The organism is Rubripirellula lacrimiformis (assembly GCF_007741535.1).
Classification (GTDB): domain Bacteria; phylum Planctomycetota; class Planctomycetia; order Pirellulales; family Pirellulaceae; genus Rubripirellula; species Rubripirellula lacrimiformis.
Genome location: NZ_CP036525.1, coordinates 3,921,657 through 3,979,327 on the forward strand (window position 1 = coordinate 3,921,657; position 57,671 = coordinate 3,979,327).

The 57,671-nt window shown below is 56.5% G+C and carries 29 protein-coding genes and 1 pseudogene (2 of these 30 cut by a window edge); 14 read left to right on the forward strand and 16 right to left on the reverse strand.

Features of this window, described 5'->3' with window-relative positions:
• Together K227x_RS13785 and K227x_RS13790 are read left to right on the forward strand one after the other, a co-directional pair.
• On the forward strand, positions 1–45 hold the 3' end of the coding sequence (locus tag K227x_RS13785) for a PSD1 and planctomycete cytochrome C domain-containing protein (RefSeq protein ID WP_246146786.1). It extends 3,126 nt beyond the left edge of the window; only the last 45 of its 3,171 coding nucleotides appear in the window; its start codon lies off the left edge, out of view; it ends in the stop codon at positions 43–45.
• Positions 42–1,487, forward strand: coding sequence for a DUF1501 domain-containing protein (locus tag K227x_RS13790; protein ID WP_145170279.1), 1,446 nt, complete (start codon positions 42–44; stop codon positions 1,485–1,487). The genes K227x_RS13785 and K227x_RS13790 overlap by 4 nt, the downstream gene beginning before the upstream one ends.
• Here K227x_RS13790 and K227x_RS13795 read toward each other — a convergent pair.
• The 3 genes from K227x_RS13795 to K227x_RS13805 form a co-directional block, all read right to left on the reverse strand.
• Entirely contained in the window at positions 1,484–2,251 is a 768-nt protein-coding gene (locus K227x_RS13795; RefSeq protein WP_218933997.1) for a class I SAM-dependent methyltransferase, read from the reverse strand. The two genes, K227x_RS13790 and K227x_RS13795, sit on opposite strands and share 4 nt — an antisense overlap.
• Positions 2,224–3,258: a hypothetical protein gene (locus K227x_RS13800; RefSeq protein ID WP_145170283.1), complete on the reverse strand. Its 1,035-nt coding sequence runs from the start codon at positions 3,256–3,258 to the stop codon at positions 2,224–2,226. The genes K227x_RS13795 and K227x_RS13800 overlap by 28 nt, the downstream gene beginning before the upstream one ends.
• 76 nt (positions 3,259–3,334) lie before the next feature.
• The gene (locus K227x_RS13805) at positions 3,335–6,337 is read right to left on the reverse strand and encodes an exo-alpha-sialidase (RefSeq protein WP_145170284.1); all 3,003 of its coding nucleotides are present in this window, start codon (positions 6,335–6,337) and stop codon (positions 3,335–3,337) included.
• 395 nt (positions 6,338–6,732) lie between these two features.
• Here K227x_RS13805 and K227x_RS13810 point away from each other — a divergent pair, with 395 nt between their 5' ends.
• The 3 genes from K227x_RS13810 (at position 6,733) to K227x_RS13820 (ending at position 11,486) form a co-directional block, all read left to right on the forward strand.
• Entirely contained in the window at positions 6,733–8,940 is a 2,208-nt protein-coding gene (locus tag K227x_RS13810; RefSeq protein ID WP_145170287.1) for a sialate O-acetylesterase, read from the forward strand.
• Between the two features lie 258 nt (positions 8,941–9,198).
• Positions 9,199–10,434, forward strand: a complete 1,236-nt coding sequence (gene serB / locus K227x_RS13815; protein WP_145170289.1) for a phosphoserine phosphatase SerB — start codon at positions 9,199–9,201, stop codon at positions 10,432–10,434.
• A gap of 155 nt (positions 10,435–10,589) precedes the next feature.
• A complete protein-coding gene (locus tag K227x_RS13820) occupies positions 10,590–11,486 on the forward strand; it encodes a dihydrodipicolinate synthase family protein (protein ID WP_145170291.1) in 897 nt (298 codons plus the stop codon).
• Between the two features lie 110 nt (positions 11,487–11,596).
• Here the strand turns inward: K227x_RS13820 and K227x_RS13825 are convergent, their stop codons facing one another.
• A complete protein-coding gene (locus tag K227x_RS13825; RefSeq protein WP_145170293.1) occupies positions 11,597–12,085 on the reverse strand; it encodes a GNAT family N-acetyltransferase in 489 nt (162 codons plus the stop codon).
• A gap of 282 nt (positions 12,086–12,367) precedes the next feature.
• On the opposite strand from K227x_RS13825, the gene K227x_RS13830 reads away from it, so the two are divergent.
• Positions 12,368–12,643, forward strand: a complete 276-nt coding sequence (locus K227x_RS13830; RefSeq protein ID WP_145170295.1) for a hypothetical protein — start codon at positions 12,368–12,370, stop codon at positions 12,641–12,643.
• 27 nt (positions 12,644–12,670) lie between these two features.
• Positions 12,671–13,660: pseudogene (locus K227x_RS13835) on the forward strand (IS4 family transposase); the annotation flags it as partial.
• A 260-nt stretch (positions 13,661–13,920) separates the two neighbouring features.
• On the opposite strand, the gene K227x_RS13840 reads toward K227x_RS13835, so the two are convergent.
• The 11 genes from K227x_RS13840 to K227x_RS13890 all read right to left on the reverse strand — a co-directional run bounded on the left by K227x_RS13840 (position 13,921) and on the right by K227x_RS13890 (position 34,851).
• Complete coding sequence (locus K227x_RS13840) at positions 13,921–15,420, reverse strand: hypothetical protein (protein WP_246146787.1); 1,500 nt, start codon at positions 15,418–15,420, stop codon at positions 13,921–13,923.
• Between the two features lie 158 nt (positions 15,421–15,578).
• On the reverse strand, positions 15,579–16,802 hold the full coding sequence (locus K227x_RS13845) for a prenyltransferase/squalene oxidase repeat-containing protein (RefSeq protein WP_246146788.1): 1,224 nt from the start codon (positions 16,800–16,802) through the stop codon (positions 15,579–15,581).
• Positions 16,795–21,171 (reverse strand): AAA family ATPase, encoded by a 4,377-nt coding sequence (locus K227x_RS13850; protein ID WP_145170299.1) that lies wholly within the window; start codon positions 21,169–21,171, stop codon positions 16,795–16,797. The genes K227x_RS13845 and K227x_RS13850 overlap by 8 nt, the downstream gene beginning before the upstream one ends.
• Before the next feature lie 28 nt (positions 21,172–21,199).
• Positions 21,200–24,268 carry a hypothetical protein gene (locus K227x_RS13855; RefSeq protein WP_145170301.1) on the reverse strand — a complete coding sequence of 1,023 codons (3,069 nt, stop codon included), beginning with the start codon at positions 24,266–24,268 and terminating at the stop codon, positions 21,200–21,202.
• Entirely contained in the window at positions 24,265–26,715 is a 2,451-nt protein-coding gene (locus tag K227x_RS13860; protein ID WP_218933998.1) for a BatA domain-containing protein, read from the reverse strand. Before K227x_RS13860 ends, K227x_RS13855 begins: the two co-directional genes overlap by 4 nt.
• Positions 26,712–27,830: a DUF58 domain-containing protein gene (locus tag K227x_RS13865; RefSeq protein WP_246146789.1), complete on the reverse strand. Its 1,119-nt coding sequence runs from the start codon at positions 27,828–27,830 to the stop codon at positions 26,712–26,714. Before K227x_RS13865 ends, K227x_RS13860 begins: the two co-directional genes overlap by 4 nt.
• Entirely contained in the window at positions 27,770–28,765 is a 996-nt protein-coding gene (locus tag K227x_RS13870) for an AAA family ATPase (RefSeq protein ID WP_315854357.1), read from the reverse strand. The genes K227x_RS13865 and K227x_RS13870 overlap by 61 nt, the downstream gene beginning before the upstream one ends.
• Before the next feature lie 93 nt (positions 28,766–28,858).
• The gene (locus K227x_RS13875) at positions 28,859–30,364 is read right to left on the reverse strand and encodes an EF-hand domain-containing protein (protein ID WP_145170307.1); all 1,506 of its coding nucleotides are present in this window, start codon (positions 30,362–30,364) and stop codon (positions 28,859–28,861) included.
• 26 nt (positions 30,365–30,390) lie between these two features.
• Positions 30,391–31,722: a DUF1501 domain-containing protein gene (locus K227x_RS13880; protein ID WP_145170309.1), complete on the reverse strand. Its 1,332-nt coding sequence runs from the start codon at positions 31,720–31,722 to the stop codon at positions 30,391–30,393.
• 7 nt (positions 31,723–31,729) lie between these two features.
• Positions 31,730–34,102, reverse strand: a complete 2,373-nt coding sequence (locus K227x_RS13885; protein WP_246146790.1) for a DUF1549 and DUF1553 domain-containing protein — start codon at positions 34,100–34,102, stop codon at positions 31,730–31,732.
• On the reverse strand, positions 34,099–34,851 hold the full coding sequence (locus K227x_RS13890; RefSeq protein WP_246146791.1) for an RNA polymerase sigma factor: 753 nt from the start codon (positions 34,849–34,851) through the stop codon (positions 34,099–34,101). The genes K227x_RS13885 and K227x_RS13890 overlap by 4 nt, the downstream gene beginning before the upstream one ends.
• 457 nt (positions 34,852–35,308) lie before the next feature.
• Between K227x_RS13890 and K227x_RS13895 the strand changes: the two genes are divergently transcribed.
• The 5 genes from K227x_RS13895 to K227x_RS13915 all read left to right on the forward strand — a co-directional run bounded on the left by K227x_RS13895 (position 35,309) and on the right by K227x_RS13915 (position 52,143).
• Positions 35,309–38,629 (forward strand): DUF1583 domain-containing protein, encoded by a 3,321-nt coding sequence (locus K227x_RS13895; protein ID WP_218933999.1) that lies wholly within the window; start codon positions 35,309–35,311, stop codon positions 38,627–38,629.
• The gene (locus K227x_RS13900; protein WP_145170313.1) at positions 38,626–42,174 is read left to right on the forward strand and encodes a DUF1583 domain-containing protein; all 3,549 of its coding nucleotides are present in this window, start codon (positions 38,626–38,628) and stop codon (positions 42,172–42,174) included. Before K227x_RS13895 ends, K227x_RS13900 begins: the two co-directional genes overlap by 4 nt.
• A 30-nt stretch (positions 42,175–42,204) precedes the next feature.
• Positions 42,205–47,916 carry a DUF1583 domain-containing protein gene (locus K227x_RS13905; RefSeq protein WP_145170314.1) on the forward strand — a complete coding sequence of 1,904 codons (5,712 nt, stop codon included), beginning with the start codon at positions 42,205–42,207 and terminating at the stop codon, positions 47,914–47,916.
• A gap of 124 nt (positions 47,917–48,040) precedes the next feature.
• Positions 48,041–49,405 (forward strand): NAD(P)/FAD-dependent oxidoreductase, encoded by a 1,365-nt coding sequence (locus K227x_RS13910; protein ID WP_246146792.1) that lies wholly within the window; start codon positions 48,041–48,043, stop codon positions 49,403–49,405.
• Between the two features lie 482 nt (positions 49,406–49,887).
• Positions 49,888–52,143: a fused MFS/spermidine synthase gene (locus K227x_RS13915; protein ID WP_145170316.1), complete on the forward strand. Its 2,256-nt coding sequence runs from the start codon at positions 49,888–49,890 to the stop codon at positions 52,141–52,143.
• Here K227x_RS13915 and K227x_RS13920 read toward each other — a convergent pair.
• Positions 52,140–53,252 carry a redoxin domain-containing protein gene (locus tag K227x_RS13920; protein ID WP_145170318.1) on the reverse strand — a complete coding sequence of 371 codons (1,113 nt, stop codon included), beginning with the start codon at positions 53,250–53,252 and terminating at the stop codon, positions 52,140–52,142. The genes K227x_RS13915 and K227x_RS13920 overlap by 4 nt on opposite strands.
• Before the next feature lie 767 nt (positions 53,253–54,019).
• Between K227x_RS13920 and K227x_RS13925 the strand changes: the two genes are divergently transcribed.
• Together K227x_RS13925 and K227x_RS13930 are read left to right on the forward strand one after the other, a co-directional pair.
• Positions 54,020–56,797: a secretin N-terminal domain-containing protein gene (locus K227x_RS13925; protein ID WP_246146793.1), complete on the forward strand. Its 2,778-nt coding sequence runs from the start codon at positions 54,020–54,022 to the stop codon at positions 56,795–56,797.
• Positions 56,798–56,801: 4 nt separating this feature from the next.
• Positions 56,802–57,671: the beginning of a proprotein convertase P-domain-containing protein gene (locus tag K227x_RS13930; RefSeq protein ID WP_246146794.1), read on the forward strand. 963 nt of this gene lie beyond the right edge of the window; 870 of the gene's 1,833 nt are visible here — the first part of the coding sequence; it begins with the start codon at positions 56,802–56,804; its stop codon lies off the right edge, out of view.

A 57,671-nucleotide genomic window follows, 5' to 3' on the forward strand; every position in this document is an offset into this window, starting at 1 on the left:
GCACGAACAATTCTGAACCTTGATGAAACGATAACCAAGTCATGAATCGACTACACAAATCAGACGACACGCATCAAGCCGCAGTCGTCCAAAACGCTCGTCGTCGTTGGTTTCTGCAGCAATGTGGGATCGGACTCGGTTCGGTCGCATTGACCAGTTTGATGGCTGGGGATGGATTCGCGGCGTCGCCGGACAATGCAAATCCACTGGCGCCCAAGGCACCCCATTTCCCTGCCAAAATCAAGAACGTCATCCTGCTGTTCATGGGCGGCGGCCCGAGCCAGTTCGAAATGTTTGACCACAAGCCGATGTTGGCAAAATTGGATGGAACGCTTCCGCCGCCGGACCTGTTGGACGGCTATCGCGCGGCGTTCATCAATCCAAACTCGAAACTGCTGGGACCCAAGTTTGGTTTTTCCAAACATGGCCAATCGGGTGCCGAGATCAGCGAACTGTTGCCGCACACCGCATCGGTTGCCGACGATTTGTGCATCGTCCGTTCGATGACGACCGACGCCTTCAATCATGCTCCTGCGCAACTGTTGATGAGCACCGGATCGCAACAGTTTGGCCGGCCCAGCATGGGATCCTGGCTGACCTATGGATTGGGTAGCGAATCAGAAAACCTTCCCGCCTATGTCGTTTTCAACAGTGGAAAGAAGGGGCCCAGCGCAGGTGCCGGAAATTGGAATTCAGGGTTCTTGCCGACGATGCACTCCGGCGTCGAATTTCGCAGCAGCGGTGATCCGGTTCTGTATCTGTCCAGTCCAGAAGGTTTGCCGGCCGGATCGCAGCGAAGCACACTCGATGCGATCAACCGACTGAATCGTCAGCGTTTGGACGTAGTGGGCGATCCCGAAATTGCCACACGCGTCAACTCGTATGAAATGGCGTTTCGAATGCAGTCCAGTGCGCCGGAGGCGATGTCGTTGGCGGACGAACCGCAACACATGTTGGATCTGTACGGTGCCGAACCAGGAAAAATGTCGTTCGCCAACAATTGTCTGCTGGCACGTCGGTTGGTCCAGCGTGGCGTGCGATTCGTGCAACTGTTCCACGAATCGTGGGACCAGCACGGCGGGCTAACGTCGGGACTGAAACAGAACTGTCTTGATACGGACCAGGCCTGCGGGGCGCTGGTGAAAGATTTGAAACAGCAGGGACTCTTGGACGAGACGCTGGTGATTTGGGGCGGCGAATTCGGACGCACACCCATGGTCCAAGGTGGCAACGACGGCCGGGACCATCACCCGAATTCATTCACGATGTGGATGGCGGGCGGCGGACTGAAAAAAGGGCTGGTTTACGGTTCAACCGACGAACTGGGGTTCAATGTGGCTGAGAACCCCGTGCACGTTCACGATCTGCATGCGACCATTCTGCAGCTGCTTGGTTTCGATCACAAACGATTGACCTATCGTTTCCAAGGACGTGACTACCGGCTTACCGACGTCCACGGAAACGTCGTCAAGGATCTACTGGCCTAGCGGACGCCCGGGTTGCATCCGGTCGACGTTGGCTGGCCGGCTCGCTGCCAGATCTGAGTTTGAATTAGACCTTTGTTTCTGGTTCGGCATTTGGATTTGCGAAGCGATTGGCTTTCTAGTTTGCAATCCAAATCGACCAACCGGCGGTTTTGAAAGTCAGTGGTCCAGCGAAAAAAACAGTGCATCGCGGCCAACATCAGCTTCGCACGAACGGCATGCCAGCCTGATCCGGGCACCGCGAATTCGGCAACGTACACATGCCCGCCCGGACGCACCGTGCGGATCCAGTTCGGCAGAAACTCATCGATGTCCGATTCCGTGAAGCAATCCAGGAAGAACGCCATCACCAGAAGATCGACGCTGGCTTCACGACATGGGAAATCACGTGCATCCTGATGCACAAAGCGGACGCGGTCGGTGGCACCCACGTCTTGAATACGCCGTTGTTGATGTTCTAGCATCCCCTTGCTGTTGTCGACGCTGGTGATCATCGCGTCGGGCGATTGCCGGCCGATCTGCTGCATCAGGCGACCGTCACCATCGCCCAGCACCAGAATCTGGCGTGCCGGCGGCAGGTCATCTAGAAGTGCCGTGCGACCACGTTGAAGGTCGTCGCCAAACATCCACCATTCGAGCGGTCGATAGACCGCGGCCAAGCGATCGTACCCACGCGATCCAGCGATCGGTGGTGGAGACTGAGATCCGATCGGACCCGGGGTGTCGTTCGGATCCTCGGTCACGCCAACCACCCGATTGCCGACCATCCTAAAAACACGAGCCAAACAAACGCCGGCGGGGCGATCAACATGGCGTCCGCCAACCATGCCATCGACGGCGAAGGGGCGGGCGAAACTTGGTGGGGCACAGTTTGGCCGGTCTGGGGCGATGTCCGTTGATCGTCTTTCGATCTGCCGGCTGCCCTACGACCCGCTGTCGCGCCCGTCCAGACCCACGCGGCCAACAGCGAAAGGCTGCTGATGGCGATCGATCCAGCCACCAGCGGTGGTATCGCGAAGACAAAGCTGCTTGCCATCGATCCGCACCCCAACACTATCAGTGTCGGTGTCATCCAACCAAGGATGTTTGGTCGTCGGCTGGTCCACGATTCAAAGTTCTGGGATCGGTCGCAATCGGTATCCCAGCAAGCCACCACGACACAGTTCGCGGCGAACAGAACCGCCGCCAATGCCGTCGACACCATCAGCGGTAACGTGGGTTGGTGGTCCCAGGCTAACAGCCCGACGCCCAGGGCGAAGATGCCGCCCACCTTGATTTCTTTGCCAATCGCAAATCGTCCCTTTCGATGAATCGATCGACGATTCGGTGGCGACGCGGTTTCGGATTCCAACGCAGCTGCGGTGGACCGAAAGTGAACACTGGCTCCGTACAGCAAGACGATCGCGGCCAGTGCGAGTCCCCACCGGATCAATGATTCTGATAGACCGACGACAATTGCCGCCGCGTCGATGACGGTGAACACCATCCACACGACCACCAGCACGTGACGATACTGGTGGTGAATGTGGTGACGAAATGTACGCGGCTGGTGGATATCCAGTCGCGTTGCATCCAACAGGTGATCCGCGGTGTAGATCAACCATAGGGTCAATCCCAACGTCGTGCTTTCGATCAGCGAAGGCGGCGATCCACGGAACGCGCACGCAAAGATCGCTTGCCAAACGATCCCCACCGCCACCGCGTCGATCGACAACGCGTTGATCCAGCGAATCGGGCCGGATCGCGGCGGGACTGCCTTCGCCTGTTCGCTCATTCGCCCGATACGCAGCGGAGGGTTGCGATCCCCAATTCAACGGTCGATCGAATGAAACTAGACGTGTTCGTCGAGATCACTTCAGTTCCTTTGGTTCGATCGTGACATGCTTGATCTTTTTGCGATTGAACGTGTAGGTGATGTGAACTTTGCCATCCCCCGTTTGAATGATCGCAGGATAACTGAATTCCGATTTCTCGGCCTTGTCCAGTTCGCCGACCTGACGCCAGTTCAGTCCATCATCGCTGATTGCCAAGTTCAAAAGTCCGCGGCTGCCCCAGCCATTGTCTCCGCTGTCCAGGTGGTTGTAGACCAACAGATGACGCCCATCGTCCAAGGTGACCGCTTCGATCCCCGAGTTGGGGTTGGGCAGATCGATTGCTTCTAGAGGCGTCCAAGTCTTTCCTTGGTCGCTGGAAAATGTCGATGCAATGACACTTTCCTTGGTGCGACAAAGAGCCTGAATTCGTCCATCGGGATGCGTCAGGATGGTCGGCTGGATCGCGTTGAATTTCGTAGCGTCGTTGATTGGGCCGATTCGGTCCCACGTGCCTTCGGGTTGTCCATCGACCAGACGGACGGATTCGAAATGCACCTTCCATCCATCATGTTCGGTCGACGATCCGCTTAGCAAGGTTTGCTGATCATCCAACAGCATCGGTTTGCAGCGAACCGGTCCATCGATGCCTTCGGGCAATCGACGACGTTCCACAAAGGTGCGTCCGCGATCGTAGCTGACCATCATCTCGCCCCACCACTGACTGGGCGTCGGACCAACCTTGAAAAACAGAAGTGTCGGTGCATCACCCGGTGGTTGATACAGAACGGGATTCCAACAGGGGTAACGCAGCCCGCTGTGCTGGATTCCGTTGGCCACTTCGGTCGGCTTAGACCAACCAAGTCCGTCGTGATAGCTGGTCCAAATTCCGACGTCCTTGTTCCGCTCTTTCGTACCACCGAACCACGCGGCGACCAATCCACGGGTGGTTTCACAGATCGTGGATGCGTGAGACTCTGGGTAGGGTGCTTTGGAGTTGATGAACTCTTCGGCTACCCAACCGGGGAACTTTTTCGCCGCGGTTTTGCCGGCTGGTTTTGCACTGGTTTGTGCTTCGTCATACGAAATGCAATCGTCGTGGGCGATGTGATAGATCCGGCCATTTTCGCTGCCGACCAACAGATCGGGTTTTCCGTCACGATTGAAATCACAAACGGTTGGGCTGGACGTGTGACCGGCGACGTTGCGACGAGCCAGATTTCCGACTTTCTTCAGCACGATCTGGCCATCACGATCTTCGCAGTTGCGATACCAGGTGGCGTTTTCGGAGTTCACCAACACGTCCAGACGTGAATCGCCGTCCCAGTCGACGACAGCCAACTTGATCCGTCCGGAACGTCCGCACGAACCCGCATTCAAACGAAGCGGCTCACCTTGTTCGTCCACGAAAATTCGTTCCGCCTTTCCGAACGAACGACGCAGCGTTAGGTAACCCTCTTGGTCCAACATCACAAAGTCCAACGAATCGTCGCCATCAAAGTCGATCATCATCGGAGTCGTTCGCCACTGGGTGATCGATGCCGACGATTGGGTTTGCCACCAATACCAAGCCGGTGGTGCTTCGGCTAATCCGGAATCAAACGGGGTGTCGGTGAACACGCCGTCGTTGTTCGTCAGGACGCCAAGCCGCGACAGGATCGAGTTGTAGACGATGTCCAAGTCGCCGTCGGAATCAACATCCGCGACCGACAACGTGGTGTAGCCCCATTTGGCTTCGCAGGGGCCCTGGATCGATCCGTTGGGACCAGCCAGAACGCGAAACGGTTCGGATGGTTGGTTGGCTTGTTGGACTTCGATCAATTGGGGTTCGGCCCAACGCGGCAGACCGTTTTCGGCGGCGCCTAGGTTTTCGAAGAACGCGATATTGCCAGCGGTATTGCCGCACAAGATGTCTTCGTCGCCGTCATCGTCCCAGTCCACGGAAAAAGGTGTGGCCAACGCGCCGAACTTCAGCGTGTCCGCTTCCTGACGGAAGTAAACAGGGGACTTGAATACCGGTGCTGAATCGCGAAGCCCGCCGGTGTTTTCAACCAAAGCGACTCGTCCGTCTTCGTCGCCGACAATCAAGTCAAAATCGCCGTCACCGTCCCAATCGCATGCCGTTGGGGTGATCATCTGCAAGTCCATCACCAACGGCTTGCCATCCGCAGCGACCAATTTTTCGCCCGCGGCGTAGTCGGGTTCCGTTCGTGTTCCCACATTCTGAAAATAGGTGAACCCGTCCAGGAATTCGCCGCACAGCAGATCCAAGTCTCCGTCGCCATCGAAGTCAATCATGTTGGGGGACGGCCATCCGTAAACATCCAGATCGCCACCGCCGGCTTGCAACCGTTTTGCATCCGTCGTGTACTTGGGCGAATCGTCGTCACCTTCGTTCACGATCAGGTAGACGTATCCATGCAACGGACCATTTCGCCATTGTCCATGGTTGTCGTAGGCGTGGTCCCAGGCCAAATCGGTCCAGTCGCCGATTCCAACCAGGATGTCGTGGTCGCCGTCGCCGTCGTAGTCAGCGTAACGCCACATGTTTGCTCGGGTACGTGCACCAGGCCGACCGAAGGGGTTGGATTTGGAAGTGTGCGGATTCGAGGGTGCGTCGATGGACGACGGCTTGCTGAAATCAAATTTTCCGGACTCTGCGTCGCGCCGAAAAACCTTCGCCGGCGTCATCACCACGGGTTCGTCGTTGATGACGCTGGGGGTCATGTAGTGGAACCCATTGCCGATCCGAACGCCGGCTTTGAATACCGGCATTTTCTGGTCGGGATCCTGGCTAGGGTTTTCGAAATAGTAGGTGCCTTGGCTCGGTTTGTCGGGGCATCCGACCAACAGGTCCAGGTCGCCGTCACCGTCGTAGTCCATCGGCATGGGGTACGCCCAAAGTCCGACACCCAAATCGACTTCTAGTCCGGGATTCTGGTAGGCCAATGGCTGCAGTGCGTATTCGTTTTCCGCGGCCAATGCGAGCGGCAGAGGAACCAAGAGCGCCAGCAATGGTGCGGCGAGACCAAACAATTTCATTAGATTCGTCGGCGGGGTTGGAAGGGGGGACCGATGGTCGTGCGATCGGACTAGCAATCCGTCACAGAAACACTCGGGGTTGAATCGGGCGGGGAGGATCTGAGGCAGCGGGAACCGGGGAGTGGAAACCAGACGCGGTGGGGCATGGGCAATCAGGCCCTGCCCTAGGGTAAAGGACGCGCCAGTCGAGACCGATCCGAAATTCTAGCCCAAGGTGGACTTGCTTGCGAGCGACGTGCGGCAGGATGGAGATCCAGCGGGATCGATATGCGGTGTGATCGAAGCACGACCCGCCGGACCGGTTCGTAAAGTACACTGGGCGGTTCGATCGGTATCCGCTCGCCTTGATCGATCCCACCTACTTCCCCCCCAATCACTAGTGAAGAGCCCCGCCCATGCGTTGCACGCTTCATCGATCTTCCGTACTGCCCGCCGCGACCGTTCTGTTGCTGTCGGTTTGGACTTCTGTGGTATCCGCTGATGTGCGGGTTCCAAGCATTTTTGGCGATCACATGGTCGTCCAGCAGGAAAAGCCCGTCCGTCTGTGGGGCTGGGCCGATCCGGCTGAAAAGGTCATGGCAAGTTGGAACCAGGATGGTGGTGACCAGCATCAGGCGACGGGCACGGCGGACGCAAACGGTCGCTGGGAAATCGAACTGCCGGCGATGAAGGCTAGCAGTCAACCAGCGACGTTGACGATTCGCGGAAACAACGCGATCACGTTCAACGATTTGTTGGTTGGCGAAGTGTGGTTGTGTTCAGGACAATCCAACATGGCTTGGACCGTGGCCTCGTCCAACGACGCCGCGAAGGAAATCGCAGCAGCGAACTTTCCCCTGATTCGACAGATCCAGGTCGCAAGAAAGTCAGACATGGTTCCGCAAGATGACTTCGAAGGCCAATGGGCGGTGTGTTCGCCATCGACCGTCGGTGCGTTCACCGCAGCCGGCTATTTCATGGCTCGTAAACTGCACCGCGAATTGGGCGTACCAATCGGGTTGGTCAATTCGTCTTGGGGCGGGACTCGGGTCGAACCTTGGACGCCACCCAACGGATTTCAAGCGGTACCCGTGCTCAGTAGCATCTATGAATCGATCATGGGACGCACACCGGGGTCCCCCAGTTACCAGCAACGACTGTCCCAGCACATCAGTGAAACAACGTCTTGGTTGGACGATGCCCGCAAAGCCCTGGACGCTAACAGCAGCGCCGGTCCAAGCCCCGGCTTTCCCGGTCAACTGTTGCCGTTCAAGAGCCACCAAGATCCGACGATGCTGTACAACGCGATGATCCATCCGATCGTTGGCTATCCGATCCGTGGCGCCATCTGGTACCAAGGCGAATCGAATCACGGCGAAGGAATGTTGTATTTCGAGAAGAAGAAGGCCCTGATCGGCGGTTGGCGACAGCTGTGGGAACAAGGTGATTTTCCCTTCTACTACGTTCAAATCGCACCGTATCACTATGGCAACGAGGATCCGACGATCCTGGCCGAGTTCTGGGAGGCTCAGGCTGCGGTCGAGCAAATTGAAAACACCGGGATGGTCGTGATCAATGACATCGGGAACATCAGCGACATTCACCCTACCAACAAACAGGACGTTGGCGATCGCTTGGCGATGTTGGCTCTGAAAAACGACTATGGCAAAAGCGACCTGGTCGCCAGCAGTCCGCAGGTCGAATCGCTGGACGTCTTGAAAGGTGAGTTGAAGTTGAACTTTTCCAGCACAGGTGGCGGGCTGAAAACTCGCGATGGCAAGGCACCAAGTCACTTCGAGATCATCGGATCTGGAAGTGGTGGGTTCCAGCCCGCGATCGCCGCGGTCGATGGTGACTCCGTGACGCTCCGGTGCAGCGATGTATCGAATCCTGTGGCGTATCGTTTCGCTTGGGATAAGCTGGCGGAACCGAACCTGATGGGGGCAACCGGATTGCCCGTGTCAGCGTGCCGAGGTGGTGAAGTTCCAAAGTTTGTCGACACGCTTCCGATCGATGGCGAGTATCAACTGGTCTACGATTTGGACCTGGCCAAGCTTGGATCCAAGATTCAGTACGATGTCGATCGCAGCAAGGAAACGCCTGCGTTCGATCGAATCGGATACCTGGTGGAATTGCAAACATCGGATTCGTCCGATCCTCAGCAAGTGTTCGTGACGATGGATGCATTCACCGATGATGTCGGCAAGATCGCAATCCCCACCATCGAATCGGGCGCGAATTTCCAACAATCGCTGAAGGGGATGGACGTGTTCAGTAGCAGCGACGCCGTTACCAGCGACAGCGGAGCATCGACGGGATGGATCGAGTTTTGGCCCAATAACTATTCCCCGGCCAACGGTGCCAAGGTGCCCGGTGCTTCGGCCAATTCCTTTGACTTTGGCGACGATCCCGGCCCCCCCGTCGATGGCTATGGTTCGATGCAGGTGCACCATGGTGGAAACAAGCAAACGGTGTTCGCCATCAACCACTGGAAACAAGGCAAATCGGCTGACCTGGGAATCGGGAACTCCAAGGGGGAAAACCCCGATTGGACGTTCAGCGGCAATGCCGGATCGTATGGATCCAAACGTCTAAGGGTCTACGTCCGCCCGTCGTCGAACTGACGTAGGGACCGGCCGGCCAAGGCCGCCGCCAGAAAGCTATCGCCACGGCGTGGCTAGAAAACTGGAACTTGAACAAGCGATCGGCTGGCTGGTCCAAATGATTGCCGATCGCTGTCCCGCAAGTCGATGACTTTGGGCGGGCGTCTGTACGATGCGGCGTGGTATGCCAGCTGCCAAAATTTGGCATGCCGGGCCGCAGAATCCTAGGGTTGCCTTGGTCGACGATTCCGGGCCTGGTTGCTAACCTTTCGGGCAATCATGAATACACCATTGAATTCTTCCGGAACGGTCGTACTTTTTCGCCTGACAGGGGAAGACCGGCCCGGATTGACCGCCGGCCTTTCTGAACATTTGATGAAGTTTGACTGCGAGGTCATCGACATCAACCAAGCCGTGATTCACCGATCACTGCTATTGGGACTGTTGGTTCGCATCCCGCCGCACCAGGACGCCGACGCGGTGGTCCGCAAGATCCGACGTCGTGGAAAACGACTGGGATTGAAGTGCAAGAGCAAGGAAATCGGTGACGAGGCCTACGACGCGTGGGTGCGTCGCCAGGGCAAGGCTCGGTACATTCTGACCCTGATTTCGCGAGCCATTACCTCCGCTCAGTTTGCCGCGGTCAGCCGCGTGTTGGCCGACCAGGGGCTGAACATCGATGTGATCACGCGGTTGTCCGGCCGCCCACCACGCAATTCGAATCATTCGCTGACCCGCGCGTGCGTCGAGTTTTCGATTCGCGGGGAACCCCAGGATGTCGTCCAGCTGAAGAGTCGCTTGTTGGATCTTTCCAGCAGCCTGAATCTGGACTGGGCTTGGCAAAAAGACAGTGCGTTTCGTCGCAATCGCCGGGTGGTTGCGTTGGACATGGATTCAACGCTGCTGCAGGCCGAGGTGATCGACGAACTGGGGATCGAAGCCGGTGTGGGGCAGCAGGTCGCCGCGGTGACCGAAGCGGCCATGCGAGGCGAAATTGATTTTGACGAATCCCTACGCCGCCGCGTGGAACTTCTCGCTGGTTTGTCGGAATCCGTCCTGCCAAAGATCGCGGACCGGTTGGAACTGACCGAAGGCGCCGAAACACTGCTGAAAAATCTGAAACGGTTTGGGTACCGGACGGCGATTCTTTCAGGCGGCTTTACCTACTTTGGCGAATACCTGCAGAAACGCCTTGCCGTCGATCACGTTCATGCCAACAAACTAGAGATTGTGGACGGCAAGCTGACCGGACGCGTGATCGGCCCGATCGTCAACGCGGAACGCAAAGCGATGCTGTTGGAACAATTAGCGGCCAACGAAGGCATCGATTGCGAGCAAACGATTGCGGTCGGGGATGGCGCCAACGATCTGCCGATGTTGGCTCGCGCGGGGCTCGGCATCGCTTTCCACGCCAAACCCATCGTCCGTACCAGGGCAGAGCACCAGGTTTCGAACTTGGGGTTGGATGCCGTGTTGTACCTTCTAGGCGTTCGTGACCGCGATCTGATCGAATGATGCGCTGTTTGTAAACGCATTGGAACCGGCGGTGTTGATTCGCCGGCTTCCTCCGCCACCCTTTGCTTTTCCCTCCTTCTAGCGGCGTTGCCCACGGTCGTTCCCGACCCGCGGCAGTGTCTTCCCGCCAAACTTTGAATCGAAGAGATTTCGTCATGTATCAAGGAATCGTTCCCCCGTTGGTCACGCCTCTATCCGCCCGTGACACACTGGATATCGAAGGTCTCGAACGGTTGCTGGAACACGTCATTGCCGGTGGCGTTTCGGGAGTGTTCGTGTTGGGAACGACGGGGGAAGCTCCCAGTCTTAGCTATCGACTTCGCCGCCAAATGATCACGGAAACGGTCCGGATCGTGAATCACCGAATTCCGGTCTTGGTGGGTGTCGCTGATACTTCGTTTGTGGAATCGGTCGACTTAGCCAAGCACGCCGCAGAGAGTGGAGTCGATGCGGCCGTTCTGACGACGCCGTACTACTTCCCTGCGGGGCAGACCGAGTTGACAGCCTACGTGCAAAACATCGCGCCGCTGATTCCGCTACCGATCATGCTGTACAACATGCCCGGTTTGACGAAGGTGTGGTACGAAATCGAAACGCTTCAAAAGTTATCCTCGATCGACTCGATCATCGGAGTCAAAGACAGCAGCGGTGACCTGGAATACTTCGGCAAGGTGTGCCAGTTGAAATCGCTTCGCACCGACTGGTCCGTGTTGATCGGCCCCGAAGCGATGCTGCCGGAATCGGTCGCATTGGGTGGCGACGGCGGCGTGTGCGGCGGCGCGAACGCGCTGCCGCGATTGTTCGTGGACTGCTACGAAGGACTGCGGGACGGCGACCAAGAAAAGGCGGCCAAGGCCCAAGCCGATATCAACGCATTCCAAGCGATCTATGACATCGGCAAGTACGCGTCGCGGCACATCAAAGCCACCAAGAGCGCCTTGTCGTTGCTCGGGATCTGCAGCGACCTGCCGGCCGACCCGTTCCACCGATTCCTAGAACCCGAACGCGAACGAGTCGCCACAATCCTGCGCAGCATGGGCGCCCTAGCATAAAGGTGTCAGGACTCTTTTCTCGGTCACCCAAAAGGTGTCAGGACTCTTTTCTCGAAAAGAGTCCTGGCACCTTTTTTCGTTTGGCACCTTTTTTCGTTGCGGCGGACGGACTAGAGTTTGCGCGGCGCAGTGGGGCATTTCAATTTGCGGCCGCCGGTGATTGCGAATCCGTTGCTTTGGTAGAACTTTAGCGTCCGGTCGAACTGCGGCAGGGGAGGAGTGGTGACTTCTAACTGTGACCAATTTTTGCTAGCGGCAAGCGTCAGGCAGTGTTCGATCAGTTGCTTTCCAACCCCGGCAGATCGGTGACCGGGTGCGACGAACAGCTCGGTAACCAGACCGAAGTAGCCGCCGGCGTAAAGAGAGAAGGCGGGCGAAAGTGCGGCGAATCCAATCGCCTTGTCCTCGGTCTCGGCGATCAGAATAAAGTGATCTTGGTCGGGAATCGAACGCATCAGTTGCTCCGTCATCGCGACCGCATTCGAGTTGAATGCGTTGATTCCGATCGCTTCCATGATTTCTCGTAGCAACCGATCCACCAAGCCAGCAATGTCGTTAGCATCATTCTTCGATGCGATCCGAATCGATATCGGGTTCATTTCAAAGTCTACGAAACGTGAACGGAAGCACGCCCAAGGGGCTGCGCATGTCGTTTAGGAAGCAGGGTCCAGAACAGGCGTCGGGGCTCTTCTCTCAAAAAGAGTCCTGACACCTTTTTTGAGCCCTGACACCTTTTTTGAGCCCTCTCAAAAAGAGTCCTGACACAATACTGTTCGGCCCGAAAGTCGCTAAGTTGATTTTGTTGTTTTTCGGCACGGCGTTTGCGCATGCGATTGAATTCGGCGGACCGTCCGCCAGTTTAACACACAGCGGATTAGCCAGTGACCAACCGTCTTCCTAAACGACGAAAGCCAACACCCAAGGATGTCGATAGCGATGAATGCAACGTCGCAGAAGACTCGTCGGATGTCCGAGCACGTGATCTACAGGGCCTGAAGTTCTTCAGGAAGATCCGGCCGCTGCTGGAAACCCTGCACGATATCGGCACCCAGCGTGACAAATCCAACAATCGTGACCTGCACATGGACCAGTATGGCGTACTGGTTCTTATGTGGATGTTCAATCCGATTCTGACATCGCTGCGTGGACTTCAATAAGCCAGTACACTCAAAGAGGTTCAGAAGAAGTTTGGCGTCGACCGAGCTTCCCTTGGCTCACTTTCGGAGTCGGTCAGCATCTTTGATCCCGAACCGCTGAAGAGAATCGCAGCGCAGCTTGCGACCGAAGTCCCATCAGCTGATCCATCGAAGTTTGACGCGATCGGACATCAACTCACCGCCGTTGATGGCAGCGTATTCAAAACAGCCGTGCGGGTGGCCTCACTCGCTTGGCTGCCTGACAAAGCTGGCGGAACCACCAAGGGAAAGTCCGTTGATGGCGACCGCATGCACACGCACTTCGAGATCCTACGCGGTATCCCCGAGCGGATTGATGCGACACCGGCCAAACCAAAGGGAAAGGATGACGAGAAGTCAGTCCTGGCTTCAGTGCTCCAACCTGATCGATGCTATGTGACCGATCGTGGCTATGCCAAGTTCGAGCTGTTCAATCAAATCAATGCCATCGGCAGCAGCTACATTTGCCGGGCCCGTGACAACAGCACCCCGAAGATTCTATGCGATCGAGACCTAACTCAAGTTGATCGCGATGCTGGCGTGCGAATCGACCGAGAAGTCGTTTTGGGGGCTCACACCAGCAACAGCAAGACAGTGGCAAGCGACCATCCGGTTCGCTTCATCGAGATCGAAGTTCCACTTCACACCCGCACTGGCAGCAAAGGTTCCAACTGCGATGGTCGCCTGCGTTTGGTCACCAACTTGATGGATGTCCCCGCCGAACTGATTGCCGAAGCGTATCGGCTTCGCTGGCTTATTGAACTGTTTTTCCGGATGATCAAACAACTCTTGGGCTGTCGTCACCTCCTGAGCACCAAGCCGGCCGGCGTGGAGATTCAGATATACTTGGCGATCATCGCGTGCCTATTGATCCTGATCTACACCGGCGGTCAACCGAACAAACGCACTTACGAAATGATTTGCTTTTACCTGCTTGGCTGGGCCAGTCTCGATGAACTGGAAGCCCACATCGAAAAACTGAAACCCAAGGCTCTCTAGGACCACTGCGCACCGACCGAAGCTCAACAACTTCGGCGGTTCGATGCTGCGCGGTCAGTCAATCGCAGCCATCTTCGGTTCAGCAACTCGCCTCCACCGAACCCATGCTCCCGGCTAAAGTACTGCTCACCACGTGACACAGCAGCAAACGGGCCGATCAGTATTGGTCCTGACACCTTTTTTGGCGGATGGGTTGGAATTGGGGGGATGCGATTGCGAGTGAAGTCGTTCGTTGGGGGACGAAGCTCGTGATTGCGTGGTTACAATTGGCCCCGTTCTCCGCGTATCAGGCCACCGTACTGGGCGATTTGTTCGATGTTCCCAATGCGACGCAGGTTTTCCGCCAGCACGACGTTTTCCACCACTCTTAGGAAACGCTCGTACAGCACCTTTTGCTCGGCGGCGCTGATCGTATTCTCGGATGTCTCTTTCAGTTCGACGTACTTGGCATAGTCTGGGTGCGCATGGATTGTCTGAACAAATTCTTCGCTGCGTGTGGTCAGCAGTTCGATTGCAAGCGGGTTCAGCACGTTTGCAAGCGCCGGCCAACGTTTTAGGAGCTGGCCAGATATCCGCCGCTGGAGATCCCGTTGTGGGCTGGCAGGGCGCCGGGTACGTGATCGTCCGCGTCGCCGCTGGGGTTGGGTTTCTTGGATCGCTTTTGCGATGCGGTCGTCGCCGGATAAATCTAGTCGCTGGGATAGTCCTTGCAGGATCGCGTGTTGGGCAGGCGAGGCAAGTGAAAGCACCTGTTCATAAGATTCGTCCTTCGATAGCAGGTCCAATTCGTCCTTGTCCTTGTCGTTGGCAAAGCGACTATGCTCTGACAGAAATTCCCCCGACGTGGTCACTGGCAAATCGATGGTGATCGCATTCAGGACGGTGTAGGCATGCGCCTCGTCAAATGTGATCACTCCGTTCTTGTCATAGTCGGGTGGATCGATCGCTTGTCCGGATCGATCGACGCCTTGCAATGCGGCCCAGAAATACGTGCTGTATTCGACATAGTTGGCTTCGTCAACATCGGGCGTGCATCCGGCGGCGGGGCGGTCATGCACGGTTGCAAAGAAACCCACGCGTCGCTGTGGAGACAATCCTTTGTCGGGGTCTCCGTCGACGAAACAGAACCTGGAAAAGCCGCCGGCATAGCACTGAACCATCACCGCGACGACATCGATATCCGTCGGCAACTGATCAAGCAGACGAGTGAACTCGGTCATTTTGATCGATGTGTTGTCCCACAACGCAATCGTCGTGTCGAAAACATCTTTGCGATTCGTGCTGGCGCTTCCGTGTGCGGTGACGTAAACGAATAAGCGGTCGCCATCGCGCATCTGAGTCGATGTTCGGTCAAACCATTTTCGGATCGCGTCGGGCTTGGCGGGTCCCTGGACGTCCGGGACTTGGTGATTTCGATAGGTCAATCCAAGGTCGGCATCGTCGCCAAAAAACTCGGCCATCAACCGGTTGGCTTCCGGGATCGATGCCCGATCCATGACCTGCAGGTCTTCGCCCGGATCCGTTCCATCGGCAAAGAATACATGGTTGACCGGTTGCGACGAATCGGAATCCGTTGCGGATGCTTGGTTGGGCAGCGATTCCAAGACGCGCTGAAACAACTGGACGTTCTTTTCAAGCGAGGCTTGATTTCCCGATGGTGCGTATCCACCACCGATGGTCAAGAAAAAGTCCGCTGCCCGGACACCGCCAGCGCTGCAAACGACCGCAGTGACGAAGACAAAAACGGGGAACCGAATCATGGCCGACCTGCTTCGAGTGTGGATTCCAAACGGAACGGCATCGTTCGCCAGTTCGCTCGGTCGATTGTACCCGAAACAGAATGCATGCTTCACTAGGGCGCCGTCGGTTCGATGATTTGGTTGGCCCGACTGACCGATGGATGAATTGGACCGCGATGCTATCGCTGATAAATCGGCAACAGCTGGTAGGCCGGTGTGAGAGCCAGTACAGCCAACGACGTGCTATAAGCCGAACCAAAACGTTTCTCGTTTGCCGATCCGGATGGCCAACTGCCTTCTGCGGTCTGTTCTTCCAGAAGATTGGCAGCGATCTGGGGAAAGATCTGGTTCCAGGTATCGCCGCCTGCCTGTGCCATCGCTTGACTGCTGTAGTAGGTGGCCAAGTAGTAATAATTGTTCTGCCATGGCTTGGGATAGGGGCGTGCGCGAAACCAGCGAATGGATGCATCGACACCTTCGTGATGCTGACGTCCGCCCAAGATCAACGTCAGCGTTGCCGACGCGGTATTGGCCAACGTGATCTGCGGCTTTCCGGCATCGCCCGAATCTGCCGGTCGGTATCGGAATAACCCTTTGTTATCGTCAGGGGGCGACGGTTCATAGCAACGTTCGACGAAATCCAGCCCCTCATCGAAGTACAGTTTCGGAACATTGAACTCCGCATTACGCGCGGACCGCAGGAACATCAGTGCCCAACCGGTCACGGACATGTCCGAGGATGCATCTGGACTTTCGGGGTATCCATACCGCCATCCACCGTAGTCCGCTTCGACCTTCTTTCGGCGCGATTGCACTTCGCGGTGATAGATCAACGCTCGGCCGATGGCATCTTCGATTCTTAGCGAACGTTCGCCCGATGACATGCCATAGACTTCGCCTAGCATCAGACCGGCGATCGAATGGTTGTAGGTGACCGTTTGCGACGGAGTTAGGTGTTGTGTTGGCGGAACGACGGGCAAGAGCGAAAAATAGCCACGCCGTCTCTGCGTGTTCAGTACAAAGTCGATCGCACGTGAGAGGTGTTCGCCATACGGTCCTTGGTCGGGAACATGGCCACGAGAAAGAAACGCCATGACGGCCAGTGACGTGACGGCCGGCTGAGCGATCTCGTCGCTAGGGAATCGTCCATCTTCATCTTGCTGTGACGCCAGCCACCGCAAACCGGCGTCGACCGACGACTCGACTCGCGACCACTGCCCGGGAGGCAGCGCGGCGCTGAGGTTGGAAATCGCGGCGATCAACGAATCGCCGCTATCGTTCGGGCCGGAGGGGGGCTGTTGCCCCGAAGCCGGGCCGGGGGTAACGACCGCAGCCAACCAGACCGCAAGGATGACGTTGCTGAAGCACCGGGGACATTTCGCGATGGTGATCGAATTACGCATCGTCTGAATTGCCCCATAGTTGTCGAAGCCGGTCTTGGTATTGTTGAATTGCACGTCGGTACGCCTCCGGTGGCTTCTTGCCTTTGACCTGCCAAAGTCCGTCACCCAAATTGGACAACAGCTTGTTCCACTGATCGTCGGGGATCGGGTCACCATCGGCAATCGCTTTCATGATCGCATTGGCTTGGTCGGATTGGGCCAGCTGTTGCCACATTTGTGCGGATGATGCGTTGCCGGATCCTTGATCTAAGAGTTCTTCGATCTTCTCGCCAAGTTTCGTCAGTTGCTCCTTTTCGGATTCGGGAAGATTCGCTTCTTGCCGGCGTTGGTTGATCGCCAGAAGAGATTCCTCGAGCAGCTTTTGAGTTTGCTTTGCCTTGGCCAGTTGCTCGCGTTGTTCTTCGTTATCCGGTTCGGCCGCATCGGCTGAAATCGGTTTCGAAGGTTTTCCGAGTTGCATTCTGTTCTTGTTTTGCTTCTTGATCGCTTGTTTGGCGCGCCGCATCGCTTCCTGGCCAGAGGTTCCAAGTGATTGGCCGCCGGTTTGTTGCCACAGCATCGAGTCGGCGATCACGCGAAGATTGGTCCGGCGATCGGGAATCCCCAACTGCGCTGCGATGTTGGGCTCGCGTTCCAGTCGTGCCAAGAATTCATCAAGGGTGGGATCGCGAAGCTGGGCAATGTTTGGATTCGGCATATCGTATTCGTCCAACGCGTCCGCGACGTCCCGACGAATTTTGTCGAACAAGCTTTCCGCGGCTTCGAATCGGTCTGTGGCCAGTGTCTGCTGACGAGCGACCAGATCAAGATCTTGGCGCTCGGCTGCTTGGGTCGCGGCGATCTGATTGAACGTGATCGAAAGCATCAGCGTCTGAAGCCGGTCGACATCTTCGGCGATCGATGCAGGCAACCCGGCGCCACCCTGACGCAGAAACTGCGTTTCAAGGTCGTTGGTGATGCCTTGCATCTGTGTGCGAAGTGATTCGGTGTCGATCGCCAACCGCCGTTGCTCGACCGCCACCATCAAGTCATATCGTCCCAGCGACAATTGCTCGGTCAAACTGGCCCAAGTTCCCGCCAAATCCGCGACTGCGCGACTCTCAAGAATCCGGGCCTGCAGATACGATTCTATGTCCTCGTTGCCTTCCTGTTCGGACTGCATCAAATCCAAACTGACATCCAGTGGCGGAAACAATCGAGACAGTTGATCGGCATCACGCACCCAATTGGGGACGTCTGCGTTTTCCGGGACGGGAAAATCTCGACCTGTGGGGGCATCCGTGGACCATGCTGACGTTTCAGTGATCGATTGATAGACGTCATCGACAGCCAACGAAATCTGTCGCGCGGCTTCCGCGATACGTTGGCTGCGATGAATGATCTTGGCAGCAGTGCCTCGCTGGACGTCGATCTCCAGAGGCATTTGCTTTTCAGTCCGCTCCGCAAATTCGGCGGCCTCCTTGGCCAGTCGTTCTGCGACCGGCAGACGCAGCTCGGCCATGATGATCCACAGATCGTGTCTTTGGTCTTCGTCGATTTGCTGCCATCCCAACATCTCGGAAGTTGCATCGCTTTGCTGATTCGAAAGCTTACCCAATTGATCTCGCAGCGATCGGCTTCTGCGTTTCAGGAGGTCCAAATATCGCGATAGCAATCGAGGGTCATCGCCCAACATGCCGGCGAATTCGGTCATCATCTCGCGACGCAGCGTCAGGACCTCGGAATAGCGATCCAAATAGGCTTGATCGACTTCGATGACCCCCATCTTGCGAGTCAACGGATTGCGGTTTTGACGCGCCGCACGCAGCAATTGCTTTTTCTTTTCGACATAGACTTCGTAAATCGTGATCGAGTCTTCGAGTGACTTGTTCAGATCGCGATCTCGTTTGACCACTTGATATCGTTGCAACAAAGCGGCCAACGTCTCGCGAGCCCGATTGATATGTCCTCGCGCAAGTTTCGCGTCTAGATCGCTGGCATTCGGATTCCGGATTCCACCAAAGACGCGATCGCGTGCAGGGGTGATGTGGGTGCGCGCCAGGTCAACCATTTGCAAACCGACAAACGCCGTTGGCGAATCCTCTGTCTCCATTCGTAAGTCGGCGATGAACTTTTCGACCTGTCCAATCTGTTGATCTAGACTGACAAATTGGTCGGATCGCTGCGAGTCGGGAAGGTCATGAGCAATCAAGCGGCCCAGACCAGATTCGGTCTCTTTTAGCATCTTGTCGATCGCCTGCACGCGTTCCCGTATCGGATCCTTTTCGACGTCGGTGTCCGTCGGTTTGGCGGCCGCAATCGCCGACAATCGCTCGGTGATCTTCAGTCTGCGGCGTTGGGTCGATGTGTTTTGCCCGGATCGTAGACGGGGAACTTGTTCCGATTTGGCGACGGTGTCTTCGATGGAGGCTGGATCGGACACAGTGCGTTTTGCATTGGTCTTGGATAATCCGGTAGCGCCGCGGTTGATTGGTTTGGTCTTCTGATCTGGGGTGGATCCGTCGGCCGTTGGCGGTGTGGTTGCCGTCGCATCTTTGGCCGCCAGGGTCAGATCGTCTGCGTTGTTCGGATTTGGGGGGATATCGGTCTGACGTTTGCTAGCCACAATGTCAGCCTTGCCAGGTGTCTTCTCGGACTCGTCGTCGAATTCGTCGGACGGCATGGAGGTGCGGTCCGGATCGGAGGCTTCCGCCTTCCGGTTTCCGCGGCTGAGAGAATCCGATTTGGGATCAGATTTGGAAACCAGGTTTCGTCTTGGTTGGGGAGCTAAGCTGGAAGCAAACTTTGGATCTGACTGGGGATCACCACGATTGTCGCTGACACGGATGGCGTAGCTGATTTCTGCACCAGCAGAGAGATTCAATTGCGAGAGGTCCAGTTGCGCTTTGCCAAGCATGTGTTTGGGCATTGTCTGATCGCCCATCGCGATCGGCTGAACTGAAACGATCTCCGGATTCCCATCAACGTCTCGTTTGGATTCGTCGTAGACAACCAAGTTGGCGGTCGCGATCCCATGGTCATCGTGAGCCTCGAATTCGATCTCGATGACTTCATCGACTGCGACTGCGGTTTCCTCGTTCGGTTGGATGATGCGGGCAACCGGCGGCTTGTCCGAAATGACGTCGATTCGGCAATAGGATTTGGTTTCGCTTGACAGTCCAAAGGGGCTGATCAGATTCGGGCGAAGCATGATGTCTGCATAGAGCATCATTTCAAATCGAAACCAGCCATCTTTGTCAGCTGACAATTCGTGCACTTCGGGCTCCGCCGCCGAAGTTTCGCCACCCGTCACGTTGGAATTGTCCTGCGGTTGCACTGTGATCGTCAGTTGCTGGACCGGTTGACGAGGCTTGATTGCCAAGGACGCACTGGATCCTTCGATGACTTTGATGCGGCGAGGCAGGTGGTCCTTCGTGACGTCGTCACGCGCAGCGTACTCAGGGGCCACCACCACAAATTCAGTCGCTTCGATTTCGGGATAGTCGATCACCTGCAACTCGTGCCACTCTGTGCGACCATCCCCGGCGGTGAACTGATAGCGAATGGATTGATCCACACGTATCCGATGCGAGAAAACTTCTGTGCGATCTTCGCTTGACGTCAAGTCCAAGGTCTCTCGGTCACCTTTGCCGAATTCCATGACCAGCGTCCCCTTGGTATGTCGGACACCGTCCTGGGTTGCGACCAGCTGGATGGTTTTGCCCCGTGGGACCCACGCGTCACCGGTCTGGGACTGCAGATTCGTTGCGGTGATGTCGTGCAGTGGATTCCAGAACTGCTTCCACAGTGCCGACGTGATCCCGGTATGCGAGGCCATGAAACCCGCCATCAGCACGCCTGCCCCTAGCAATCCCCCCACTGCGTGCAGGACCAACGATGCAGGAACGACCGTGGATGGTTTGACCAACGTTTGCAGGGCGACCGCTTCGCTGGTGACCTGATCCACCATCGACCGGGACGTTGCGTTTGCGAACGTGGCTTTGGGGTGGGAGCGCGGATCCGACGATTCGAATTTCTGCGTCGCATCAGCGACCGTCTGCCATCGCTGTTGCAGCAAAGGCAGTTTTTGATCAATCAATTCTGCGGCGTTCTTGCGACTGGAGCAGCGATAGGCAGGAATGATTCCTGTTTGGATGAAAGCAAAGATGGCGATTAGGAAGGTGACCGACGTCAGTCCGATGCGGACGATCGGACTGCGCAGGGTCAACATCCAATCCAATGCCATCGACAGGATCATCATCACGATGAAAGCCGACAGTGCGATCGCAAGCCCTTGAATGGTCGCAATGACGATCGATCGATGCGTGACCGTTTTCAATTTTCGGTCCATCGATGACGGAAGGTCGCGAAATGAATTTACGACTGCCATGAATGTGTTCCTCGATCCGAAGTGTTGATCACGATAGGCCTCGCCATTTTCGAACGATCCATTCGACCTGCAAACAGCCGAATACCAACCAAAGGTATTTCCATTGTGCCCAAAGCGGCGTCCGCTGCGTCGATTCGACAACTTCGGGTTGCAGGTTCAATAGGGATAGGACTTCCGCGACTGCCGATGGGGCCAGTACCTGGCCGCCGGTCAATTCAGCGATCTGTTGTGCCAACGCTCGGTTGCAGCGCGTATCGATCAGTTCCGTCGGGACTTCCGCCTGAACGGTGAACGATACTGCGGGCGCTCGATCGTTTTCCACTTCGTCTGATTGACGTAGTTCGGATACGACCGGCCCGGTAGGTTCAGCGATGTAAGATCCGGGTTGATTGAAGCTCGTTTCTGCGACGTAGGTTCCTGGTAACGCATCGTCGGGGATCATCCGCACGGTGCGTTTGGACGATCCGGACGTGAGCGTCAGGTCTACCTCTTGAGCGCCGACGACCGGTTCCCCAACGGTATTCGACAGTTGAACTTCGACGCGTACCGGTTCGTTTGGCTGGTACTTGGACTTGCTGGTTCGCAACCGCACGGTTCGTGATCCGCCGGCTAGATCCGAAGCAATCGCCCAACGCAGTAGCTGTCCCCAAAAACGATAGTGAAGCTGATCGCCTCGCAGAAAACGCAATCGATAGGTGTCGGGGCCGGAAAGGTAGACCATTCGTCCACGTCCCACCGGTTGCCAGCACAAGAACGTATCTTCCGTCGCCTCGCTCGACTGGGCCACGTCGTCGATGGTGTCGGCCGAGCTTCGCTGGACGACGCTGATCAGATTGTGTGCGGATGGCTTTGGACGCCGATACGGTGATACTTCATACACCGGCGAGAATCGATTGACAAAGTCCCAAGCCAACCGGGTGGCTTGTTGGGTTTCACCAATCATGAGGGCAACATGGGACCGTCCAAGCTCGGTGGCCCGAAAGGCGAACTCTTGTGGTCGATCGGACGAACCACTTTGGGGTTCCGCTGTGTTGTCGATTCGCGTGACAGGGATGACCTCCGACAGCGGTTGGTCCATGAACGCCGATGGCATGGCCCGCTGACCAGCGATCGTGATCAAGGTACCTCCACGTTGACTCAAAAACTGTAGCAGTGATTCCTGTGCCGCGACGGGAAGGTGTTCGGGAGCGATGTCGCCAAGAATGACCACGTCATACTGGTCCCACTGATCGACGGTTGTCGGGAATGATTGGCTCGGTTCGCGTTTCCCCGTGGCGATCATTCGCGGTCGGAACAACATTTCATCGCAGTCGATCTTCGAATCGCGGCGGAATAGTTGGGCCAGATAGCGGAATTCCCAACGGGGCATTTCATCAGCCAACAGCACCTTGATGTCGCTACGTGTCACGTTGATATCGACGATGTCAGCGTTGTTTTCTTCGCTCGTTTCGAACTCGATCGGAGCGATGGCGACTTCGAAAGTCTGTTTGCCAATGTACGAAACCGTTTGATCAAAGCGGACACTGCGGCTCGCAAAGTCTCCTTCGATCGCTACCTCGCGAAAGTCCACTACTGCGCCATCACGAAGCAGTTGGACGGTGCAACGTTCACCATCGCATTGGTAGGCTTCCAAGTGTGCTTCGATCACGATGTCGTCGTTTCGCATCGCGACGGATGGGGATTCGACCGACACCAAGTGGATGTCACGCAAGCGGTTGGGATTGCCGATGGGGACGATGAAGATTGGCGTATCGGTTAGCGTCGTCGCCAATTGCATCAGGCTCGCGGTATCGCCACTTTGCGACTGCGAACGGGTTGAATCGGACGCATCCGGAGCCTTTTCCTCGTCGGATGATTCGTTCGGGTCAGCGGCAAATCGATCGATCGCTTCTTTGGATGTTCCGTTGTGCGCGACATCGGAATAGATGAACGCGGCGGCGATCGGTTGCTGTTGCTGCAACTTTCTTAGATGGGTCAGGACGGATGTAAGATCAGTCGCCATCGATCCAGGTGCCGGTTCCGCCGGAACGTTGGCCACACCCGTGGTCGAAAGGGACCGGGAATCAGAGTGGACGCTGCGGTAGCTAGAATCGAATCGTCCCCACTGGACGTCAACCTCGTTGAGGTCTGCTAAGGTCGTCTCTCGCAGCGAATGAAGAACACGGTCGACTCGTTGGCTGCGTGACAGCTTTGCAAACGCGCCGCTTTCCGTTTGATCCGCGGTGATCGGTGACCTTCCGTTCTGGTCCATCGGGTTTTCGCTCGGAAGGATCGCAAGGCGGGCGGCTAGATGTCCAATCGCCTCGCGCGCTGAAATCATTTTGTGTTGCAAATCACGCAGGCCACTTTGCCAACCATGGTCTGACGGGGATTTCCCTTTGGAAAGCAGCGTTGTAATCTCGGCGAACTCTTCGAATTCGGGGCCACGCAGAATGCGGAGTGCGTCACTGGCAATCGCTTCGACGGGTTTGTCCAGCGAACTAGACCCGGCTGCTGGATTCTGGCTGGTCGATGGGATGCTGGAGAGTTGATCGACAACCGTTTCCAATCCTGACTGAGCGTGCTGGATGGACCGTAAAGTGGTTTCAAGCGATTCGTAAATGGCGTCTTGGCTATGGTGTTCTTGGATCGATCGAATGCTGTCGGATAGTCGATTCAATCCAACGCCAAGTGCAGTGAAAGCGCCGTCGGCAGCAACCGATGGTGACGCAAGTGCGGGAGTTGTCGAGCCTGGTGCTTCGCTGGCCATTCCCATATCGCTTCGGATGTTCCAACGCGAATCGTCAGCGGTTCCGATCGGGTCGACCGTTTCCATACTGGCGCTGGCGTCGGCGACAAAGGCGACCGTACGACGCGTCGATGCTGTTTGCACCACAACCGTTGCGGGGGCCAGTAGCATCCACAGGATGCCCGCGAGCGCGATCAATCGCAGGCTGGCGAATGTCAACGTCGTGGACGCACCGAGTACTCTGCGTTCTCGGTACAGCGACCAGGCAAACAGGGCGGCGATGGCCAAGCCGATCAGAACCGTCGACGATACGGACCAAGGACCGTCGAATAGTAGCTGTTGTGTCGTGGCTGTTTGGGTCGGCGTCATCTGAACGTCTCCAAATGCGACGTCGCTGCGGTGCGAGGACGAGGCGATTGCCAAGGATGCCGTTGGGCCACCTTGGCCGCGGATTCCGCAATGGTCGATTGGATGCCAGAGGGCGGTGATGGTTTCGCCGTTTCAATCGTCGTGTCTACAGCGGTGCCTGTTCCGAATCGGTCACGTGACAGGATCCCGGATAAGAACAGGTCGGCAGTTATCAACGCAACAAGGCTGGCCAACAGGTATGGCCAAACGGGATCATTTGCTTCCGACGTCAACACCGTCGTTTGGTTGCCATCCGCTGCGGCGGATGATCCGGTGGTGCTCAGCAGTCGTTCGATTTGATTGCTGGACAGAGATCGCAAGTTGGATTCGCGAGGATCTCGGTTGACTTGAAAGGGGACTCGATTGCCGGCGAGATCCCATTCCAACCAATATTGGCCGGGTTCGCTGGTTCGGTGGGTTCGAAACTCGGTGCGATCGCCAAGCGATTCCCCCGCCAACTCGATTGCGTTTCCGCTGGGCGCCGTCAACATGGCGGATTGCGAACCGGCGTCGGTGACCTGAAGCTCGATCGGATCGCCCGGTTCCAAGTTGAATCGGGTCGCCCCAGGAATGCACAGATAGTCGACCCATTCGCGTACCATGACGACGAACGCGGAAGACTTTGCCAATGTACTCCACTGCATCTGAAGCGGGATTGCCTGCAGGATGACGCGGCCATCACCAAAGTACTTTTCAATCGCCAGCGGTTCGCCATTGCTAAGGCTTAGGATGACCGAAGGAGCGCTGGTGGACGCGGCCGAATCAAATTGAAATCTTCGTTGGATGACGACATCGCCAATGTCCAACTGATCGTTGTCCGCCAGCAATACGTTGGCCGGATGTGCATTTCCGAAAGGATTGATTCGAGTCCCGGAACCCATCTCGATAGTTGCCTGTTGGTCTACTTCCGATTCGGATTCCGATTGACGATCGGGGGGATCCACTGCGGCGTCGTCAACGATTCGGTCCAACGCAAGCGGCGACATGCCCGATCCGCCATCAAACCAATCGGAATTGAACGAATCGATATCAGTGCGAGATCCGAGTCCCACCCACAGACCGCCTCCGTCGGCAACGAAGTCACGCAGGTTGACCATCGATTCGGCGTCAGGGCTTACCAGATTGGGGATCACGACCGCGCGAAACTGGTGGAGGTCTAGCGAGGAAAATTTTTGTGGCGACACAACTGTCGGTGCGTAGACCGCCGATTCGTCCAATGCTTGATTGGCCGCCCATCCCAACGCTGCATTGACAAAAAATGAATCCTGCTGGATGTCCGAAAACTCGATGGACGATTCCACCATCAGGATTGGAATGCGATTGACCACTTCGATCACGACACTTGCAACGTTGTCCGGTGGTAATGGATCGTCGCCGTCGAAGGATCCAGCCACCCGATAAGCACCTGGTTTTTCAAAAGAATGAATCCACTGCGTTTCTTGCGATGCGTCAGGATCGATCGAATCCACCACGGATTCGGCTTGCGGTTGGCCGTCGATTTTCCAATGCACCGTACGCTCGGCCGCCGAAACGGTTCCATAGTTGTGCAGCAATGCGCGAAAGGTGATCGGATGATGGACACCGACCAGTGTGTGCGTAGCGTCGATTCGATCGACAGCGACGTTCAATGGGACCTGCGACGTTGGCGAATCCGGCGGCGTAACACTTTTCGCAGTCGAGGCCTTTTGACTATCCGGTTGCAACAGGTTGACGAAGCTTAGCTTGGTGGCAATCGGCGATTGGGTAAGTGTGTCTTGAAAACGCTTCCAGTCAGGTTCGTTGTCGATTGACCAATCGTTCGCTTGCGCGTCCCCGATGATCACGATGCGGCGATTTTTGACCGATGGGTGGGCCGTGGACTGAACGGCGGTCATCAGGGCAGCCAGCATATCGCTGCGTCCTAAGGTGGCACGGATGTCTTTGATCGATTGCGTCAGGTTGCCCTTGGACTCTTCCACGACTCGCAGGCTGCTGGGCTGGATCCAGACGGGAAAGGGGGCCGACGTCATGACCCGCACCCTGTCCCCAGGCGTCAGTTGATCGATTTCCGCTGCTGCTTGGGTTGCCGCTATATCCCAGAGGGTCTGCTGAGCGACGCTTCGTGTCATCGACATGGAATTATCCAACACCAAAATCAATTCGGTTCGGTCCCGACCTCCGAACCATCCACCGGATAGCATCGGTCGGGCCAGCGCGAGCACCAGTGCTGCAATTGCCAAGGTGCGCAATAGGATCAGCAGCCATTGTTTCAATCTTCGCGCGCTGGTGCGTCGTGCTTCTGCGGCCACAATGAACTGCATGGCCGCCCAAGGAATGGGCGCATGGCGGCGTCGATCGAAGAGGTGCAAAAGCAAGGGAGCCGCGATCAATGGCAGGGCGGCTAGGAAGGCAACGCTTAGAAAACTCATCTGCTGCGTCCTCCCGCACGAGCCTGGCGATTGCGTAAGAACCATGCCAATACATCGGAAAGGTCGTCCGCGGTCGTCATGCGTGCATACTCACCACCAATTTCGACGACACGACGTTCCAAGTCGGTGACGAACTCGGCCACTCGGCCTAGGTACTCTGCTCGAATCGTGGGGGGATCCAGACTGACGCGGTGGCTCGGGGATTCCAGTGACTCAAACGAAGACCAGCGACGAAAATCAAAGCTCAATTCCTCGGGTGCAAGGACGTGCATGACGATCACGTCGTGACCCCGGGCTCGTACCGATCGCAGGCCCGCCAAAATATCGTCTAATTCGCCGAAGCAGTCTGAAAACAGGATAAATAGCCCACGACGTTTCATGCGAGGGACGCATTGCTGGATCAGTTCGCCAAGGTCGCCCGCGTCGGCAGCCTGGGCCGCATCCAGCATGGTCAGGACGGCGCGAAGGTGTGCGGCATGCTGCTTGGGGGGTACGTACAGTGGGTTCTGGTCGTTCAACGCAACCGCGCCGACCGCGTCGCGTTGATGCAATAACAGCCGAGCCAGGCAGGCCGCTGCACGCTTTGCGAAATTTAGCTTCGAATCTGTCGATAATCCAAACTGCATCGATCCGCTGGTGTCGATGGCCAACATCGCGTGCAGATTGGTTTCTTCTTCGAATTGCTTGATGAAGTAGCGGTCGTTACGGGCGTAGACTTGCCAATCAATTTGGCGGACCTCATCGCCGGTAGCGTACTGACGGTGCTGAGAAAATTCGCTGCATCCGCCCTTGGTCGTTGATCGATGCTTTCCCGCCAAAAGTCCGTCGACGACATTGCGAGAGAGCAGTTCCAGGTGACCGATCTGATCCATCACATGCGGGTCAACCCAATTCGTCGGGGCGGTTGATTGACGCCGCGCCGCTTCGTCCGCGCTGTTGCCGATGGACGATTCCTGCGAGGCCCGACTTCCCTTGGATGCCAGGCCTTGCAGTGACGCCAGACCTCGTAGCGGAGCCGTGGGACGCAGTCGATCGATCATGGACGCGAGACGTTTCAATTCGGCGACTCCGTTGTCGTGTGTCGCAGCGACGCTGTCGATTCGATGATCTTGCATAGAATCGTATCAGCGTCGATTCCGGCGGCTTCGGCGTTGAACGTCAGAATGATCCGGTGCCGAAGCACCGGCATGGCAACCTTGACCAGATCCTCGGTGGTTGCATGGCAGCGTCGATTCAAGAGGGCGCGAGCCTTGGCTGCAAGAAGCAGAGAAATCGTTGCTCGCGGTCCAGCACCCCACTGGACCATTCGACGCATTTCCGCTGGCATGTTCCCCTCTTCGCCGCGGGTCCCACGGACCAGGTCCAATGCAGCTTCGTAAACATGGTCCGAAACCACCACGCTACGTACCATCGTCTGCATCCGGTGGATCTGTTCGACGTCCAGCACGGATTGGGTGTGAAAGGAATAGTCGGTCGTTTGCCGACGGGCAATCTCCAATTCTTCGGATCGGCTGGGATAGCTGACGTGGATCTTTAACAGGAATCGATCCAACTGGGCTTCGGGAAGTGGATAGGTTCCCTCGGTTTCGACCGGATTTTGAGTCGCCAGCACAAAGAACGGTTCGGGCAGTGTGTAAGTCTTTCCACAAACCGTTACTTGGCGTTCCTGCATCGCTTCGAGCAGAGCGCTTTGTGTCTTGGGGGGCGTCCGATTGATCTCGTCAGCCAGGATGACATTTCCAAACAGCGGCCCTTCCACGAACCGAAAGACGCGTTGGCCGGTCGAATGGTCCTCTTCCAAAACTTCTGTGCCGGTAATGTCGCCTGGCATCAGGTCGGGTGTAAATTGGACTCGCCGAAACGAGAGGTCGGTCAACGACGCCAAGGTTGAAACCATCATGGTTTTTGCCAATCCCGGCATCCCCTGCAGAATGCAGTGGCCGCGGCAGAGCATGCCGATCAAAAGCTGTTCCGATACGTCCTGTTGTCCGACGATCACGCCAGCCAACTGGGTTCGTAAAGACTGCAGCTGCTGATGCAATTGGTCCATCGCCTCAGCGACGTCGATTGACTCAGTTCCCTGGGCGACCTTCCCGTTCAGTCGGGAAGCGGATTCGCTGTGAATTGGTGGTTTCATTCGTATTCAGTGGTTTGGCGTCGCGGGTGACGTTGAGGACTTCGTGGGTGCAGATTCCGTCTGGCTTTCCGAGCGGGTTGCCTCTGCTGGGCTGATCAGGTCGTCATGGTCTTCATCCAGCTGATCAAACTGTTCGGCCGTGCCAGGGAACTCTCCCCTGGACAGGTCCTGATCGCCGTTGCGGTCCATCCGCACGAACCATTCAGGCGTATCGGTCGAGGGCGTGATCGACGTCGCCGCGAACGACCGAATTTGGGCAAGCGGCAAGTGTGCCGTAGGACCTAGGCCAAAGACCAATCGAATCGGAGCGGTGATTTCCGACGACTCGATTCGACCATCGTCGTCGAGGTCGAACTCGGCAACCTGGGCAGACAACGTTCGCAGTTCGCGAATGGTAAAGCGACCATCATGGTTCCGATCCAGGTGGGGAAGCATCGGATAACCATCGACGATGGCACCGATAGAGACTTGATCATTGGAGACTTGATTACTGGAGACTTGATCATTGGCAGCTTGCTGTACGGCGCTGATGTGGACCGATTGGTCGTCCACTTCGATCGCGACACCGTTCGCGTTCGATGAACCCGTTGCGGCTGAAACGCGAACATGGATTCTCGGATTGGAAACCACCCGCGTTAGACGAATGACCGATTCCGCCGGGTTGCTGGTGTCAAAGGCGATCTGCAATTCCAAATCCGGGGTGGAATTTTCATCTTGAATCATCCGCAGCAAAGGCTGGTCGAACACCGTCTCGGATTCGTCCAGGGGACTTTTCAGAGCATCCCGTCTTGGGTCGGATGACGCAGTCTCCAATTCCATCGCATCGACGATTTCATCCCGGTTTGTGTCACACAGACGAAACGATTCGGCAGCGGTTGCGATTTCGACGTCGCTGATCGCACCGTCGACGTTTCGATCAAGTGCATCGAACGCCGGTTTGGCCTGCGCGCGAAACTTTTGGTAGTGATCGTTCACGACAAGAAGTGGAGGCCCGTCGATCCAGTGATTCAAGATCCATCGGACTTGATCGATATCGATCGGTTCGGCGACGGCTTTCGTATAGCCGATGATCGTCTGCAGATCGCGTTCGTCAGTCGCCGGTTGTTCGGATGCCAATTGAACCAATCGTTGGACGCGTGATTCCCGTGCGATTGTGAATGGCGTTGCGTCGATCGTGATGGTCGCTTCAACGATCAGTTTGGAACGGCCAATCTGCAGCTGCATCCTAACCACACCATCGCTGTGTTCGCTGTTGGCGGCGGTCGGCTGGCGATGGCCCAGTCGGTAGTTCGGAAACTTGACATCGGGTAGCGTCGGAGTTGCCTGCAGCGGTGTTGCCGCCATCGAACTCGCATCCGGAGATCTAGCGGGACTCGCTTCGAGTGTGGTGACCGGCCACTGGATTGGGAAAGACGATTGGAATTTGTCTGTTTCCCATTCAGACTTTTCTGCGGGCTCATCCCCCTGCGACGCATTGCCGATTGTCACCGCCAAGGTCAATGCAATGGTCAAAGCCAGATTTGGTAGGAAGCGATCTTTCACGCTAGCACCTCGTCGATCGGAAACCCTTCGGCGATCGGAATCGGCCTGCCGCTAAGGTTCATATTGGCGGCTTCGGCGCCAATTCCCAACGCGGAACACAGCGTCGCCAAAAGATGCTGGACGGTCGTCACGCCATCTTCGACCTGCGTACCGTCCGGCGACGTTTTGCCGTAAGCTTGGCCGCCCGCGATCCCGCCGCCGGCCAAAACGGTCGTCCACGCACCGGGGAAATGGTCGCGTCCGGCGTTGGCATTGATGGTCGGGGTTCTGCCAAATTCGCCCATCCAAATGATGGTGGTTGACTCCAGCAGTCCGTGGTCAGCCAAGTCCCGCATCAGCGTGCTCCAGCCGTCGTCCAGTACCGTCGAAAGATCTTTCACCGCGCTGAAATTGTCCGAATGCGTATCCCAGCCGACGCCTCCGCTGCTGGTTCCAAGCGAGACTTCGACAAACGGAACACCGCGCTGAATCAGACGCCGAGCCATCAGGCAGCCTTGGCCGAAGACGGTGGCGCCGTACTGGTCTCGTAGTTTGGCTGGTTCGTCGGACAGATCAAACGCTTTGGCATCTTCGCTGTTCATCAATTGCAGGGCGCCTTCATAAACCTCGTTGTGCGCACCGGCGGCACCGCCCGTTCGGCTTTTGACGAATCCCGATTGCAGCTGACGCCACATCTGCAAGCGCTGTGACATACGTTGATCATCGATGTCCGCCGGTCGCGACATCGATTGGACTTGCAATTCGGGATAGCCGTCCTCATCGTTGGTAATGGACCCTGGAAGATCACTGGCGCCGACGAACAGGGGCCCAAATTTTGGCCCCAAAAAGCCGGGGCTAAACGCATCCTGATTGAACGATCGATAACTTCCGATGCTGACATTCGGTGGCAACGCGGGGGAGGGGCTGCCCAGTTGATTGGCGAGGGATGCGCCGATGCTGGGGTACTGTTCGGGGCCCATCGGCTTGTAACCGGTTCGCATCAAATAGGTGCCTCGTCCATGGTCACCTTCCTTGGTGGACATCCCACGCATGATGGCCAATTGGTCCGCCATCGTTGCCAGTTTGGGCAGATGTTCACTGAAGCGCAACCCCGGGACATTGGTCTGGGTTTCCCTAAATTCGCCACCGTTGGGATGGCCGGGCTTCATGTCGAAAGTGTCCGTTTGGGTCGGTCCCCCGCTCATCCATAACAGGATGCAGTGCCGCCGCCTTTTCGGGTCGTTCGCCAAGGCCCGTGCAAGCTCGGGAAACCATCCGCTAGCACTGACGGTTCCCCAACCGGCAGCCATGGACTGCATGAATCGACGTCGCGTGTTGTTGGTTTTCATTCGACTATCAATGGTTCAGCGTAAACTCGGCACTGTTGAGCAATGCCCACAGCAAATCGGAAAGTCCATCGTGACGCAGGCTAACGTCCGGATCGCTCAAAATGGTCTGTGAAAGAACTTCCTGTTCTTGCGCAGTCGGTGGGCGAGACAAAGTCGCCAAAAAGAGAACTTCGACGCGTTGTTTGTTGGTAAAGAATGGTGCGTCGAGTGACTTCAGCAGACCGCCGCTGTTGGTTCCCGTCGCCATCGCGACCAGATCTCCATTCATCATTGTCAGGGCCTGTGGAATTCCCGAGAGATAGTCGACGCGGTTGGTTGCCGGTGACGCGAATTGTTGTAGGAATTGATCCCGTTGGCTATTTCCAAATCGGGCCACTGTGGTCGCAGTCCCCTGCCGTTGGGAGGCAGCGTCAAGACGAGTTGCCATGCTGATGCAATCGTAAAGCTGAGCGGCCGTCAAGGTTTTGACTCCCATCTGAGCGAAGCACTCCAGCCGGATTTCACTCGAGTCATCGGAAGCGCTCGATAAGCGATAAGCACGTGACAACGCTACCGTCCGCAAAACGGATCGTAGATTGAAGTTCGTTTGGATCAACTGACCTGCCAACAGGTCAAGCAATTCAGGCGAAATGGGCTGGTTCTTCGAACCGAAATCGTCGACGGGATCCACGATGCCGCGACCAAACATCTGGGCCCACACGCGGTTGACGGTAGCGCGAGCAAAGTATGGATTCTGGGCACTGGTCAGCCAGGAAGCCAGTCGCTGGCGTCGAGCGACCCTCGTAGCCGACGGATCATCTGCGTGGTCCAGAAAGCGAGGTGGAATGACTCGATCGGTTTCCGGCAGCATGACCTCCCCACGGTCAACATCACGCACCTGCATCAATTTCGATGCGGTGGCTAGTTCACCCTTGGGACGCGAAATCTGCGCAAAGAAGGCCGCATAGCTCCAGAAATCTTCTTGAGTCCATGGTTCGAAGGGATGGTCATGGCACTGAGCACATTCGAGCCGAATGCCCAGGAAGACGCGGGAGGTCCGCGCGGCTAGTTGGTCAGGGTCCAACTTGGCCGCCGAATAGAACAGCAAGGGGCCCGACTTGGAAAGCCTTCCCTCGGCCAACAACAATCGACGTACGATCTTGTCGTAGGGTTCGTCTTTGCCAAATTGATCGGCAAGCCAGCGGTCGAATGCCTCTAACCCGCCGAACGCTGTCAGGTCCACGCCATCGGGGATCAAGAACGTTCGCCAAGTGGTCGCCAAATGGGATGCGTGGTCTGGGCTCTCTAACAGCTGGTCAACCAATCGCTCGTAACGGTCGGCGGCTGTTTGTTCCAAATAGTTTCGTGCTTCGGTGACCGTCGGCGTTCGACCGGCTAGGTCCAGATAGACCCGGCGAAGCAGTTCCGAATCGTTGGCTTCCGCGACCGGTTGCACCGACCGCTCGGTCCAAAGTTCGTTCAGCAATTCATCGGTCGCTGCTAAAGTCTCTTTCGCCGATTGCACTTCAATCGACACCGGACGCCATGTGGTTGCAGCACCCAGTGGCAATGCACCCACGAGCGACCGTTTCGGTGCCGGAGCCAATGCATCACCACTTCGACCAATGGATGGACGATCGGGCGTGGTCGCAACCATTTGGTCTCCTTCCACGCCGCTGGGCAACAAATTGCGTCGCGGATAAGTGATCGTCAGTTCCCGCGGTCCGGGTTCAGTGGATGTGAGGATGGCTGTCGGACTGCTTGCTTGAGGCTTGTTGGACCGTTCGCGAATTCGGGCGGTTTGGGGCAGCGATGTGTCCGGGTCCAACATCAGATCCAGATCGATCTGCTGGTCGTCATCGGTCGTGAAGACGATATGCATCGCGATCGAATTGTTGATGCGTTCCCAGCTTTGATCGGCGACTTTCAAGCCTGATAGCGGTAGGTCTTCGGTTGACTGACCGACCGCTCGCAGCAAAAACGACAATACCATGCGGCTGCGCTGTGATTCGGATTTCGACGCGATCGTGGATGAGTCCAAGGACCAATTTCCGCTGGCGCCAGTCAAGTGCAGCAATGGTTGCCGCGTGATCGCGTCCACGACGGACGTCCAAGCATAAGTCTTCGATCCACCGATCACAAAGAACGCCAGCATCAAGGTTGCTGCAAGCGCGCCGGCGATCGGCCAACCGGAAACCACCTTGGTTCCACGCAACACGTTCGACCAAATTGTACCGGCTGCCTGTGGTTCCAAGGCAGGAGATGCACCCCACTGATCGGTGATGCCAGCATCAAGTCGCCGCACCAAGGATGCTGGCACCGGCGGCGCGTCGTATGCGTCCGCCAAGATGGCAGCGACGCTAGCCTCTGGCGGCGTTTCATGTTCGGTTGAATGGTTCATGAGCGGCCTCGCAACATTTCGTTAGGCAGCGTTGGATCGTTCGATGGATCGATCGGAGGCTGGGGGGACCTGTCATCACAAGCAGGATTTGGCTTGTGTGCAGGTGCAGGGTCGGGGCGCGAACTGCCTGTCAAATCGATGGTTTCAATCGTCGTCGTATTCGAAAGGAAAGGACTTCGTGAGCTGTCCTTTGGTTCCTTGGGGTCGTTTTTATTCATTCCGATCGCCTTTCGGAACGCGTTGCGTGCACGAAACAGAATTGACTCGACGCTCTTTTCGGTCGCCTGCAACCGGTCCGCCATTTCACGAACGGAGATGCGGTCAAGGTACTTCCATTCCAACGCCAACCGTTGCTTCTCTGGCAGCCTATCCATCACATCGCGAACTTCTTCGCGTCGGATCTCTCGATCGTGTTCGCTATCCGGTGTCACGCTGTCGTGCATTTCTTTGGTCAGACCCGATTGTTGGATCAAATGCTGGACGCGAGCTGCCGCTCGGAAATGGTCCTGGATCTTTTTGGAAGCGACAGATCGCAACCATGCACTTGGAAATTCAATTTCCACGTCTTTTTGGACAGCCACCACAAGAGCCAACACCGACTCGCTAACGATATCCTCCGCAAGGTGCCGGTCGCCGTTGACGCGAGCGAATACGTAACGCCAGATCGACGGCACAAAGCACTCATTTAAGTGCTGTGCCGCAATGGGATCCTGTTTGCGAAGTCGATCGACGAATTCAACGTTGTTCAAAATGGTCCTTCTAATTCGCACCCGAAGTTTTGCTCAGGTGCCGGACGTCTTACGGTAGGTGGGTCGGTCCTCGACCAGAGATCACGCGAGAAAATTGAGAAAAAGTCTGCGGCGGGTTTTTGCAGCGACTGCCGCGCCCCTACACGCGATTCATTGGCTAGCGATGGGGTGTGGTCCAGAATAGCGGATCGCCCGTACGGGCGTTCAGCTGGGCTGGTGCCTGTGCTAAGAGGAAGTGCGGAGGGCGGAATCGGAGGCGAGTTGGCCGCTGTGAGTCGCGGCTGTTGGCGGCATCCCGGTTGCATGAGTTCGATGAATCGGTTTTTTGAAAAATGCGTGCGTGATTTGCAAGACTTCAGCGACTTGATTCATCGGGGATCGGCGCACCGAGGTGCTTCGGTCGCGCATACTGATGTTCGTTCAACGCACAACGCCAATTGACCCTTGCATCGCCGAAATGTTGCTCCGTATTCTCTTGATCGCATTCCTCATCATGCTGTCGCCAGCACGACAACCCTTTGGCCGCGGCAAGGCCTGCGCGTCGGACAGGGATGCGGCTGCTGTGATTTTGGGCGAACCATTGCTTCGTCAGTCCACGGTCGATGTGTCGACGCGTGGCAAGGACGTGGCCCCGTCCAAGCGATATCCGTTTTTGAAGTCTTGGGTGATGCCGATGGGGACCCTACCGCCCTTTCGGGTCACGGCCGAATTGCAATCTGCCCTGGATCTGGGTCGCCAGCCCGGGCCGATGGACGACGGTGCTCGTTTCGATCTCGCCGACCAACCGGAATCAAAATGGCTGTGTTCGCCGGCAGCGGATCTCGTCGCGGAAGCCCAATCTTTGGGCCGCATCGCGGAATTGCAAACCGACGTCGATCAGTGGCAAGCGAACACCGCGACGCAGAGGCATCAGAAGTGGGCGATGCAGAGTCTGATTGCAATCGCCGTGGGTGATGTGGATTTGTCGACCACGTTTTTGGATGATTTGTTGGCGGTCCGTCCGCAAGATCGATCCGCTTCACCGCATGATGTTTCAATGCGTGAACTGTTGGTGGTTCGATCGGCAGCCGAGCATCATTCGACTCGCCACCTTGTCACTGAGGAATGGTTGAGATCCGTTTGCCGGCATGGGATCAATCCCGCCGATTTCCACTTGCGATCGCTCGCCGACTGGTGCAAAGCCGCAGAGGGAACGAAGCCGGTTTCACCGTTGGATGCTTCATCACTCTTTCTTCCATGCTCGCGTTTGGATTCTCAGTCTGATTCCTCTGCCCTGCCGATTGCACGCTACGGTCTATCAGGCGAGATTGTAGTGAGAACGACGGGCGGACCTTCCGACTTTCTGGCTTTTCAGAGCCCGCTGCAAGGCGACTATGCGGTCAGCGCCGAAGTGCTATCACGGCCATTTTGTTGGACATCACTATTGGTCGCTGGACGCTCGGTTCGGCCCGACATTGGTGCACAAACTTTTCAACTCTTTTCGATGGATGCCCCGCCGCAGCGACTAAGCATTCCGCGGCAGTTCGAGCCGCTGGGGGAATGGACGCAGGTTCGCGTCGAAGTGCATGACGGGATGGCAAGTCACTATGTGAATGGAATCGAAACGCCAAAGGTAAAGATCGACGAGGCTTCGTTTCCTTGGTTCATGTTGCATAGCATAGGCAACGAAACTTCCGCCGTTCGCAGCGTTCGCGTCACGGGGACGCCGACGATCCCAGCGCAGTTGAATCTGGTCGCCAGCACGCGGTTGTCCGGATGGAGTCTTTACCATCGTCACGCAAGTGGTTCGTGGCACGGAAATTGGGATGCAGCGGAACAGGATGGCCGGATCGTACTTTCCGCCGATGCCGATCCGCTGCCGCACGGTTCATCCCAAGAAGACTTGTTGCGTTACGATCGGCCGATCTTAGAAGACGGATGGATCGAGTATGAATTTTGGCAACCAGATGACTCGGACGAGGCTGAAGTCCACCCCGCCCTAGGACGCCAGGTCATCATGATTGGCCAGAATGAAGTGACGCTTCACCGGTTGACCAACGGAATGGAACAACGATCACTGGTTCGGCCCGACAATCGTTGGTTACCTGATTTCGCAAGCTCTCGTGGCGCTATCGATACCGCAATCAAGCCACCCACGCTGCAGCCTGCGGCGTGGAACCGTGCCAAATTGTCGCTAACGGGCGATCGGTTGGCATTATTCGTCAATGGTGATCTCGTGCTGGAACAAGCCATTGAAGCCTCCAATTCGCGTCACTTTGGATTCTTTCGGTTTGCTGATCGACATCATTCGGCCGTCCGTGACGTTCGCTATACGGGCGACTGGCCCAAGCAATTACCGGCGATGCAGCAGCAACCGCTGGTGTCGCGAAAGTTGGCAGAGCTAGAAGAGTGGTCCGCTGCGTTGCCACAATCCTTTGACCAGGATTTTCGAAAGCCACTTTCTTCCTTTGATTTCGATGCCAATGGTGACCAGCAATCGCTGGCGCTGGTTCCGCTTGGCGTGAAGATGCATCGCACAACCGATCAGGGAATCCGAGACCTGAGATCTTGCGTGCGTGTAACGGGTGATTTCGACATCACCGCAAAGTACTGCCAATTGAACATCAAGAAAGGAAAGCCAACTTGGCATTGCGGGATTGGTTTAGCGGTTTTGTTGGACGATTCGCAACGAAACTACTTTGCCATTCATCATCGAACGGACCGTATGAATGGCCAGCAGTTTGTGACCTTTGTTCGCAAAGAAATGAACGATGGCGGGAAGACGACGTTCGTCGATAGCGAGCAAACCAGTGATCAGGGGACGTCCGGAACACTGCGGTTGATGCGGCGTGATGATTGGGTTTACGCCTATTACGCCCAACGCCAATCGAAAGACTTCCGTTTGATTTCGACGGCAAAAGTTTCCTCTGCGCCGATCGAGATCCAGGGCGTCAGGTTGATGACCGAAGTGGGCATGGGATTGAGCACGTCAGTGGTTTGGCAGTCGTTGCGAATTCGCGCTGATTCGATCGATCCAATGATCGATCGGGATCCAGAGTCGGTCATCGCTTACTTGGATCAGCTGGCGGATTATGATTCGGATGAATTCGAAACGATCAACCAGGACGCGTTTGCCGAAGGCGGGCGGTGGGGCGTCAGCAATGATGGCGAATCGAGCATCGTTTCGGACCAAAGGGCGACAGTCGCGACCGCCAAGGGTGCCCCTGGGCACTCGGCAATCTATCATTCGCTATCGTGCGAAGCTGATTTTGATCTAAGCGTCGATTTCGATCCATTGGAATTTCCAAAGTCGGAGAAACCGGGGGCAGCCAACGAGATCACTTGGCAGATTCGTTTGGCACCCCATCCTATGGCTGGCGGCGGTGGTGACGATTCGCCGGAGGTCGCTGTCGTCGAGGCATCGTTCCTGCTGCGACACAAATGGAACGGGTTGGTCGAACTGGTCGCTCGTACGGTGGGAATCAATCGAGCGGGTAAGCCCATGTACCGTCCGATCCGCTCGATCAGCGTCAACAGCCCGGATCGCTATCGATTCGTTAAGCGTGGATCGAAGGTCTATTTTCTTTACTCCGAGAGGGATTCGGAGACGGACCGGCTAATCGCAACCTGCACGGTGGATCCGTCGCTGATTGTGCAAAGCAATGTGTTGGGGATCATCGCAACTGCCCCAGACCATCCCGTCCAAACGCGTTGGAATCGTTTCACAGTGAAGCAGAGGCAGCCGAGCAACGATGCGACTGATTCACTTGATCCAAGTTCGGAGACGATCAAACGATGAGCACCTATCCAATGACGACATGGAAATCGAGGCAACTCTTGGCTTTCGTTGCGATCGTGATCTCGGTTTCGGCTTTCAATCCGTCAACGTGTGTTGGCCAAACCAAGGAACGCTCGGATTCTTTGGCATTGAACGAATTGTTTGCTGGCCAAAATTGCGATGCGAGATCTGAAGACATCTATCGCCGTGCCATGGCAATGGAAGTTCCGAGGCGATATCAATACTTGACCGACTGGGTGTTGCCGGGGCCGAATCATGCGGATCTACGTTTGACGGTCGGCTATGTGGCAAGCGATGGGCAGGCTGACCCAGCGGACAATTCCACGCAATCCAAACTGCTTGTTTCACCAGATGATCATGGTTTATTGATCGTTGATGGTGGAAAACTGGTTTCACCTGCGGTCGAGTTGATCGAAGCGGCAGCTAGGACCGGTCAACTAAAATCGGTGCGCGACGCGCTAGCGGCCGACGATCCTCCATCGCCAGCCGATGCCAATGACCGGCAGGCGATGTTGGCGCTGATCGAAATCCACGCCGGGCAAACAGATCAAGCGGCTCAGCGTCTGGAGCACCTGTTTCAGAATATTTGGACCGATGATCTGTCGGTTTGGGAAAGTCATGACGCCGTTCTATTGTGCTTGATGGCAGCTTCGCGTTCGAAAGAGACGGCGTTTGTTTCGGTGGATGCAGGCCAGCGGATCATGTCGGCGTTCAAATACATGATCGACCGACCGGTTTGGCATCGATACCTATGGGCGGCAGTGGCAAATCTAAAACTGGTGATCGAACCCACCACCGAGTCCGAATGGGCGGAAGCAAACGCCGTGGCACAACAGTGGTATCCAGTGACGGTTGCGCGTTCGCGCGAACACGGCGGCGGGTTTCCGGCTTCGGTATGGCGGGTGACCCAAGGAGGGGTTCAGAATTTGGCTAGCCATAGCGATGACTACTTGTTCTTTCGGACACCGATGCAGGGTAGCTATAGTTTCGAAGCAGACGTCGACTGTTTCGGTTGGCGTGACAGCCAACTTCTGGCAGGCGGATACTGGCTGAAAACGTTCAATGATCTGCAGTCCTATGGACGCGGTGTTCTGCGTGGTGACCTGCAAGGCGGCACGATTGACCCGCCACTGACCGATGTCCGGAAATCGGGCCAACTACGCTACCGAACCCGCGTGGATGGAGACGAGGCCACGACCTTCTTCAACGGCCGCCTCGTCCATCGACAGCTGAATAGCGACGTCGCCAATATGGCAGGGGATGAAGCCGTGCAGGCGAGCTTCCCATGGGCCGCGATACGCAGCTCCTATCGACATTTCGGCGGCGGCAAGGACTTCCGAATTTCCGGCACGCCCGACGTGCCCGAGGTGGTGTTCATGTCCGACCATCCGCAGCTACCGGGATGGTACGAATATTTTCATGAATCAAACCAAGCGGACTTGGCGGACTGGTCCTTTGAAATAGCGAATGAAGAGGACTTGGAATCGCGGTGGGGACAGATCAACGGTCGTGCGAATTATGAATTGGCGAAAGGATGCAACGCCGAGAGCTTGTTGGTTTACACGCGTCCTGTACTGGAGGATGGCTCGGTTGAGTATCAGTTTTGGTATCAGCCAGGAAAGTTCGAAGTGCATCCGGCGATCGGCCAACGGTGTCTAATACTGGGTTCCGATGCCGTCGAGTCGCATCTGATAACCGATGGCAAATTCGATCGAACCGGACGCCGTCCCGACAATCGGTTGCATCGTGCGGTGCGGTCGACGGATGTCCCTGACGTGACCCCCTTGTCATCGGTGCTTCGCGAGGGATCCTGGAACACGATGATGGTATCGATCGTTGCTGATCAGCTGTCATTGTTCCTGAACAACTCGTTGGTTCATCGTCAACGCTTGGGGGAACACGATCCACGCAAGTTTGGTTTGTTTCATTATCGAGATCGCACGGCGGCACGGGTTCGCCGTGTTCGGTGGGCGGGGGATTGGTCAACCGATTTGCCTCGTTTGGATCAGCAGCCGCTGGCGACACCACTCACTGAGTTATCGGAAGACTCTAGACAGAGATTGACGCATCTGTTCGAGGTGAAGATGGGCGTGGATGTCCTCACTAGCAAGCGGATTATCGTGTCCGACGGCAACCCCGTTCAACATTTTCATGCGACCGCAGACGGATTGGAGATGAATCGGCCTGCCGAATCGGGGTACCGAAACGCGCTGTTGTCACCGGCGATTGAAGTCGCTGGCGATTTTGACATCACTGCGAAGTTCGACCAATTGAACACGCAGTCCGAACTGGGGAAGACGGCAACCGTTACGCTGTCGATCGAGGCCGAAAACGCCAAATCGGATGTCGCCGCTTTGCAGCGAAAGTGCGATCCAGAGAACGAGCAAACGGTCCAGTGTTTGTATATGCAAACGATTGATGGTGACGATCGACGGCACTACTTTAGCCATTCGCCTGTGGAGGCAAACGATGGGCGTCTACGACTGTCCCGACGCGGATCCACCGTCTACTACCAATTTGCCTACAACGATTCGGACCAATTCCGTTTGATTGGGCAGACCGAATTTACCGCAGACAAATTAAAAGCGAACGGGATTAAGTTTGGCGGTCAAATTCAGGGCAGTTCGGGATTCACCAACGTACGCTGGACGGATTTTCGAGTACGCGCCGAGTATCTGCGAGAACAGGGGCCGGAAGAGGCCGAGAATTTGATCGCAAAATTAGACGAGGATCGCGATCAACTCGCGAAGACGTTGGCATTTGACTACTCGATGGCACCGCCACCGAGCAATCTCTTTTATCATTGGAATCGCCAACAAGATCGGCAGTGGAAAGCGTCTGATCATGGACTCTTGGTCGAGCGGGCGGGAAGCGACCATTGGTCCAGTACAGGAATCATGTTCACTCCTGATGTAACAGGAGACTTTGACGCGACCATTCGATTCGATCCGTCCCGTTTAGCAATCCCGACCATCGGTAAAAAGTCGTCGATCCATTTACAAATCAAACTTGATGACGACCGGGAAACTCAGTTGAACTCGATTTTGGCGAGATTGCCTGAGGGGGACTTCGTTGCCGAAGGCCAGATGCGGATCCAGAAGCCGGACGGTACTGATCGATTCGAGCGATTGGGGGGATTCACCATTGTGGCTGCCGATCGATTGCGTGTGGTCCGTCGTGGACCCCGGTTCTATATTTTGATCGGCACGGATGGCGCTGGTGATCAATTGATCGGCAGCTTCATCGGCGGTGACGCTCCCCTGCCAAGCGGTGGGATTCGGACGATGATTCATACCGGAGGCGACGGACGCAGTTCGTTGGTCCTGTTGAATGAATTTGAACTCCATGCGTCGATGATTGACGTCTCCGCATTTGCACCGGTTGCGTTGCCGCTAGATTTCAATCAAGCGATGACGCCACAGAGCCAGCCGTCCTCTTTGCCGACGGCCCGTACCGGTCGAACGCCCTCTAGCAAGCCGCCTGACCCACCGCCGGTCAAGGCAAAGCCACGATCCTTTCTGCAGTCGATATTTGATCTGTTTTAAGAACTTCCCGACAAGAATCACAGCGCCTTCATGATGAACTTCAGTATCCATTCGCGTTTCTGCGTACCATCATCTTCCGAACGGGGATTGGGGGTCGCATCGGTGTGGATTTTTCCGCAGCTTCGAGGCGGGATCCCGGATCGATTCGCGACCATCGTTTCTCGCTGGATGCTTCCGTTTGCGGTCGCAATTACCATTTGCGGTGGAACAGCACCGAAGTGTTGCGGACAGAACGTGGCCGCGGCGAAGACGGACCTGGATGCTGCTGTGCACCGAGACCTTGGTGTGCCTGAGCAACTGACGATAGCTGCGGGGGAAGGACGCTTGGATTCTGTCTTCGATCAGCTCGCTGTTGCATGCGATACCCAGATCGTCGATCAATGGATCAGCGGATCGGAGTTACCATCGGTGATTGGCAGTCTCTATCGACAACTAAGCGGTTTGGATAGCGAGGAGCAGTTTGAGCTTTGGTCCGAGTGGACTTTTCCACCGATGGATTCCACCCAGGGGAAAGGCAGGGTGCGGATGATCACATGCCCGGTACCCACCGAAGCGCCGCCCAGCGTGTTTGCGCGTACGATGGGAAAGCGTCCACGGGAAGATTCGTTCGCCGTCGCAAGCATTGGTGGGATGCGAGGGATGTTTTGCAGCGCTTGGATGCTGGTCCAAGCTGCTGATCAGCGAGGCCGGTTGAGTCGGCTGATCTCGGACCTCGAACAACTGGTGTCCGAAGGCGCCGATGGAGCAAAGCCATTGCTGGTCTTGGCACGCATCGCCGACCGGCGTGGAAACTCGGGTTCGGTACGCGCCTATTTGGCAAAGGTACGCCAAGATTTCGCGGCGAATCAGTTGAACGTGATTCCGATGGACGCCGATCGGTGGATGGAAGTGGCGATCTCGCTTGCTGCGACCACTCGTGAAGAACTTGCCGACGACGCTGAGTCAACCTTGGCTGTGATCGCAAATCGGGTGGGCCAGAACAAGGCCGTTTTGCGAATTGCCCACGCGGTCGCGGTTCAAACCCATCGGGGGCAATCGGATCCCGCGGTCCTGTTCGATTCGCAAATGGCACATTGGATGCCAGCGGCTCAGGCAAGTGCGACCAGCAACTTGTCGGGATCACCGCAGCCGATGTGGATCAGTCATGAAGAGCACATTTTGCATTTGGCCGGTGCCGGACAAGACGTGCTATTTTATCGGTATCCACTGACGGGTGATTTTGACTTCGTCTGCGAAACGCAGGAAGGCGGCCCCTTAGGGACCGATGGTGGGTTGGTCTACGGAGGGTTGCAGTTTCAGGCACTGGGACTCACCAACGAATTGACAGTTTGGGACGCCGATGGAGATCACGCTCAAACCAGACCGTGTCCTTTTGTACGCCATGAATCAGCCGCCGTCTTCAATCGAGTCTCGCTGCACAGTGACGATGACGGTTTGGCGTTTGAATCGAACTTGCATCCGATGTGGAGGTTCGGTGAACCAGAAAAACAGAGCCCTTGGTTGGGACTGCGAAGTTTTGGCAGGAACAGGCCGGCGTTCCGAAACTTCCGATTCACTGGGACGCCCACCATCCCACGCAAAGTCGATATGATCGCGGGCGAACAGCTTCGAGGCTGGCAGACCGGATTCTTTGACGAATCCCAGCCGACGTTCGTCGAGTCGCGGCGAGGTCTTCCCGACGCCAAGTCCTCGGGATCCGTTGACTATCGCGTCCAAGAAGGGATCTTGACGGCATTGGTTGCTGATACGGAATCAAAACGTGCGATGCCCGGCTTGATTCGCTATCAACGGCCGCTGATGGATGGCGAATCGATTTCGTACCAATTCAAACACTCGGATGACGAAGTCGTACTACACCCAGCCTTAGGACGAATGGTGTTTCTGTTGGAATCCGGTGGGATTCGCATTCGCTGGATGACGGATGGACCCTTCGATTGGACGGGGCTTCCGCAAGACAACACGTTGTTGGAACCGCTGAACCGGAAAGGGCCTCGGCCGATTCCACTGCAGGAAGGCGATTGGAACCGGGTATCGATTGCTCGGGTAGGTCAGTCCGTCACGGTGGCTCTTAATGGCGAACCGATCTATCAACGGCCTGTGGATTTTTCTGGTGCGATGCCATTCGGATTCTATCGCGCTGATCGGTCCAAAGTCGGACAGGTGCGGAATGTGGAAATGACGGGCGACTGGCCAGAGACTTTGCCAGAAAGCTTTTTCGGAACCGAAGAACCTCGCGAATCCAACTTGGGAGGCCCCGTTCAGCCGACGCGTGCCGGGCGGGGAAACACGGTCGATGAAATCTCGTCAGTTGTCTTCGTCGACGAGCAAACGTTGTCTGACAACGTGCGGGCAGTTTGCGCCCAGGCGACCAACTTCGATCCCCAGGAACGGTACGACTATCTAGCGGATTGGGTTCTTCCGGGGGATCGCCATCGTGGACTACGGCTGGCGGGCTACTTTTCACCGGTAGAAATATCCGAACCTGCCGCCAAAGAGGCGATGTTTGCGATCCAGACGCCTCCGCGTTCGAACCTGACACGATCCGCGCACCCGGTTTTTTTTTGCCCCGCCGTCGACCTGATTGACGCTGCCCAATGGTGCGACCGTCTACCACAGCTATTCAAACGAGTGGATGCGTTTGATCCCCAGGGTGATCGAGTGCTGACGAAGCAGAAGTTAGCTTTGACGGCGATCACCTTGATGGCGATGGGCAACTCGTCCCCCATGGCGGCAGGCGTGAAGAACGCAGGCGCCGACCAGAAACCTTTGTTGGGTAATCCGGCGGTGACGGAGCGATTGGGACGCGTCATGGTTCAGTTTTTAAAGTTGTGCGAAGATCCGGAACCGCTAACGGATCGCGACCGTTGGGCAGAATACCTGGTCGCCTACGTTGGCATGTCGCGCGCCGCTTCAAATCAAACGGTCGACGAACTCTTGTCGTTCTTGTTCGAATCTCGCGTTCGCTTGGGCGGAGATCGCAGCAGCACGTTGGAAGCCAATCTGCAGAGCCATCTGCAGCGACTGGTTGCCAATCGCCGGCACGAACGAGGCAACGATCGGCAACGAGAATCATTGCAGAGTGAACTGGATCGCAGTTGGGTTGCCAGTGGTCAAACCAACGCGCGGCTGTGTGGCTTAGGACGCGCTCTGCCCGAATGGGAACTGAACGCGAACGGTGAACTGGAACATCTTGTCGGACATGAATCGGATCTGTTGCTGTATCGAAGCCCGCTAGCTGGGAACTTTTCAGTACACGCGGACCTTCACCCTTGGTCTCGCTCTCAGGTGCAGCGTGGCGATCATCATGTTGGTAACGGTATCAACCGTGAACACATTCAGATTGGTTCTTTCCGCCATCCGCATCAAAACGTTGCCCTGGAAAAACCCTTCGAAAAGCCTGGTCGATGGGTGCGTTTTCGATCGGAATTTCAGGATGGGCATCAGCGTGACTTCTTGGATGGCCGATTGGTGCACAAGCGAAATCTGGTTGAAAACGAAGATCCTTGGCTTGGGCTGCGCAGTTGGTGGAAAGTCCAATCGCGGGTGAATGAGGTTTCCATCAGCGGTCGTCCTACGATTTTGGATCAAGTGCCGATCGGAAAGTCATCGGATCTGATCGGGTGGACATCGTATTTTCAAAACTCGATCGCGACAAAGAACGCTCCATGGCAACAGCAAAGTGAGGGGGATCACGACCTGATTGTTGGACTTCGTCGCGGCGATGTGGTGGGATGCGATCGGGAATGTCTATTGCAATACCATCGCCGAATGGTCGAAGACGGGGCCTTCGCGTTTGACTTTTACTACGACCAAGCCAATGGTTCAGCATCCCCGGCGATCGGGCGCCTCGCATTCTTGTTGCGTCCCGATGGTGTTTATGAGCACTGGGTGACGGACGGACAATTTGATCCAACTGGGGTGCGACCTGGCAACCTGCAACGAATCCAGTCGCATCAACGATGGGAGGATTCCGGTGATCCAGCATTGCCGCTGAAAAAGGAGGCCTGGAATCATCTTGAAATGCGGTTGCAGGGTGACGAAGTCTCCCTGTTTCTGAATGATCATCGCGTTTTCCAACGCACCTTGCCGTCAAATTCCCGGCGGTCAGTGGGACTTTTCCATTTTGCCGATCGGTCTCAGTTGCGTGTTCGCAACGCCATCCTTCGCGGCGATTGGCCCAAGCAAATGCCGCCCGATCAACCACTCGCGGACCCGCGTCTAAAGCAACTGGATCTGCAACTGTCCGCTCTACCGGCGGTCGCGAAGGTGAATTTCCAGGATCCCAGTACCGTGGATTCTCTTGTCGACATCAACAAGGGCAACGCCGCTGGATCGACGTTGGACGTCGAAGGTGGCAAACGGGTGACGGCGACTTCGTCAGGTGCCTGGATCCAAACTGCCATGAAGCCAAGGTTTTCCCTCAGCGGTAACTTTGACGTTCAGGTCGGGTTCATCGACGCGCGGTGCGATTCGCCGGTCGAGCAGGGGATGGCCGAACTGGTGATCACAGTTGCCGATCAGGATGCGAGTGAATTGCATGTCGCCGTGGGAACGAGTCAACAATCCGTCCCGTTTTTACGTGGCCAAAAAATTGCTTTGAATCCGGATGGTTCGCGGCGGTTCTTGGGCGAACGGTGGGGGTATGAATCCGAGTCGGGACGGATGCGGATCGTCCGAAAAGGCGACACCGCGTACTTTTTGTTTGCCAGCGGAGTTGACGGACATGCCCGAGTCATTGGTCAACAACCCATTGGCCCAGAAGACATAAATTTTGACTCGATCAAGTTAACGGTGACTGCAAAGGGACAAGGGGTGGCCGGGACTGTGTGGACGGACATGACCATTGCCGCCGATCGAATTCAGCACTTACCCGGATCCAATTTGCCGTTGCCTCCGATGATCGGTGTGGTGGATGCGGCGACTGGAAGGGTGACGAAGTTGGCTGGTCCGACCGAAGGTTTCAACCACGTGGGATCGCCTACTTGGTCACAGGATGGAAAGTGGATCACGTATGACCAGTCGCTGGGCAGTGTCGCTAAGTCACGCCTGATGATGGTTCCTTTCGAAGGCGGTGATCCGATTGATCTTGGATTTGGATCGATGCCCAGTTTTTCGAAAGATGGTCGACGGGTTGCCTTTTCAGCCTACCAACAGGGCGTTGGAATCATGAACGTCGATGGCAGCGAGCGCAAAATCCTGGATGTGGAAGGTTGGGGAGCCGAGTGGTCACCAGACGGTAAAACGATTGCCTACGGAAAGCGTGGTAATATCGTGCTCTGGGATGTTGCCACAGGCACAAGTCGAAGCCTGATGGTGGGGGCTGCGGATCGATTTAGTTTGATCTATTGGAACATGTGCTGGTCGCCCGATTCCAGCAAGATTCAGTTTCACGCTCGCAAAACAGGTTCAAATGCGGAGGAGTTCGCAGTTGTCGATCTCGCACACCCGAGCCAGGTGAAGTCCATTGCGATGCCGCCGAATTATCGCCGATCGGAAGTCGGTTGGTCACCGTCCGACGATCGTCTGCTTGTCGCTTTGACGTCCAACACGCTGCGGTATCCGCAATTGTTTACGATGCCGGCCGATGGAAGTGACGTTCCCGCCGCATTGGTACCCAGAGTCGACAATCACGAGATCGCTATGGGTGCTTGGTCGCCGGATGGGAAGTGGATTGCCGTCCGCGCCGTTTCGCGTCCAGAGGCGTTGGATTGGCCATTGCGATTGCCGGCTGCCGGTGAGTGATGGGTCCCGGATTGGCGCCACGCGGCGGCTTTGGGAACCTGGGTGTCTCCAGGGCGATGCGGTGTCGGAACCACGATTTGGTTTCGCGTATTGAGCGTGTCCAATTTTGGATTGGAGCGTCCCTATGGATCCAGATCGCGAATCGGGGATGGGATTGATGGCACAACGGCCTCACGTTGTCATTGTGGGTGGTGGGTTTGGCGGGCTGGAAACGGCCAAACGACTGCGTCAATGTGACGTCGATATCACGATGATCGACCGCCACAACTTCCACCTGTTTCAGCCGTTGCTGTATCAGGTGGCAACTGGTGGGCTGTCGCCTGCAAATATCGCGACACCGCTGCGTTCGATCCTGCGTCGCCAAGCGAATTGCCAAGTCATCCTGGCGGAGGTCACCGACATCGATGTGGCCAATTCTGAGCTGAAACTGGTAGATGGCGTCCAGCCGTTTGACGTGTTGGTCGTCGCGGCGGGGGCGACACACAGCTATTTTGGAAACGACCAGTGGGCTCAGTTCGCTCCCGGTTTGAAAACCATCGCGGATGCCACCAACATCCGACGACGCATCTACTTGGCGTTTGAAGCCGCCGAGCGTCAGCCGGACGCTGCGATCCGCCAAAAGTTGTTGACGTTTGTGGTGGTGGGGGCGGGGCCGACGGGAGTCGAGTTGGCCGGCGCACTCGCCGAAATCGCCGAACATACGCTGAAGAACGACTTCCGCAAAATCAATCCTTCGGAAACACGGATCGTGATCGTCGAGGCCGCCCCGCATGTGCTGGCACACTACCCGCCGGAACTTTGCCTGCGGGCGGCCGAGAAAATTCGATCACTGGGGATCGAGGTTCGCACCCACACGAAGGTGGTCGATGTCACGGCCGACCATGTGCGTCTGGAATGCGACGGCAAGCAGGAAGTGATCGAAACCGAAACAGTGCTCTGGGGTGCAGGCGTTGCTGCGAACCCATTGGGACGCAAACTGGCGACGGCATGCAAGGTGGAACCCGATCGTGGCGGACGCGTTCCGGTCGATTGTAAGTTGAATGTCGAAGGGTTCGCGAACATCTTCGCAATCGGCGATGTGGCGAGTTGCAAGGATCAAGACGGCAAACCGCTACCGGGGCTGGCCCCCGTGGCTATCCAACAGGGCGCGTTTGTGGCGCAGCAAATTGCAGACCGAGTTCGAGGCAACGTGAACGATAAGCCATTCGTGTACCACGATCGCGGAACGATGGCCACGATCGGTCGCGCGATCGCGGTCGCACAGATCGGGAGTCGCCAATTCTGTGGCTTCGTCGCTTGGCTGTTGTGGTTGTTCGTGCACCTGATGCTGATCGTCCAGTTTCAGAATCGGGTGTTGATCTTGATGCAGTGGGCCTGGAACTACGTGACCTTCAATCGCAGTGCGCGATTGATCGTGACGGACGAAACGGACCCGGTTTCCATCATCGAAACCAACGACGTGGTCCACGATGTTGATCGGGCCTCGTAATCGACGCTTGCCAAAGGTTTGACGCGCATCGCGAAGCCGATTGTGAATCCAATCCGCAAATTTGGTTGTCGGTACTCGTCAACGGTTTGTCGATCGAACCCCGTTTCGAATCTGAATGTGATCCGTTTGCGCGATCCGGCGCGGTTCCTGGGTGACACAAGCGAGGCTATCGCCTAACGGATCATTCAATCGACAAGCCGTATATATGTTCGATCATTCGGCACTGCACGAAAGTTTTGACGACTTCCGCTACGTTGTCTGTTCGATTGACTCTCTGGTGATGGCCGCTGCGTTGCCCTAACCGTCAAAAGTGTTACATCTGGTTTTTGTTCGCCTATCGCTCAAGATGGCGCATAATTCTTCACCGCAATGTCTGCGCTTACCAATCGACCCAATGGCGGATTGGTAGCAGCGAGTTTCTGCGGCAAGCCACCTGCCCCTTGTTCCCCACCTGCCCCTTGTTCCCCACCTGCAGTTTGACGATGAAGAAGCCTGCCGCGCTGATCGCTTTGACCTTGCCCGCACTGGGCGGACTTGCGGCCCTTTCATGGGAAGTCATCTGGCAACTGCGTACGTCGTTGGCCTTCGGCGTCAGCGCTTCGGGCGCGGCGATCACGCTGGCGACCATGATGGCGGGGATGACGATCGGGGCCGCGATCTGCGGTCGCTGGATCGATTCACGACAAAACACGCATCCACTGCGTCTGTACGGTTACCTGGAACTGGTGATTGGGATCTGTGGATTAGCACTCGGGGCTACCTTCCAGTGGCTCGAGCAATTGGATCGTGCGATTTACCAATGGTCACCGACGATGGCGCCGCTGGCTCAACTGATCGGTGTGGTGTTGGTGATTCTCGTGCCCGCGGCTTGCATGGGCGCCAGCATCCCCATTTTTGGGCGGATGGGGAAAAGGTTTGGTGTTTCGATGTCCCTGCTATACGGCATCAATACGCTTGGCGCCGCTGCGGGAACTTTGTTGGTCGCATTCTGGTTGATTCCTCAGTTTGGACTGCAAGGGACGGCTGTCGTGACCGCGCTGATCAACTGCTTGGTGGGCCTAACCGCCTATTTTGCGGCGAACATGGGCGAACAAAATGTGGACGTTGAAGCAAACGCCAGTGTCGGTGACATCGCGATGCCCGCCTGGGACGTATTGGCGATCGTGACTGCGACCGGTTTTGTGACGTTCCTGTTAGAAGTGGCTTGGTTCCGCGCCCTGCGTGCCGCGTTCGAAACCACGACAACCGGGTTTTCGATCATGTTGGCCGTCGTTCTTTTGACGCTTGGGTTGGCCGCGCGAGCGGTGCCTGCGGTCAAGGCGAGGGTGAAACGCCTGGAAATGGTGCTGTACGGCGCCGGCATCGCAATCCTGTTAAGCACTCCGCTGATTGAACGAATCGACTTGGTGCTGCTTAGTCTTGGTAGCCACCACACACCGATCAACTGGTTCGCGATTACGTTGTTGTTGGTCGGTCCCGCAGTATTCCTGCTAGGGATCGCATTGCCGTGGCACCTCGAAGACGGCTATTCGGGCCGAGCACTGGGGCGCATCTACGCCTTCAATACGATTGGATCGGTCTTTGGGGCGATCAGTGCCGCTTGGATCTTTCTGCCGATGTTTGGGTTTGTGCACACCGCCTGGATCGCTGGGTTTGTGATATTGGCGGTGACGTTGTTGGTGTATCGCACCCGTATGCCGGTTTGGTCGCATGCGTTTGCTGTTGCATCGATGGTGATCGCCGTCGCATTGGATTCGGGCGTGGGCAGTGAACGAATTTTGTTCTCGTTCCCTTATGGCGAGCACACCGTGATTGCTCATCACGAAGGTCCCGACGCTGCAACGTCGGCGATTGAATTTGAAAACGGCAGCCGAGGCGTCTTCATTGACGGTTTTGCGGCAGCCGCGTTCTGGCCGACGGCTCACTACATGGATTGGATGGGATCGCTGCCCGTGCTGTTGCATGAAGACCCCAAGGACGTTTTGGTGATCTGCTTCGGTACCGGCCAAACAGCCAATGCGATTCGCAACGAGGGTGTCGCCAGCACAACCATCGTGGACATCAATCCGGCTGTATTCCAGATCGCTCATCATTTCCCCGGAAACGAAGGGGTTCTGAATGACGACTCGGTTGAACCCGTGTTGATGGATGGCCGCGCCTATCTGCGACGGACCAAAAAGATGTTCGATGTGATCACACTGGAACCGATGCCGCCGAACCATGCGGGCGTGAACTCGTTGTATTCGAAAGAGTTCTACGAAACGGCGCGAGCCAAGCTTCGTCCGGGCGGGATGATTGCGCAGTGGTTGCCGGCTCACCTGACGTCCGAACAGCACGCACGATCGATCGCCAAGACGTTTCAAGAAGTCTTTCCGAATGCAGGTCTGTGGGCCGATCCGGCGGACTACAACGGCATTTTGTTGGGCTGCAATGGCGAGGCAACACCACTGGGAAGCCGTTGGCCTGGATTGGACAACGCGGGTCAGGGGCGAGTGGTGCTGCAACGCTCGCTTCCGCCTCAAGAGATTCGCAACAACTTACTGTTGGATCGTGACCGGCTGCGTCTTTACACCAAGGATTCGCTAGTTGTCACCGACGACAACCAGTTGTTGGCATATGGCGAACGCCTATCGATGAAAGAAGCCGGGCCACGTAGCACGCGAGTGGTGTACCGTGAATTCATGAACGAAGAACTGCCGCAGGAACAAACACCTGCGGAGGTCAGCGTGTCCCACTAGTTTTGGGACAACAGTTGGTCGACGACTTTTTCGATCGTCTGATCCGCTGTGGCACCCTTCCAATTCAATTCGCCGCTCCACCAATGACGGACGTAACCGTCTTGGTCGACCACGTAGACCGTCGGCCACATGGTGTTTCCCCAGGCTTTCCAGGTCTGGGATTGCAGATCAATCTGAATGGGAAAGTCCAGCTGCTTTTCCTCGGCGGCAGCGATCACTGCGTCGGCGTCGCGTTCGCGGCTTGTCTCGGGCGTCTGGATGCCGATCAAAACGACATCGTCGGATGAATACTTTTCATGCCAACGGCGATAGATGTCAAAATTTGCGTGGCAGTTGTGGCATTGAAATGCATAGAAGTGGACCAGCACGACCTTGCCGCGAAGCTCCTTCAGCGACAGTGCGGGTGAATTGATCCACGCTTCATCGGCGGCGAAGTCGGGGGCCATCGCGTAGATCCGCGCCAATCGAGTTGGATCGAACCGTTCGCCCAGAATCTTGGCCAGCTTTGTCCTTTGATCCTGTTGAACGATTTTGGCCAGTGCGGCTTGTTCGTCCTTCGCTGTCCGGGCGACTTCCGTTTGCAGGGCTTCGATCCCGTCATCACCGAACTTGGTGCGAGCAAGTTTTTGCTGCGCGACATGAGATGCCCGAGCCAGATCGGCCAACTTTTGCTGCGCCGTGACGCTTAAGCCAACTTCCTTGGCAACGTCTTGTCGCAGCAGGATCCGATTTCCCTGGGCATAGAATTCCAATTGCCGTAGCCGCGACTGTTGGTCGGCGGTCGTATTCTCGGCGAACCACTGTCGGACTCGCGTTTCTAGTTTGTCGATCACTTCGCGTTGGCGGTCCGGGGCAAGGTTGCGCGCCGGGAACCATGCTGCATCGGTTTCCGCGAACAAGACCTCCAGACCGGCGACTTGCTCGGAGGTCAGGTTCAGTTCTTGGTGGACTTCGGGGGCATGGACCAGTCCCAACAGAAACTGGGGAACCAAGTCCGCATGCGGCCCTGTTTCGCCGGCCGCTGCGCCCGGTTGGTGGATCGCGAAGCCGAGAACGGCCGCAGCCACCGAGGCCAGCAAGGCCATCGGGGGACGTGTTTGGTTGGGCATGGGCGTGAAATCAGGGGGAAAGAGGAAGATAAGGATGGCGGGGAACGACCACGGACAATCGAGGCAACAACAAGACCGGCTGATGGCGAATGCTCCGGTTTCCTCGTACCGGCCCCAAGACCTCAGCACCCGCAGCGCACGCCATCAGCTCGATCAATTTCGCTGTTTTGCCTGGATTCGGCAGCCAAACGTTTCCCTGTGTCCCTAATGACGGAAATTGCCCAGCCCCCGCCAAAACGCGGCTGCGGGCGGGCCCAGAAGGCCCGACGATGTCAATTAAATGTTGACATAACCGGTCACTCCGTTATGCTCGCGATGTTACCTTGATCGCCATGTTACGGTGATTCTAGGCACAATTGATGGCTCCGACGACCCGCGGATTTTATTAGCCGTTTAGACGATCGCCCCGGTTTCGTCACCCAAGAACCAGGGGTAGCGGCCTACTGATTTCGTCACCCGACGTATCAGCGAGGGATCCGATTTCGCCAACCGCTTCGCGTCGAGGTGCAATTCCAACGCTATTTTCTCGACAACGACTAAGTTATCAGGCCGCTGGCGTCCAAGCGGCTAACATCGAAATTTGATACTGAACCCAATCAGCAGGCCGCTCCTTTCCGATCGATTGTTGGCGTGTTGTCCTGCGGTGCAGTGCGTTTCCAAGCATCCATTTCCAAACGTTCGGTTCCCACCATTGCCGCCGTTTGTCCCACCTTCCTATCCCGCCTCTCCCGCATGATGTCTGGTTCGTAAGTGCCAGCCTAATTCGCATGAACTCTGCCCGACCTCAGCTTGCTTCAAGCCTGGATTGTGACATGCGGTCTCGGACAACTTTGTCCCGTCGCAGCGTTTCACCGAACAAGTGGCTTCCGGTGCTGGCCGCGATCCTTGCACTCGGTCCTGCGTCCGCATTGATGGCGGATGAACCGTCCGCGGTAGAAGCATTCGAAAAGACGTCTCCGCCGACGGCACAAGACACCGCCCAATCAGCACCGGATTCCATCCCCACCGCCGTTGTTGGTTCAGTGGATGTTGATACAGCAGCGGGCGAACTTGAAACCGAACCCGGCGCAGGATCCAGCGATCACGGAGACGACAACGTCACATCGGGACTGCGATTCTCGTTCAACGGCGTGCCATGGCGGGATGTGATTCGGTGGATCGCCGACGAATCCGAGATGGCGCTTCACGTGGGTGACCTTCCGCCGGGAAGCTTTACCTATTCGGATAATACGGAGTACAGCCCTGCCGACGCGATCGATCGGATCAATCTGTTTCTGATCGCCGAAGGCTTCACCCTGGTTCGCAGCGGCGATCTGTTGTCGGTGATCAATTTGGCGGACCCACGAAGTTTGCAACAGCTAGATGTGTTGGCGAAACAGATTCCGTTGGAATCGCTCGATTCGATCGAGGGGAATCACGAGGTGGTCAAGTGCATGTTCCCGCTGGGGCAGATCGACTCGGATGACGCGGTCGATGAATTGTCGGCTCTGAAACTGATGTCTTCGCCTACGGTGTTGTCGAAAACGAACCAGTTGATCATCACCGATACCGTTGCAAAGCTGCGGAACGTGCGTTCTGTGCTGGCTGCTTTCGAACCGGATCTGATGGACAACGTCGCAGTCGTCAAAAATTTTGCGTTGAAACACGTCAGCGCCGAAGACGTGTTGTTGGTCGCACGACCCCACCTCGGTCTGGCAACCGGTGAAATGATCGGAATCGATGTCAGCTTGTCATCCGACCTGCAAGGCAAACATATCTTTGTCACGGGCATCGAGGACAAGGTCGATTTGATCCAGCGATTGGTCGAAGCGATCGATCAGCCCGAGGCGCGGTCCGACGGGGCCGGCGACACAAGGCTGCTTCGTTCGCACTTTGTGACGGGCGGGAACGTCGATACGGTTTACAACATTCTGCAGACGATCCTGCACGGAGAATCCGTACGGATTTCGATCGATGAAACGAGCAGCAGCATTGTCGCCTTGGCGTCGCCGAGCGTTCATAAAGAGATCGAAGAAACCGTTGCTCAGGTGCAGGCATCGGATGCGGCGTTCGAAGTCATCCCGTTGGTCAACACGGACCCGTATTTTGTGATCACGTTGTTGGAACAGATGTTGAATCTGCCAGGTCCGTATGATGACGCCGACCCGGACGCTCCGAAAATCGACGGTGATCCAGGCAATCGGCGACTGTTTGTTCGTGGCAAACAGCACCAGATTGATCAAATCAAAAAGATTGTGGCTGGGTTGGAATCCAGTGCGACCGGCGGTGTGTCGGGACCGGGTGCGCCCGACGGCGACGACCTGACCCGCCTGTTGCCGCTGAAAGGTCGGCGGGCCGAGAGTTTGCTAGAAACGGCAGCACAGTTTTGGCGTTCGCCCAATTCCGTCATCGTGTACCCCACGCCCGATTCGGTGTTGGAAAATGTGATCGAGCGAGTTCCAGGTCAGGAATCCGACACCAGCGGACGGGATTGGTCGGAATCGGGATCGCCACGCCAGCCCGTCGAACTTCCCACGGGCGGTCAATCGCCGGAGTCTAAGTCGCCTCGTCGTTCAAACGCACCCCGTGAATTGACGGTGGTTTCCAACAGTCGGGTCCCGCCGATTCGGTGCCAGCTAACCGACCGCGGGATCCTTTTGCAATCCGATGACATCGAAGCCTTGGATCGTTTTGAATCGCACCTGCGTTTGATTGCTGGTCCCACTGACGCTTTGCCGTCGCGTCCGATCGTGTTCTACCTGCAACACGCTAAACCCGCCGACGCGCTGCGGATGTTGGGTGAACTGCTAGACGGTGGCGAAGCGGCCGGTGACGGCGAGGCAGGAACGCTGGTCAATGGCTATGTCGCCGGTGGCAAGTCGGGTTCTCTGTTGGGCAGCATGGTATCGGCCCAGGATGGCACCACCACGATGATGTCCGGATCCATCACAGTTGTCGCGGATTCGCGATTGAATCGGTTGATCGCGCAAGGGACCCAAGATGATCTTCAACGCATCGCGTCCTACCTGAAAATCATTGACAAAGATTCCAGCATCACGTCCATCGAAACATACGGACGTGCTCAAGTGATCGAGTTGCAAAACAGCAAAGCGGACGATGTTGCCGATGCCATTCGGCAGGCATTTGTAGGTCGGGTCGCCGAAGAAAAAGGAAAGGCAGCCCAGGCAGGGGCGACGACGCTAAAGGCGGACAGTGCTGCTGCCCGAGCGGTGGCCGCACGCGATGGGAAAACGTCGCGCAAGGAAGAACCGAAAGTCGCCGCCGCCGACCTCGAACCGAAGATGACGGTGGCTGTTCATGAGGCCAGCAATTCGTTGATCGTGACGGCGCCGGACGCGCTCTTCAAAGAAGTCGAGGCCTTGGTCGAACACATCGACGCAAGGGGCGAACAAGCCGTCGAAGTGGTCACACCACTGAACAGTGAATTGTTTGGGATGCTGTTGCAGCATTTGGCGTCCGAAGACCCGCAATCGGGGCCCATTCGATCGTCGGTCACCACGTCGTCGCGAAGTACTCGGTCGACTTCCAACGGCCGCGGAAGGTGATCGCATGGTGTTGAACCCTGAATCGATTGGATCGTCGACTTGGATGCGATGGATGACGGCTTTGCTGCGGTCTGCGATACGTTCCTGGCACCTTCGCTGGGCATCCGCGGTGGGGCTATGCTTGGCCGCAGCGGTGCCGTCGGCGCTGGCTCAGTCCGGAATGCGCGAGTCGCTAGAGCGGTTAGATCGGGATGGCGACGGCGAGATCGAGCCGCATGAAATCACTCCGCTCGCACGACCGTACCTGAAACGGGTCGCCGAGGCGCGGCGGATGTCGCTGGACCGGGACAACGACATCGAAAAGTGGCAAGAAGCTGCTCGGGTCTACCACGCCACGGTCAATGATGCGGCCAGTAGGTACGTCGACCCCGACTTGGAATCCAGCATCCAGTCCTTCACTCTGGGCGATGATGAACCCCTGGTCCCAGAGTTCGGGTTGTCGGAAGTGCGATATCCCTACATCCAAGATGACTTAGAGCGTGCCGAGCAATTGCTGCGTCGCTATGACCGCAATCGAGATGGATCGATCGATCGTGAAGAAGCCAGACGAACACGTTGGGCCAACCGCAACCCGTTCGACGATGATCTAAACCTGGATGGTCGGCTAGGTCGTTTAGAACTGAGTCAACGATACGCAAGACGACGATTGATGGACGATTCGTCGGACGACGAAATCAGAGAAGTGCAGCGAGAACAGTATGAAATGCGAACGTCCTCTGGTCGGCGTGGTCGTGACGATCGATCGGATTGGTGGCGCCGCGGTGGCACGGGATACTATCTGACTGCGTCGATGATGTCTCGATTTGATGGAAACCGAAACGGACGCTTGGATGCTGCCGAAATGGTCGCTTTGGGAGTCCCGGTCGGACGCCTG

Excerpts from the sequence above, each read along its gene's own strand:
- K227x_RS13850 (WP_145170299.1), bottom strand. The coding sequence starts at position 21,171 with ATGGCAGTCGTAAATTCATTTCGCGACCTTCCGTCATCGATGGACCGA.
- K227x_RS13915 (WP_145170316.1), top strand. The coding sequence starts at position 49,888 with ATGAAGAAGCCTGCCGCGCTGATCGCTTTGACCTTGCCCGCACTGGGC.
- K227x_RS13795 (WP_218933997.1), bottom strand. The coding sequence starts at position 2,251 with ATGGTCGGCAATCGGGTGGTTGGCGTGACCGAGGATCCGAACGACACC.
- K227x_RS13920 (WP_145170318.1), bottom strand. The coding sequence starts at position 53,252 with ATGCCCAACCAAACACGTCCCCCGATGGCCTTGCTGGCCTCGGTGGCT.
- K227x_RS13790 (WP_145170279.1), top strand. The coding sequence starts at position 42 with ATGAATCGACTACACAAATCAGACGACACGCATCAAGCCGCAGTCGTC.
- K227x_RS13925 (WP_246146793.1), top strand. The coding sequence starts at position 54,020 with ATGAACTCTGCCCGACCTCAGCTTGCTTCAAGCCTGGATTGTGACATG.
- K227x_RS13885 (WP_246146790.1), bottom strand. The coding sequence starts at position 34,102 with ATGAACCATTCAACCGAACATGAAACGCCGCCAGAGGCTAGCGTCGCT.
- K227x_RS13895 (WP_218933999.1), top strand. The coding sequence starts at position 35,309 with ATGTTGCTCCGTATTCTCTTGATCGCATTCCTCATCATGCTGTCGCCA.
- K227x_RS13845 (WP_246146788.1), bottom strand. The coding sequence starts at position 16,802 with ATGCGTAATTCGATCACCATCGCGAAATGTCCCCGGTGCTTCAGCAAC.
- K227x_RS13900 (WP_145170313.1), top strand. The coding sequence starts at position 38,626 with ATGAGCACCTATCCAATGACGACATGGAAATCGAGGCAACTCTTGGCT.
- K227x_RS13840 (WP_246146787.1), bottom strand. The coding sequence starts at position 15,420 with ATGATTCGGTTCCCCGTTTTTGTCTTCGTCACTGCGGTCGTTTGCAGC.
- K227x_RS13825 (WP_145170293.1), bottom strand. The coding sequence starts at position 12,085 with ATGAACCCGATATCGATTCGGATCGCATCGAAGAATGATGCTAACGAC.
- K227x_RS13855 (WP_145170301.1), bottom strand. The coding sequence starts at position 24,268 with ATGACGCCGACCCAAACAGCCACGACACAACAGCTACTATTCGACGGT.
- K227x_RS13810 (WP_145170287.1), top strand. The coding sequence starts at position 6,733 with ATGCGTTGCACGCTTCATCGATCTTCCGTACTGCCCGCCGCGACCGTT.
- K227x_RS13905 (WP_145170314.1), top strand. The coding sequence starts at position 42,205 with ATGATGAACTTCAGTATCCATTCGCGTTTCTGCGTACCATCATCTTCC.
- K227x_RS13805 (WP_145170284.1), bottom strand. The coding sequence starts at position 6,337 with ATGAAATTGTTTGGTCTCGCCGCACCATTGCTGGCGCTCTTGGTTCCT.
- serB (WP_145170289.1), top strand. The coding sequence starts at position 9,199 with ATGAATACACCATTGAATTCTTCCGGAACGGTCGTACTTTTTCGCCTG.
- K227x_RS13800 (WP_145170283.1), bottom strand. The coding sequence starts at position 3,258 with ATGAGCGAACAGGCGAAGGCAGTCCCGCCGCGATCCGGCCCGATTCGC.
- K227x_RS13860 (WP_218933998.1), bottom strand. The coding sequence starts at position 26,715 with ATGAGTTTTCTAAGCGTTGCCTTCCTAGCCGCCCTGCCATTGATCGCG.
- K227x_RS13865 (WP_246146789.1), bottom strand. The coding sequence starts at position 27,830 with ATGCAAGATCATCGAATCGACAGCGTCGCTGCGACACACGACAACGGA.
- K227x_RS13910 (WP_246146792.1), top strand. The coding sequence starts at position 48,041 with ATGGATCCAGATCGCGAATCGGGGATGGGATTGATGGCACAACGGCCT.
- K227x_RS13880 (WP_145170309.1), bottom strand. The coding sequence starts at position 31,722 with ATGAAAACCAACAACACGCGACGTCGATTCATGCAGTCCATGGCTGCC.
- K227x_RS13820 (WP_145170291.1), top strand. The coding sequence starts at position 10,590 with ATGTATCAAGGAATCGTTCCCCCGTTGGTCACGCCTCTATCCGCCCGT.
- K227x_RS13870 (WP_315854357.1), bottom strand. The coding sequence starts at position 28,765 with ATGGACCAATTGCATCAGCAGCTGCAGTCTTTACGAACCCAGTTGGCT.